Source organism: Pseudomonas sp. BIGb0558, assembly GCF_024807515.1.
Lineage (GTDB): Bacteria > Pseudomonadota > Gammaproteobacteria > Pseudomonadales > Pseudomonadaceae > Aquipseudomonas > Aquipseudomonas yamanorum_A.
Window position 1 is genome coordinate 1 of the sequence record NZ_JANUEW010000022.1, and the last position, 57,671, is coordinate 57,671.

Annotated in this window: 51 protein-coding genes (1 of these 51 running past the window's edge); 35 read left to right on the plus strand and 16 right to left on the minus strand. The window is 60.3% G+C overall.

Going from position 1 to position 57,671, the window contains the following annotated elements; genetic code table 11:
- Positions 1-226 precede the first annotated feature (226 nt).
- The 7 genes from M2400_RS22515 (at position 227) to M2400_RS22545 (ending at position 11,622) form a co-directional block, all read left to right on the plus strand.
- Positions 227-1,351 carry a polysaccharide deacetylase family protein gene (locus tag M2400_RS22515; protein ID WP_177040806.1) on the plus strand — a complete coding sequence of 375 codons (1,125 nt, stop codon included), beginning with the start codon at positions 227-229 and terminating at the stop codon, positions 1,349-1,351.
- A gap of 349 nt (positions 1,352-1,700) precedes the next feature.
- Positions 1,701-3,095, plus strand: coding sequence for a PhoH family protein (locus M2400_RS22520; RefSeq protein WP_017135209.1), 1,395 nt, complete (start codon positions 1,701-1,703; stop codon positions 3,093-3,095).
- A gap of 184 nt (positions 3,096-3,279) precedes the next feature.
- Entirely contained in the window at positions 3,280-3,753 is a 474-nt protein-coding gene (gene moaC / locus M2400_RS22525) for a cyclic pyranopterin monophosphate synthase MoaC (RefSeq protein ID WP_177040804.1), read from the plus strand.
- Positions 3,750-3,992: a MoaD/ThiS family protein gene (locus M2400_RS22530; RefSeq protein ID WP_259198187.1), complete on the plus strand. Its 243-nt coding sequence runs from the start codon at positions 3,750-3,752 to the stop codon at positions 3,990-3,992. Before moaC ends, M2400_RS22530 begins: the two co-directional genes overlap by 4 nt.
- A 2-nt stretch (positions 3,993-3,994) precedes the next feature.
- Positions 3,995-4,447 carry a molybdopterin synthase catalytic subunit MoaE gene (gene moaE / locus M2400_RS22535; RefSeq protein ID WP_259198188.1) on the plus strand — a complete coding sequence of 151 codons (453 nt, stop codon included), beginning with the start codon at positions 3,995-3,997 and terminating at the stop codon, positions 4,445-4,447.
- A gap of 230 nt (positions 4,448-4,677) precedes the next feature.
- The gene (locus M2400_RS22540; protein WP_259198190.1) at positions 4,678-6,666 is read left to right on the plus strand and encodes a hypothetical protein; all 1,989 of its coding nucleotides are present in this window, start codon (positions 4,678-4,680) and stop codon (positions 6,664-6,666) included.
- Positions 6,667-6,756: 90 nt separating this feature from the next.
- Positions 6,757-11,622 carry an RHS repeat-associated core domain-containing protein gene (locus M2400_RS22545; RefSeq protein WP_259198191.1) on the plus strand — a complete coding sequence of 1,622 codons (4,866 nt, stop codon included), beginning with the start codon at positions 6,757-6,759 and terminating at the stop codon, positions 11,620-11,622.
- Positions 11,623-11,676: 54 nt separating this feature from the next.
- On the opposite strand, the gene rhlB is transcribed toward M2400_RS22545, so the two are convergent.
- Both rhlB and M2400_RS22555 read right to left on the minus strand, forming a co-directional pair.
- On the minus strand, positions 11,677-13,152 hold the full coding sequence (gene rhlB, locus M2400_RS22550; RefSeq protein WP_177130190.1) for an ATP-dependent RNA helicase RhlB: 1,476 nt from the start codon (positions 13,150-13,152) through the stop codon (positions 11,677-11,679).
- A gap of 96 nt (positions 13,153-13,248) precedes the next feature.
- A complete protein-coding gene (locus tag M2400_RS22555) occupies positions 13,249-13,905 on the minus strand; it encodes an alpha/beta hydrolase (protein ID WP_259198193.1) in 657 nt (218 codons plus the stop codon).
- A gap of 347 nt (positions 13,906-14,252) precedes the next feature.
- Here M2400_RS22555 and M2400_RS22560 point away from each other — a divergent pair, with 347 nt between their 5' ends.
- The 4 genes from M2400_RS22560 to M2400_RS22575 all read left to right on the plus strand — a co-directional run bounded on the left by M2400_RS22560 (position 14,253) and on the right by M2400_RS22575 (position 18,421).
- Positions 14,253-15,284 (plus strand): amino acid ABC transporter substrate-binding protein, encoded by a 1,032-nt coding sequence (locus M2400_RS22560; RefSeq protein WP_003216321.1) that lies wholly within the window; start codon positions 14,253-14,255, stop codon positions 15,282-15,284.
- Positions 15,285-15,356: 72 nt separating this feature from the next.
- Positions 15,357-16,538: an amino acid ABC transporter permease gene (locus M2400_RS22565; protein ID WP_177040792.1), complete on the plus strand. Its 1,182-nt coding sequence runs from the start codon at positions 15,357-15,359 to the stop codon at positions 16,536-16,538.
- A 10-nt stretch (positions 16,539-16,548) separates the two neighbouring features.
- Entirely contained in the window at positions 16,549-17,646 is a 1,098-nt protein-coding gene (locus tag M2400_RS22570; RefSeq protein WP_177040790.1) for an amino acid ABC transporter permease, read from the plus strand.
- Positions 17,647-17,656: 10 nt separating this feature from the next.
- On the plus strand, positions 17,657-18,421 hold the full coding sequence (locus tag M2400_RS22575) for an amino acid ABC transporter ATP-binding protein (protein ID WP_003171943.1): 765 nt from the start codon (positions 17,657-17,659) through the stop codon (positions 18,419-18,421).
- Positions 18,422-18,474: 53 nt separating this feature from the next.
- Here the strand turns inward: M2400_RS22575 and M2400_RS22580 are convergent, their stop codons facing one another.
- Both M2400_RS22580 and M2400_RS22585 read right to left on the minus strand, forming a co-directional pair.
- Positions 18,475-18,960: a type II toxin-antitoxin system MqsA family antitoxin gene (locus M2400_RS22580; protein WP_177079954.1), complete on the minus strand. Its 486-nt coding sequence runs from the start codon at positions 18,958-18,960 to the stop codon at positions 18,475-18,477.
- Positions 18,957-19,268, minus strand: a complete 312-nt coding sequence (locus M2400_RS22585) for a type II toxin-antitoxin system MqsR family toxin (protein ID WP_259198196.1) — start codon at positions 19,266-19,268, stop codon at positions 18,957-18,959. Before M2400_RS22585 ends, M2400_RS22580 begins: the two co-directional genes overlap by 4 nt.
- 159 nt (positions 19,269-19,427) lie before the next feature.
- On the opposite strand from M2400_RS22585, the gene M2400_RS22590 reads away from it, so the two are divergent.
- Both M2400_RS22590 and M2400_RS22595 read left to right on the plus strand, forming a co-directional pair.
- Positions 19,428-20,087, plus strand: coding sequence for a FadR/GntR family transcriptional regulator (locus tag M2400_RS22590; protein ID WP_177079953.1), 660 nt, complete (start codon positions 19,428-19,430; stop codon positions 20,085-20,087).
- Complete coding sequence (locus M2400_RS22595; protein ID WP_177079952.1) at positions 20,077-21,357, plus strand: CynX/NimT family MFS transporter; 1,281 nt, start codon at positions 20,077-20,079, stop codon at positions 21,355-21,357. Before M2400_RS22590 ends, M2400_RS22595 begins: the two co-directional genes overlap by 11 nt.
- Here the strand turns inward: M2400_RS22595 and M2400_RS22600 are convergent.
- The 8 genes from M2400_RS22600 to M2400_RS22635 form a co-directional block, all read right to left on the minus strand.
- Entirely contained in the window at positions 21,354-22,004 is a 651-nt protein-coding gene (locus tag M2400_RS22600) for a DUF1120 domain-containing protein (protein WP_259198199.1), read from the minus strand. The genes M2400_RS22595 and M2400_RS22600 overlap by 4 nt on opposite strands.
- Before the next feature lie 21 nt (positions 22,005-22,025).
- A complete protein-coding gene (locus M2400_RS22605; RefSeq protein ID WP_177040777.1) occupies positions 22,026-23,147 on the minus strand; it encodes a DUF1120 domain-containing protein in 1,122 nt (373 codons plus the stop codon).
- 11 nt (positions 23,148-23,158) lie between these two features.
- Positions 23,159-25,621 carry a fimbria/pilus outer membrane usher protein gene (locus tag M2400_RS22610; RefSeq protein WP_405046203.1) on the minus strand — a complete coding sequence of 821 codons (2,463 nt, stop codon included), beginning with the start codon at positions 25,619-25,621 and terminating at the stop codon, positions 23,159-23,161.
- A gap of 71 nt (positions 25,622-25,692) precedes the next feature.
- Positions 25,693-26,412: a fimbria/pilus chaperone family protein gene (locus M2400_RS22615; RefSeq protein WP_177040773.1), complete on the minus strand. Its 720-nt coding sequence runs from the start codon at positions 26,410-26,412 to the stop codon at positions 25,693-25,695.
- A 22-nt stretch (positions 26,413-26,434) separates the two neighbouring features.
- Entirely contained in the window at positions 26,435-27,061 is a 627-nt protein-coding gene (locus M2400_RS22620; protein ID WP_177040771.1) for a DUF1120 domain-containing protein, read from the minus strand.
- 86 nt (positions 27,062-27,147) lie between these two features.
- A complete protein-coding gene (locus tag M2400_RS22625; protein WP_259198210.1) occupies positions 27,148-27,780 on the minus strand; it encodes a DUF1120 domain-containing protein in 633 nt (210 codons plus the stop codon).
- A 29-nt stretch (positions 27,781-27,809) separates the two neighbouring features.
- Positions 27,810-28,424, minus strand: a complete 615-nt coding sequence (locus M2400_RS22630; protein WP_259198212.1) for a DUF1120 domain-containing protein — start codon at positions 28,422-28,424, stop codon at positions 27,810-27,812.
- Positions 28,425-28,469: 45 nt separating this feature from the next.
- Complete coding sequence (locus tag M2400_RS22635) at positions 28,470-29,087, minus strand: DUF1120 domain-containing protein (protein WP_259198214.1); 618 nt, start codon at positions 29,085-29,087, stop codon at positions 28,470-28,472.
- A 330-nt stretch (positions 29,088-29,417) separates the two neighbouring features.
- On the opposite strand from M2400_RS22635, the gene M2400_RS22640 reads away from it, so the two are divergent.
- The 8 genes from M2400_RS22640 (at position 29,418) to dacB (ending at position 38,022) form a co-directional block, all read left to right on the plus strand.
- The gene (locus M2400_RS22640; protein ID WP_259198215.1) at positions 29,418-30,206 is read left to right on the plus strand and encodes a hybrid sensor histidine kinase/response regulator; all 789 of its coding nucleotides are present in this window, start codon (positions 29,418-29,420) and stop codon (positions 30,204-30,206) included.
- 198 nt (positions 30,207-30,404) lie between these two features.
- Entirely contained in the window at positions 30,405-31,040 is a 636-nt protein-coding gene (locus tag M2400_RS22645) for a response regulator transcription factor (RefSeq protein WP_177040761.1), read from the plus strand.
- 98 nt (positions 31,041-31,138) lie between these two features.
- Positions 31,139-31,609, plus strand: a complete 471-nt coding sequence (locus M2400_RS22650; protein ID WP_177040759.1) for a nuclear transport factor 2 family protein — start codon at positions 31,139-31,141, stop codon at positions 31,607-31,609.
- A 36-nt stretch (positions 31,610-31,645) separates the two neighbouring features.
- The gene (locus tag M2400_RS22655; RefSeq protein WP_177040757.1) at positions 31,646-31,921 is read left to right on the plus strand and encodes a GIY-YIG nuclease family protein; all 276 of its coding nucleotides are present in this window, start codon (positions 31,646-31,648) and stop codon (positions 31,919-31,921) included.
- Between the two features lie 75 nt (positions 31,922-31,996).
- Entirely contained in the window at positions 31,997-32,932 is a 936-nt protein-coding gene (locus tag M2400_RS22660) for a glutathione S-transferase family protein (RefSeq protein ID WP_259198219.1), read from the plus strand.
- A gap of 110 nt (positions 32,933-33,042) precedes the next feature.
- Entirely contained in the window at positions 33,043-35,469 is a 2,427-nt protein-coding gene (locus tag M2400_RS22665) for a TonB-dependent receptor (protein WP_259198221.1), read from the plus strand.
- Positions 35,469-36,503 (plus strand): YncE family protein, encoded by a 1,035-nt coding sequence (locus M2400_RS22670; RefSeq protein WP_259198222.1) that lies wholly within the window; start codon positions 35,469-35,471, stop codon positions 36,501-36,503. The genes M2400_RS22665 and M2400_RS22670 overlap by 1 nt, the downstream gene beginning before the upstream one ends.
- A 58-nt stretch (positions 36,504-36,561) precedes the next feature.
- On the plus strand, positions 36,562-38,022 hold the full coding sequence (gene dacB / locus M2400_RS22675) for a D-alanyl-D-alanine carboxypeptidase/D-alanyl-D-alanine-endopeptidase (RefSeq protein WP_259198223.1): 1,461 nt from the start codon (positions 36,562-36,564) through the stop codon (positions 38,020-38,022).
- Between the two features lie 148 nt (positions 38,023-38,170).
- On the opposite strand, the gene M2400_RS22680 is transcribed toward dacB, so the two are convergent.
- The gene (locus M2400_RS22680) at positions 38,171-39,046 is read right to left on the minus strand and encodes a helix-turn-helix domain-containing protein (RefSeq protein WP_177040747.1); all 876 of its coding nucleotides are present in this window, start codon (positions 39,044-39,046) and stop codon (positions 38,171-38,173) included.
- A 138-nt stretch (positions 39,047-39,184) separates the two neighbouring features.
- On the opposite strand from M2400_RS22680, the gene M2400_RS22685 reads away from it, so the two are divergent.
- A complete protein-coding gene (locus tag M2400_RS22685; protein ID WP_177121111.1) occupies positions 39,185-40,096 on the plus strand; it encodes a DMT family transporter in 912 nt (303 codons plus the stop codon).
- A gap of 133 nt (positions 40,097-40,229) precedes the next feature.
- On the opposite strand, the gene norR is transcribed toward M2400_RS22685, so the two are convergent.
- Complete coding sequence (gene norR / locus M2400_RS22690) at positions 40,230-41,777, minus strand: nitric oxide reductase transcriptional regulator NorR (RefSeq protein WP_259198224.1); 1,548 nt, start codon at positions 41,775-41,777, stop codon at positions 40,230-40,232.
- A 147-nt stretch (positions 41,778-41,924) separates the two neighbouring features.
- Between norR and hmpA the strand changes: the two genes are divergently transcribed.
- From hmpA to queC, 8 genes are all read left to right on the plus strand, one after another.
- Entirely contained in the window at positions 41,925-43,106 is a 1,182-nt protein-coding gene (gene hmpA / locus M2400_RS22695) for an NO-inducible flavohemoprotein (RefSeq protein ID WP_259198226.1), read from the plus strand.
- A gap of 259 nt (positions 43,107-43,365) precedes the next feature.
- Entirely contained in the window at positions 43,366-43,872 is a 507-nt protein-coding gene (locus M2400_RS22700; RefSeq protein ID WP_177079940.1) for a disulfide bond formation protein B, read from the plus strand.
- A 799-nt stretch (positions 43,873-44,671) separates the two neighbouring features.
- Positions 44,672-45,613, plus strand: a complete 942-nt coding sequence (gene cyoA / locus M2400_RS22705; RefSeq protein ID WP_177040739.1) for a ubiquinol oxidase subunit II — start codon at positions 44,672-44,674, stop codon at positions 45,611-45,613.
- Between the two features lie 3 nt (positions 45,614-45,616).
- Positions 45,617-47,635, plus strand: a complete 2,019-nt coding sequence (gene cyoB, locus M2400_RS22710; protein ID WP_177040737.1) for a cytochrome o ubiquinol oxidase subunit I — start codon at positions 45,617-45,619, stop codon at positions 47,633-47,635.
- 3 nt (positions 47,636-47,638) lie between these two features.
- On the plus strand, positions 47,639-48,265 hold the full coding sequence (locus M2400_RS22715; protein ID WP_177040736.1) for a cytochrome o ubiquinol oxidase subunit III: 627 nt from the start codon (positions 47,639-47,641) through the stop codon (positions 48,263-48,265).
- Positions 48,265-48,600, plus strand: a complete 336-nt coding sequence (cyoD, locus tag M2400_RS22720; protein ID WP_003216374.1) for a cytochrome o ubiquinol oxidase subunit IV — start codon at positions 48,265-48,267, stop codon at positions 48,598-48,600. Before M2400_RS22715 ends, cyoD begins: the two co-directional genes overlap by 1 nt.
- 11 nt (positions 48,601-48,611) lie before the next feature.
- The gene (gene cyoE / locus M2400_RS22725) at positions 48,612-49,499 is read left to right on the plus strand and encodes a heme o synthase (protein WP_003216376.1); all 888 of its coding nucleotides are present in this window, start codon (positions 48,612-48,614) and stop codon (positions 49,497-49,499) included.
- A 191-nt stretch (positions 49,500-49,690) separates the two neighbouring features.
- Entirely contained in the window at positions 49,691-50,383 is a 693-nt protein-coding gene (queC, locus tag M2400_RS22730) for a 7-cyano-7-deazaguanine synthase QueC (protein ID WP_259198295.1), read from the plus strand.
- A 40-nt stretch (positions 50,384-50,423) separates the two neighbouring features.
- Here queC and M2400_RS22735 read toward each other — a convergent pair whose 3' ends face one another.
- Positions 50,424-51,320, minus strand: coding sequence for a queuosine precursor transporter (locus tag M2400_RS22735; RefSeq protein WP_177040732.1), 897 nt, complete (start codon positions 51,318-51,320; stop codon positions 50,424-50,426).
- Positions 51,307-51,912, minus strand: coding sequence for a helix-turn-helix transcriptional regulator (locus M2400_RS22740; protein WP_177079938.1), 606 nt, complete (start codon positions 51,910-51,912; stop codon positions 51,307-51,309). The genes M2400_RS22735 and M2400_RS22740 overlap by 14 nt, the downstream gene beginning before the upstream one ends.
- A gap of 277 nt (positions 51,913-52,189) precedes the next feature.
- Between M2400_RS22740 and glyA the strand changes: the two genes are divergently transcribed.
- The 5 genes from glyA to M2400_RS22765 form a co-directional block, all read left to right on the plus strand.
- Positions 52,190-53,545 carry a serine hydroxymethyltransferase gene (gene glyA / locus M2400_RS22745; protein WP_259198235.1) on the plus strand — a complete coding sequence of 452 codons (1,356 nt, stop codon included), beginning with the start codon at positions 52,190-52,192 and terminating at the stop codon, positions 53,543-53,545.
- A gap of 256 nt (positions 53,546-53,801) precedes the next feature.
- On the plus strand, positions 53,802-54,338 hold the full coding sequence (locus M2400_RS22750) for a sorbitol dehydrogenase family protein (RefSeq protein ID WP_259198239.1): 537 nt from the start codon (positions 53,802-53,804) through the stop codon (positions 54,336-54,338).
- A gap of 14 nt (positions 54,339-54,352) precedes the next feature.
- Positions 54,353-55,942, plus strand: coding sequence for a GMC family oxidoreductase (locus tag M2400_RS22755; protein ID WP_259198240.1), 1,590 nt, complete (start codon positions 54,353-54,355; stop codon positions 55,940-55,942).
- Positions 55,943-55,945: 3 nt separating this feature from the next.
- The gene (locus M2400_RS22760; RefSeq protein ID WP_259198242.1) at positions 55,946-57,388 is read left to right on the plus strand and encodes a cytochrome c; all 1,443 of its coding nucleotides are present in this window, start codon (positions 55,946-55,948) and stop codon (positions 57,386-57,388) included.
- A gap of 149 nt (positions 57,389-57,537) precedes the next feature.
- Positions 57,538-57,671: the start of a pyridoxal phosphate-dependent aminotransferase gene (locus tag M2400_RS22765; RefSeq protein WP_259198244.1), read on the plus strand. It continues 952 nt past the right edge of the window; the window shows 134 of its 1,086 coding nt (coding positions 1-134); the start codon lies at positions 57,538-57,540; its stop codon lies off the right edge, out of view.

Below are 57,671 nucleotides of genomic sequence, written 5' to 3' on the forward strand. Positions count from 1 at the left end.
GCGGCGGCCCGCGGAGTAATGCCGGAGTGCGGGCACACCGAGCCTAGGCGAGGTGCCGAGTGGTGGGGCAAGAGCGTTTTGCTTACTTTTGCGCTCTTCAAAAGTGAGCCGCTAAGAGCGGAACCCATATCAGCCGTGACCTAAACAACGGATATACACACCAACCCAATAGCCCCCCCACGCGATCGGCTATAGTGCCCGACGACTCTGGAAAGGGAGACCCTCCGTGCGAATTGCGCTTTTACTGTCAGCCTGGCTCATCTGCCTGGGCGCCCAAGCCGCCCCGGTGGATGTCGCCACCCTGGACCGCGGCGTTTGGCCCGAACGCCTCAGCAGCCCCGCCCTGTTCGACGTCGCCTCACGCGCTGAAATCCTGATGTTCGCCCACACCCTGCTGGCCAGCGAAGCCCTCGACGAACCCGCCCTCAAACAACGCCTGGGCCTGAAGATCATCAACCAGGCCTCGATCAACGACCTGCGCCGCCAACTGTGGCAACGACTATTGGAAAACTACACCTTCGCCCAGCAAAGCTGCGAACAGGACGCCTCTTTCTGCTACCTGGTGGAAAACATGGACGACCTGCGCGAACAAGCCGCCAAGTTCGAGGTAAGCGACAGCTCCTTCTATATAGGCTGGGCCGGCCCCAGCCGCGCATTCCACGAACGCTACCTGGATGAACAGTTACGCAAGGCCGCCCTGTTCCCGCAGATCAGCAGCGAAATCGCGCGCTTCGGCGACCACGAACGCAACGGCGACGAACTCAACGACCGGATGTTCCTGCTGACCTTCGACAGCGGCCCGTCCCCCGTCAGCGGCAACACCGACTGGCTGGCCGACTATCTGCGCAAACAGAAACTGCACGGCCTTTTCTTCGTGCTCGGCAACAGCCTGCAAACCCGCGTCGAGAAAAGCTCGGTCACCGATGTGCAGGCGCTGTACCAGGGTCAGTGCGTCGGCATCCAGGGCTGGCAGTACCGCTCTCATAGCCACTGGGTCGACTGGCAGTCGTCCATCACCCGCAGCGCCTCCCTGGCCCAGAACCTGATGCCCGAAAACTACGCGCCGCTGTTCCGCCCGCCCTATGGCCAGCGCCGTTCCGACAGCCAGGGTTTTTTCCAGTCCCAGGGGCTGCAAGTGGCATTGTGGGACATCGATTCAGAAGACGAAGCCGGCAAGCTCAAGGCCGATGAATCGGCCAACCGCGTGCTCACGCTGATGCTGCTGTGGCGGCGCGGGATAATCCTGTTCCACGACACCCAGGACAAGGCGCGCATCGCATTACCCTGGCTTTTACACGCTACGGCAGAAAGTGGACTCGGCTGGCAGGATTGCCGCGAAGCGTTTCGCTGAAAAAGCACGAAGAGCCCGGCCCTGTTGGGGCTGAGGTTTTTCGGGGGGGAATTTGGGAGATATTTCGATACAGGCGGACTTCCGACTTTAACGGTGCAATGCCGGCTCGCCTAGTGCTATTCGTCATCCTGAAAAATAAACTTCAAAAAAGCGTCAAAGTGCTTTTTCCTGTCATGTGTTTTGCGGTATTACGAAGACAGACAGCCGAAACCTGCAACACAGGTGGCGTCTTCCAAGACACCTCTTGTGTGCACCGCACTTGACGCCCCTCAAGTGCGTTCGACGGTCGAATCGAGGCGCAGCACTGTCGCGGTATTGCGTCGACTGGCTCCCACAAAGGTGACCGAGTATGGATGATCATGGACGTAACCCTTCTTCCGACCAGCCAATCCTTTATGTGCTTGATACCAACGTACTGATTCACGATCCAAACGCACTGCTTAACTTCGAAGAACACCACGTCGCCATCCCGATGATCGTGCTTGAGGAGCTCGACAAACTCAAAAGCGGGCACCACAGCGTTGCCGCCGAATGCCGCCAGGCCATCCGCCTGATCGACAAGACCCTCGGCGAAGCCTCCCCCGATGACGTCGAGGTGGGCGTACCGATCCAGCGTGGCAAAAGCGGGCCCAAGGGCTTGCTGTCGATTCTGATGAGCAAGCGCAGCGAGCCCAACAGCCTGCTGCCGGAGAATCTGAACGACAACAAAATCATCAACCAATTGATCGACCTGCACGCGCGTGACAAGGACTTGCGCCTGGTGCTGGTGACCAAAGACATCAATATGCGCCTCAAGGCACGAGCGTGTGGGATCGCTGCCGAGGACTACAGTACTGACCAGTTGGTCGACGACGTGTCGATGCTGTCGCGCGGTTATCACACCGTGACCGGCTCCTTCTGGGACCTCGTCAGCAAGGTCGAAACCCGTCAGGACCATGGCCGCACCTGGCACCAGGTACAACTGATCGACAACCTGCCGGCCGTGCACATCAATGAATTCATCATCGACGAACAGGGCTTTGTGGGCTGGATCAAAGAGATCCAGGTCGACAAGCTGCTGATCCTCGACCTGCATCAGGAACCCCTGTTGCACCAGGAAGCCTGGGGCCTGAAACCGCGTGATATCTACCAGAGCCTGGCGCTGTACGCCTTGCTTGATCCGGACATCCACCTGGTCAACCTGACCGGCGCCGCAGGCTCGGGGAAAACCATCCTCGCCCTGGCTGCCGCCATCGAACAGACCATGGTGACCAAGCGCTATCGCCGCATCATCGCCACCCGCAGCGTGCAGGGCCTGGACCAGGAGATTGGCTTCCTGCCTGGCACCGAAGCGGAAAAAATGGAGCCGTGGCTGGGGGCAATCACCGACAACCTCGAAGCCTTGCACATGGATGACGAAAACACCCATGGCAGCGTCGACTACATCCTCAGCAAAGTGCCGTTGCAGTTCAAATCCCTCAACTACATACGGGGTCGCAGCTTCCAGCAAAGCCTGATTTTGATCGATGAATGCCAGAACCTCACGCCGCACCAGATGAAAACCATCATCACTCGTGCCGGCGCCGGTTCCAAAGTGGTGTGCCTGGGCAATCTGGCACAGATCGACACCCCTTACCTGTCCGCGACCAGCTCCGGGCTGACGTACCTGACGGAACGCTTCAAGGACTTCCCGAACGGCGTGCACATCGCCCTGCAGGGTGTCCCTCGTTCGATTCTGGCCGAATACGCCGAATCTCACCTGTAACCGATTCCGGGCGATGACTTCATCGCCCGGCTCACCTGAAACCCCTGTGGGAGTCGGGCTTGCCCGCGATTGCATCGCTGCGGTGCTCCTGAAAGACCGAGGTGCCTGCATCGCGGGCAAGCCCGGCTCCCACATTTGATCTGCGTTGGGTTTACAATCGGGGCTCCTGATCAGGAGTATCCCTGTGCTGACTCATCTCGATTCCCAAGGTCGCGCCCACATGGTCGACGTCACTGAAAAAGCCGTGACGTTCCGTGAAGCCGTGGCCGAAGCGCGGGTGCGCATGTTGCCCGAAACCCTGAAAATGATTGTCGACGGCGCCCACCCCAAGGGCGACGTGTTTGCCGTGGCCCGCATCGCCGGGATCCAGGCGGCGAAAAAAACCAGTGATCTGATCCCGCTGTGCCACCCGTTGATGCTCACCGGGGTCAAGGTTGAGCTCAGCGCCGACGGCCTGGACGCGGTGCACATCGTCGCCCGCTGCAAACTCTCCGGCCAGACCGGCGTCGAGATGGAAGCCCTGACGGCGGCCAGCGTGGCGGCCCTGACGATCTACGACATGTGCAAGGCCGTGGATCGCGGCATGACCATCGAAAACATTCGCCTGCTGGAAAAGCTCGGCGGCAAAAGTGGGCATTTCAAGGCGGATGAACAATGAGCATCAACGTACTGTTTTTTGCGCGCTACAGCGAAGCGGTGGGCTTTGACTCGTTGGAGGTGGAAGGCGACTTCGCCTCCGTCGACGCCGTGCGTCTGGCGCTGGCGGCTGACCCAGGTTTTGAAGTGCTCAATGAAGCCAGCCTGATGTGCGCCCGCAACCAGGAAATATGCGCGCTCGACGAGCCTGTGCAAGCTGGCGACGAGGTCGCGTTCTTCCCGCCTGTGACCGGGGGCTGACCATGGCGATTCGAGTGCAGGCCGGGGCATTTGATCCGGGCGCCGAAGTCAACGCGATGCACGCCGACAACGTAGGCGTGGGCGCCGTGGTGAGCTTTGTCGGCTATGTTCGCGACTTCAACGACGGCCGCGAGGTGGCGGGGATGTTCCTGGAGCACTACCCCGGCATGACAGAAAAAGCCCTGGCCAAGATCACTGAGGAAGCCGAACAGCGCTGGCCATTGCTCAAGCTGGAAGTGCTGCACCGTATCGGCGCGTTGGAGCCGGGCGAGCCGATTGTGTTTGTTGCGGCAGCCAGTGCCCATCGCCAGGCGGCGTTCGATGCCTGTGCGTTTGTGATGGACTATCTGAAAACCCGGGCGCCGTTCTGGAAAAAGGAAAACACCCAGGAAGGCGCGCGCTGGGTGGAAGGGAGGGCCAGTGATTATGTGGCGGCGGATCGTTGGACGTCTTGAGGCGAGCCGCAACATTGCTTTCATAATGTCCAATACAATATCGCGTGCTGGTTTATTTCAATTAGGTCTTAACAACTGTCAACTCTGACAGTTGTTCGAGTTGGCTGGTCTGCGCTTCAATTACCGTCGGGCATCGGGTTTTCTTCTTTGACTGGTCATTGAGCAGGTTAAGAGTGTGTGCCTGGAAAATATGCATCCTAATTAATAGGTATTTTCAGGAGTAACTAAAAATGCACTCAAGAATTGGCGATTCCCGGATTTCTCATTTTAAAATAACCCTCTCAGGTGGGCGGCATTTCAGTAATAAGCTGTACGCCAATGGCCGGCATCAATGTGAGGTGCTTATTGAAGTGGCTAAGGAGGTGTTGGGTGAGGACAGCATATGGTGCAGTGCCGCGCTTACGCCGGGTGAGCGGGAAAGTGTAACTATTGTGAATGCAGTTGAGGGGGCGGAACCTACGCTTTCGGCGGGTTGGCACTGCGATGACGAGCCTGGTGGTTACGCAATGGGGCTTTGGGAACATACTGGGCTAGACCCTTTTGAGGCAGAACAAGAGGGTGTCTTTCCTCCCTCTGGTTGCGAGGTCGTTCGTCGTTACTTACGGGTTGATTCCGAGGCTTCTATCGGGCCTGCGACGTTCCTGGCGCGTATCATTGTGGGTTCGGAATATTTAACTACGGACTTTCCAGCGGGCACGTCAATTACGAAGTCTTTAATTACAGTGACGCCCCATAAGCCTTTCAAACTGCATGCCAACGACTTTACTCGCTATGTTGACTACGGAGCCTATGCAGGGGATACAGAAGAAGGTGGGCCGGTGTCAGTCGCGGTTTTTTATTGGGTGCCGCCCGATGGAGTTGAGTTTTTTAAAAATGTGAGCTTGGCAAATCCGGTACCTATCGCCTTTGAAGGTGATCATTTCAAAACCTCCTATGTGAACAAGTCCTTCGGCATATCAAGGGGGAGTCGCGTGGGTATTGTATTGAATAAAGACAATGCTGGCGCACGCTTGTATATGACCGATATCACCAAAGCTAATATGGGCTTGCCGGAACCCAATCCTGAAATTCAATTTAACAAATATCCAACAATTGTGCGGGTGGTCCGTATTTCTTCTGTACTGTTGATTGGGTCGGCAGACACCAGAAGTCGATGGACGTTGCTGGATAATTATGGAAATGAACATGGGTTTCTTCTGGACGTTGCTGTGTCGGGGGAGGTGACGTTGAACGCTGTTGAAACCGTTCGCATTACTCACATGAGAATAGTTCTTCCCAGTGGTCAGAGTTCTACGAGTGAGCTTTATGCCAATGATCGTCATCAATGCAAGGTTCAGATCGAGGTTCTGGCGGAGCGTGAAAACAGCGATGGGTACTGGGAGCCGATTACACTGAGTAAGGAGGAACGTGACAGCGTTACGGTAACCCGTTATTCCGCGAATCCGCGCGAGCCACTTCCGCCGGGCTGGAGTTGTGATCGCGATAAAAATATATATGACACGGGACTGTGGAGTCGCGGTGCGGTTATACATTCGCCAGAGCAAAATGATGGTCCCGCTGAAATGACTGCGGGTGTTCTGAATGAAGTGATTGATCGATATATGCGATTTAATTCAACTACGGCGATTGAATCTCATAGGTTTATGGCCACCATTCAACTGGGCGGGAAAATTTTTAGTACTAACCCTTCTTCAGTGGGGCAGGATTCTTCCATTAACATTCTGCCAATTCGGCCCTATGTTTTGAAAGTTGCCGACCTCGTTGAGTATCACGATATCAGTGCCCAAAGCGATAACTACACAGATGTGGATGTTTATTATTATTCTACGCCATCGGGCTTGAAGATTGTGTCTAGCCGTGGTCTCGATAATCCATTGCTGGTGCAGAACGAAGGCGATTATTTTCGAACTTCTTTTTGTCAGGCAATTAATGATAGTGGGTTTAGATGGTGCAAGGCGGGTGTCGTAATATCGAAAGATGTTCCTGGGTTACAGTTGCGCACCCAAGATGTGCATCGCGGGAGTAATCCGCTGAATCCCTATGTTGAGTTCAATAAAATCTCGACCATTTTTCGTGCGGTAAAACTGTGGAGCAAATCGTCAATTACTACGGGTAATACGAGTAGTAAGTGGCGGGTATGGGATAATTACGGCTGCGAACATGTTTTCTTCATGGCGCCAGCAGACAGCGGTCGCCGTATTGAACTAAGAAATGGTTAATAGGCGCAGTGTTCAGTTTTAATGCTGTTTGAGCGGTTCGCCTTGGTCGTTGAGGACGAGCCTTTAGTTTGGGTTGAAAGGAGTATTCCCGTGAATATTTATTCTAATGCCTTTAACTTCGGCTCCTACCTCAATGGCTCGGTCGATCCCCGCACCGGCCAGTATGGTAGCCAAATCCGCCTGGCGACCGTATACCCACAGGGGGCGCTGGAAGTCAGTCGAAATATTGTCCTGTCATTCTCTATGTTCAGTACGGTCAACAGTGGCTATGGCATTGGCTGGCGCCTGAGCAATACCGAGTTTGATGTGGTCAGCTTCAAACTCACGCTGCTAAGCGGCGAACAGTTTCAGACTCAAGGCCTGCCATCGGTGGGCGGTACGGTTGTGATCAAGGATCGCAAGTTAAAGGACGTCGTTGTCAAGCGGCCGGATGCCAACACGCTGCACGTAATCTATATAGACGGGACCATCGAGATTTTGCAGCGCACCGGCAGTACAGTGCCCTACCGGATCGTTGCCATGTTGTTCGAAAATGGTGAGCGGTTGACCTTTCGCTACGGCACGGCGGGCTTTCTGGAGCGTATCCTCAATCACGCTCAACAAGACTTGCTGGTCCTGACCTACTCGGGCGCCAACTTATCCACAGCCGATACGCGGGTCGACGGTGGTCGTTACGCCCGCGTCTGGTTTTTGCATACCAATAATCTTCTGACGCAGGTGTCAGCGCCCTATGACCGTAGCGCGGTGCGCGGCACTGCCGCCTATGTGTTCGAGTACCGTGCGGCGTTCCGTAACGGCTTGGTGCCCATCATGCGCGTGCGAACACCGACGGGCGGGGACGAGCTGATTACCTATGTCGAGGACGGGCACCAGTACGGCAACAACCAATATATTCCACGTGTCGTCAGTTGGGTACAGACTCCGGCGGCCAATCAACCAGCCATGACCCGCACTTATACCTACAGCCCGGGCAAGAACTTTACCGGTTATCCCTTTTCGGGGGGATTTCGCGAGGGCGAAGACAACCTGTACCTGGTCGGCAGCGATTATGACTATTGGACAGAGGAAACCAGCCGGAGCACCAGCAATGCGGTGCTGCATGTCACGCGCACCACCTACAACAAGTTTCACTTGATGACTGAGGAGCAGGTCGTTCGCGAAGGCACGCGGGCCACGACGAGCATCACCTATAACACGGTGCCTGGTCTGTTTCCGGCCCAGCCTGCCAACCTACAGTTGCCGAAAACGATCACCAAACGCTATCAATTGGTGGCCGGTGGCACCGCTCGGGAAGAGGTCCAGCGCATCGAAACTGACGATTACGGCAATGAAATGAGCCGCACCGAGCCTTCTGGGGTGCGCACCGAGTACACCTATTACCCGATTGCCGGAGAGAGCGGCAAGTGCCCGGCTGATCCCCATAATCTGTTCCAGCGCTACGTTAAGCAAGAGCGACTTGTTCCAGTCGGGAGTACGCCAGCGGCGCGACTCACGCAATACACGCATACCCGCGTACCGCAGACAGGCAGCAGCTACTTTGTGCTGCAGCAGTCGAGTACCCAGGCGGGTGTGCTCGCCCTGCAGCAGACGTATTTTGAAAGTCCTGTTGAACTGGCCGGCCGGCTGAGGAGCACCACCAGCACCGTCGACGGGCAGGCGTTGACCAGCAATTTCAGCTACACCATCACTGGCGACAACCTCGTCGAAACGCGACGCCTGCAAGGGCGCGAGGGCCAATGGCTTGAAGCCAAGCGCACGCTTTCACTGACCAATCGGCGCCTGTTGGCGATGACACGCGACAGTGGCAGCACCCTGGCAATGACGTTTGATGTGAGTGGTCGGCTGACCGAAGAGACGACGTCTCCCGGCACGGTGCAGCAAGCCTCGCGCACGTATGCCTATCATTTTGCTACGCCGACCAAACGTGCCCACCTGATCACCACGGACGCCCAAGGCAACAAGGCGATTAGCTACTTCGACGGCTTGGGACGCCAGGTGTCCGAAGCCCAACTGATGGGTGCGAATGACCAGGAGCGTGCCACGGGCACACAGCGTTATGACGCGCTTGGGCAACTGGTGGAGGAGGTCAGTTTTGATTACCTGACCGACGGGCAACGCTCGTTGAAAAACACCTTTGCCTACAGTAAATGGGGCAACGCCAGCCGTATCACAGGCCCCGATGGCAGCGTGATGATCAATGAGTACGAGCCGCTGCTCAATCTTACGGAGGAAGGCATTGTTGGCGGTGAGCGACGGCTGACCTATTTCAATGCGTATAACCAGCCGATCAAGGTGGAGCGCGTGGATGCCAACAACGCTAAGGTCGAAGTCGAGTCGCGCACCTACGATGGCTTGGGCCGCTGCCTGACGATCGTGGATGTGAATAAAACAGTCACTGAATTGACATACGACCCGTTTGACCGAGTGCTGACGTCCCTGCAAAAGCCCGTGGACGGCACCCCGCAACGGCTGCGCAAAACCGACTATGCCCCCGGCACCAGCAGTGAGTTGGCGGTTGCGGTCTCGGTCGATGGCACGCGGTTGGGCGCGCGTACCTACGACAGCCTGGGCCGCATGACCCGGCAGGAGCGCGCCACGGGGCAGGCGACGACCTGGGAGTACGAAGCCGGATGGATGGAGCCGGTGGCCATGGTATCGCCGCGTGGGGGGCGCCAGACCCTGACGTACGACAGAGAGTTGGATGTGCCGACCCGGATTGAAATGACAGGGCTTGGGGCGAGTGTTTACCGGCATGATCCGGTTGCTGGCGCATTGACGCGTTCAGAGACCAATGGCCTCATCCATGAGTTTTTCAAGGATGCCAACGGTTTTCCCGAGAAGGATGTTCAAACGGCCAGCGGTGTCGCCTTGACCATGCAGTACGGTTATTCCCCTGGAGGGCGACTGCTGCATCAAACTTCAGCCGATGGCCAACGCAGTACGCTTGAATATGATGCCTTGGGGCGGTTTTCCAGGGTGGCCACGGGCGCCATGGTCATTGAACAGGCCTACGATACGTTGGGTCGGCCGCAGACCCTGACGAGTATCTATGAAAGTACACGAGTCGTTACCAACGTGTCCTACGACGCTCTGGGGCGGGAAACCGAGCGTCGTTTTGAGCAGAACGGCGCGCTTTTTCAGGTGATGACCAGCACTTATTACGTCAACAGTATGTTGGCGACACGGGTCATTCGTGACGCGAGTTCACGCTTGGTGATCGGCGAGACCTATACCTATGACGCCTACCTGCGGCTCAAAACCTACCGCTGCACGGGGGAGGAACACCCGCTGGACCATCTGGGACGCGGTATCCTCGGGCAGGATTTCAGCTTCGACACCTTCAATAACATTACGCGGGTAGTCACCTCCTTTGCCGACGGCACCCAGGACACCTGCCAACGTTACTTCACCGCCGCCGACCCCACCCGCCTGACCCGCCTGACCAACACGCGCCCGGTGCGGGATGTCACCCTGACGTATGACGCGGCGGGCAATTTACAGGCGAACCCAGCGGGCCAGGTCTATACGTACAATGGGTTTGAGCAATTGATCACTGCACAGATCGGTCCCCTCAGGTACAGCTACCAGTACGATGCCGAAGCCCGCCAGGTACTCGCGTCCCGGGGCAATGAGCCACCGGTAATGCTCGCGTATGCAGGCGATCGCCTCGATACCCTGGTTGAGGGCAACAAAAAAATCCGTTACTTCGGCGATGGGGGGGAAGTCGTCGCGCGCAGTGGTGGTGTGGATGGGCCGCAACTGCATATCAATGATGGGAGCGGGAGCGTGCGCGGCCTGACGGCCCCAGGGCAGCCCCGTATAGCGCGCCACTACACACCTTTTGGTGATGCGAAGATTCCCCCCGATGACGGCAAGAGTCGCAGCCTGGCGGACCTGCAAGTGCCTGCGTTCAACGGCCAGCGGCTGGATGCGGCGGTCAACCTGTACTTCCTCGGCAACGGCCAGCGGGCTTACGATCCTGACCTGATGGTGTTCTTGCAGCCTGATCCGTTGAGTCCGTTCGATGAGGGGGGGATTAATAGCTATGCCTACTGTGCCGGCAACCCTATCAATCTAACCGACCCCAGTGGGTTGTGGCCCTCTTGGTTGAAATGGGCGTTGACTGGGACTGCGCTGGCGCTGTCGATAGTAACGCTTGGGTTCGGGGCTGTCGGTCTCGCGGCTGCGGTAGCCGCGTACACGACAAAGTCAGTGGCCATGGGGTTAGCTGCGGCGCTTACGGCTGCGGGAGCGGTGGCGGCGCCAGCCGCTATAGGCGGTGCAACGGCCACGGCAGTGGCACTGGCAACGTCTGCGGCTTCGGCTGCGGCTTTTACGGCTGGCCTGACCATCGCATCAAAGACAGCGATCACCGCCGGAGCGGCGCTTGGGACTGTCAGTGGGACGTTGGGTTCTTCAGCATTGGGTATCGCTGCAGTCGATAAGGCAAAGGGCTGGGACCGTTCGGGTGCCATCGATGCGTTGGGGTGGACGGCGTTCGGATTCTCTATAGCTTCATTGGCCGTGAGTGTGTTTGGGGCGTATACCTCGGCTCATTTGGCCTACAACGCCGCTGCCAAAAATTTCTCCGGTGTCGGCAAACTGGTTAATACACCCATCGGCAGTGCGCTATATGCAGCGCGCCAGCGCCTGATCGGTTTGAGTTACAAATTCACCGATGCCTCGGGCGTCACGCCATTGAGCCAGAGTTTTGGGGGCACACGAGCAGTGCTGAGATTTACCAACCTTGGCAGATCAATCGAAAGTAGGAGCAATTCGTCAGCCGCGCCCCCATCTGGCGGGGGGAGGCGAGACAGTTCCGCTCAGCCCCAGTCGCAAGCCACGATTAGCCGTATTGTCGATACGCCAACCAGTACTTCCGGCTATTACCAGGCGTTCAGAGACGAGGCATTCCGTATTCGACAGTCTCTCCCCAGAGAGCTGTATCAAGGGTAATGTCAACCATCGTCAGTGGTAGCGAGCAAGCCCGCGGCCACTGACGATGCGTTGTTAAGACCGCTTGCGTTCCACTGCCCGCAACAGATGCGTCGGCGGCGTTTCGCAGCTGATCTTGCGGCCCAGCAAGGTTTCGATCGACGGCAACTGATACGAATCGTCTTCCCCGGCAAAGCTGATGGACACGCCCGCCGCGCCCGCACGGCCGGTGCGGCCAATACGGTGCACATAGTCGTCCGGCACTTCCGGCAGGGTGAAGTTGATCACGTGGCTGATGCCGTCGATGTGGATCCCGCGCCCGGCCACGTCGGTGGCCACCAGCACGCGAATCTTGCCTTCGCGGAAACCTTCCAGGGTCTTGATGCGCTTGTGCTGCGGCACGTCGCCCGACAGTTGCGCGGCGTTGACGCCGTCACGCACCAGGCGCTCTTCGATGCGCCGCACTTCGTCCTTGCGGTTGGCAAACACCATCACCCGCTCCCACCCGTTGTCGTTGACCAGGTTGTAGAGCAGCTTGTATTTGTCGGCACCGGCCACTGCATAAATGTGCTGTTCGACGTTCTCGCTGGCAACGTTCAGGGCCTCGATCTCGACGATGGACGGGTCAGTGGTCCACTGCTTGGCGAGGTTCATCACGTCTTCGGTGAAGGTCGCGGAGAACAGCAGGGTCTGGCGCTCGTTTTTCGGCGGGGTCTGGCGAATGATCTGACGCACCTGCGGGATGAAACCCATGTCGAGCATGCGGTCGGCTTCGTCCAGCACCATCACTTCGACCATGTCCAAGTGCACGTCGCCGCGCTGGTTGAAGTCCAGCAAGCGGCCCGGCGTGGCTACCAGGATGTCGCAGTGACGCGCTTCCAGGTGCTTGAGCTGCTTGTCGAAGTCCATGCCACCGACAAACGTCATCACGTTGAGGCCGGTGTATTTGGTCAGGTCGGCGGCGTCCTTGGCGATCTGTACCACCAGCTCCCGGGTGGGGGCGATGATCAGTGCGCGCGGCTCACCCATGTAGCGTTCTTTGGGCGGCGGGGTCTGCAGCAACTGGGTGATGATCGAGATCAGGAAGGCTGCGGTCTTGCCGGTACCGGTCTGGGCGCGACCGATGGCGTCTTTGCCGGCGAGGGTGAAGCCCAGCACTTGCGCCTGGATCGGCGTGCAGTACGGGAAGCCCAGGTCCTGGATGGCGTGCATCAGTTCCGGGGCGAGCTTGAAATCATGAAAGCGGGTTTTGCCTTCCTGGGGTTCGACAACGAAGTCTTCCAGTTTCCAGGGGATAACCACAGGTTTTGGCGCGCGTTCGCGGCGCGGTTTTTCCGGGCGTGGTTTCTCGGCGGGTGGTTCTTCAGCGACGTTAACCGTGGCGGGTGTGGTCACCGGCTCTTTTTTTGGCGAGGCTACAGGTGCGGTCCGGCCAGGCTGCTGGCCGTCATTGCGGCTGCCTTGAACGTGGGCGGGGGCACTGGAACCTGGCGCGAGCTGCTCAGCCTCGCTTTTACCGAACATCTTCTTGAGTGCTTTGAGCACGGTCATCTCATCAATTGGTTAAGGAATGTACGCCGGCCAGTGTAATGCAAGAATCGGGCGCGGCGTAGTGCGTTGGTCATACGGCTACATAATGTGTGGTTTTCAGCCCAGGCGGGCGGCCAACCAGGTGCCAATATCGTGTATCTCCTGGGGTAACACTTCGTGGCCCATTGGGTATTCCTGCCATGCAACGGTGACACCGCGGGTCTTCAAATGCTCATAGGCGCTGCGGCCCATGGCGTTCTGTACCACGTCGTCGTATTGGCCATGCAGGCACAGCACCGGAATCCGTTGCTGGCTGGCCGACAATTCAAGCTCGTCGCCAAAGGTCGGCGCATAGGTGGAGAGGGCAATTACGCCACCCAGGGCGCCCTGCCATTTCAGGAAGGCGGTGTGGAACACCACGGCGCCGCCCTGGGAAAAGCCGGCGAGGAAAATCCGCGAAGCGTCTATTCCGCTGCTTTTTTGTTCCTTGATCAGGTCAGTGACCATTTTTGCCGAGTCTTCCAGCTCTTCAAGGCTGATGGAGCGCGCCGGGCTCATGGCCTTGATGTCGTACCAGCTGGGCATCTCGTAGCCGCTATTAATGGTTACCGGGCGTGTCGGCGCCTGGGGCAGCACAAAGCGTGTCGACAGGAGTTTTTCCTGTAGGGCTTCGGCCACCGGCAGGAAGTCGTAGCGATCGGCACCCAGGCCATGCAACCAGATTACGCAGGCGTCTGCGGGCTTGGCGGGCTGAAGAATCAAGGGGTCGGTCATGTCTGCTCCATATATGTGCGTGCGCTCCGATTGAGTGCGTCGGAACGGTGCGCGACAGGTTGATCTGTTAAGAGAATGTCGCAAGGTTGAATCTTTTGCTCTTGACCGTGGGCTGAAACGACTCAGCCGCCAGTCTGGTACGGGGCTTGCTATGTGAAACCCGATGTCAAGGCTCACCCCAGGCGGTAACACTATCAGTGACTGACGCCTGTGGGATAGCAACTGGACTTAAAGCAAAAACCTCATGCTGTTTGACCCCAAAAAAAGCCAACACGGGTCGATGTCGCCTCATAAGGGTGCGGTGGGGTTCGAGCTCCGACACAACAAGAGCAAAACTGGAGGTTTGAATGAAGGTATTGAAATCCACCCTGGCCATCGTGACCGCGGCTACCGTACTGGGTGTCAGTGGTTTCGCCCAGGCTGGCGCCACTCTGGATGCCGTGCAGAAGAAAGGCTTTGTGCAGTGTGGCGTGAGCGACGGTCTGCCGGGCTTCTCGGTGCCGGATGCCAGCGGCAAGATCCTCGGGATCGACGCTGACGTGTGCCGTGCTGTTGCTGCTGCCGTATTCGGCGACGCAACCAAGGTCAAATTCAGCCAGTTGAATGCCAAGGAGCGTTTCACCGCGCTTCAGTCTGGCGAAGTCGACATCCTGTCGCGCAACACCACCATGACCAGCTCCCGCGATGCCGGCATGGGCCTGAAATTCCCGGGCTTCATCACCTACTACGACGGTGTTGGCTTCCTGGTGAACAACAAGCTGGGCGTTAAAAGTGCCAAGGAACTGGACGGTGCAACCATCTGCATCCAGGCCGGTACCACCACTGAGCTGAACGTTTCCGACTACTTCCGCGCCAACAACCTGAAGTACACCCCGATCACGTTCGACACCTCCGATGAAAGCGCCAAGTCGCTGGAATCCGGGCGTTGCGACGTGCTGACCTCCGACAAGTCGCAGCTCTACGCACAGCGCAGCAAGCTGGCCTCGCCGAAGGACTACGTGGTGTTGCCGGAAACCATTTCCAAAGAACCACTGGGCCCTGTCGTGCGTAACGGCGATGACGAGTGGCTGGCCATCGTGCGCTGGGTTGGCTACGCCATGCTCAACGCTGAAGAAGCCGGTATCACCTCCAAAAACGTCGAAGCTGAAGCCAAGTCCACCAAGAACCCGGACGTTGCCCGTCTGCTGGGTGCTGACGGCGAATACGGCAAAGACCTGAAAGTGAAGAAAGACTGGGTCGTACAGATCGTCAAGCAAGTCGGTAACTACGGCGAAGTGTTCGAGAAAAACCTCGGCAAAAGCACTCCCCTGGAAATCGATCGTGGCCTGAACGCACTGTGGACCAACGGTGGCATTCAATACGCACCACCTGTGCGCTGATAGCTGATGGTTCTGTCACCCGGTGGGCCAACCGCCGGGTGATGTTCTGTTCCATTATTCCTGGGGCACTTAATGCAAAATCAAATCGGCGCACCAAAACAGAAGCTCAGCTTCAGTGATCCAAAAGTGCGTGCGTGGCTATTCCAGATCATCACGATTGTGGCGGTGGTCTCGTTGGGCTGGTACCTGTTCAACAACACGCAAACCAACCTTCAACACCGGGGCATCACCTCGGGTTTCGACTTTCTTGAGCGCAGTGCCGGCTTCGGCATCGCTCAGCACCTGATCGACTACACCGAATCGGACAGCTATGCCCGGGTCTTTGTGATCGGTCTGCTTAACACTTTGCTGGTGACCGTGATCGGCGTGGTCCTGGCGACCATCCTCGGGTTCATCATCGGTGTGGCGCGTTTGTCACCCAACTGGATGATCAACAAGCTGGCGACCGTGTATGTGGAAGTGTTCCGCAACATTCCGCCGCTGCTGCAAATCCTGTTCTGGTACTTCGCGGTCTTCCTGACGATGCCGGGGCCGCGCAACAGCCATAACTTCGGTGACACATTCTTTGTCAGCAGTCGTGGCCTGAATATGCCTGCCGCGTTGGCGGCGGACGGATTCTGGCCGTTCGTGATCAGCGTAGTGGTGGCAATCGTTGCCATTGTGCTGATGGCCCGCTGGGCCAACAAACGCTTTGAAGCCACTGGCGTTCCCTTCCACAAGTTCTGGGCCGGCCTGGCACTGTTGGTGGTGATCCCTGCGCTGTGCGCTCTGGTGTTCGGCGCGCCGCTGCACTGGGAAATGCCCAAGCTGCAAGGCTTCAACTTTGTGGGCGGCTGGGTGCTGATTCCCGAGCTGCTGGCGCTGACCCTGGCCCTGACCGTGTACACCGCAGCGTTTATCGCCGAGATCGTGCGTTCAGGCATCAAGTCCGTCAGCCACGGCCAGACCGAAGCCGCGCGTTCCCTCGGGCTGCGCAACGGTCCGACCCTGCGCAAAGTGATCATTCCGCAGGCCCTGCGCGTGATCATCCCGCCGCTGACCAGCCAATACCTGAACCTGGCGAAAAACTCGTCACTGGCCGCCGGTATCGGTTACCCGGAAATGGTTTCGCTGTTTGCCGGCACGGTGCTCAACCAGACCGGCCAGGCCATCGAGGTTATTGCCATCACCATGAGCGTGTACCTGGCGATCAGCATCAGCATTTCCCTGCTGATGAACTGGTACAACAAGCGCATTGCGCTGATCGAGCGGTGAGGAAACCTGCATGAGTACGCATACTTTCAAACCTGATATGCCGCCACCGAGCAAAGTGTTCGGGCCGATGGCATGGATGCGCGCCAACCTGTTTTCCAGCTGGCTCAACACCCTGCTGACGCTGTTGGCGTTTTACCTGATCTACCTGGTCGTGCCGCCGATCCTGCACTGGGCGATCCTCGATGCGAACTGGGTCGGCACCACCCGTGCCGACTGCACCAAGGAAGGCGCGTGCTGGGTGTTTATCCAACAGCGCTTCGGGCAGTTCATGTACGGCTACTACCCAGGCGACCTGCGCTGGCGCGTGGACCTGACCGTGTGGCTGGCCATCGTGGGCGTGGCGCCGCTGTTCATCTCGCGCTTTACGCGCAAGGCGGTCTACGGCCTGAGCTTTTTGGTGGTGTACCCGATCGTTGCCTACTTCCTGCTCCACGGCGGGATCTTCGGCATGACCAACGTGGCGACCAGCCAATGGGGCGGCTTGATGCTGACCCTGGTGATCGCCACCGTCGGCATCGCCGGTGCCTTGCCGCTGGGCATTGTGCTGGCGCTGGGGCGGCGTTCGAACATGCCCGCCATTCGTGTGGTCTGCGTGACCTTCATCGAATTCTGGCGTGGTGTGCCGTTGATCACGGTGCTGTTCATGTCGTCGGTGATGTTGCCGCTGTTCCTGCCGGAAGGCATGGGCATCGACAAGCTGCTGCGGGCGTTGATCGGCGTGATCCTGTTCCAGTCGGCCTACGTGGCTGAAGTGGTGCGCGGTGGCTTGCAGGCGATTCCCAAGGGGCAGTACGAAGCTGCCGCCGCGATGGGCCTGGGCTACTGGCGCAGCATGGGGCTGGTGATTCTGCCCCAGGCGCTGAAGATGGTGATCCCGGGCATCGTCAACACGTTTATCGCGTTGTTCAAGGACACCAGCCTCGTGATCATCATCGGCCTGTTCGATCTGCTCAACAGCGTCAAGCAAGCCGCCGCCGACCCGAAATGGTTGGGCATGGCCACTGAAGGCTACGTGTTCGCCGCCCTGGTGTTCTGGATTTTCTGTTTTGGTATGTCCCGCTATTCCATTCATTTGGAACACAAGCTGGACACAGGCCACAAGCGTTAGGAGTTTTGTGATGAGTGAAGCGATCAAACAGCCTGTGAGCCCTGAAGGCATTATTCAGATGCAGGGCGTCAACAAGTGGTACGGCCAGTTCCACGTGTTGAAAGACATCAACCTGAACGTCAAGCAGGGCGAGCGTATCGTGCTGTGCGGCCCGTCGGGTTCCGGCAAGTCCACCACCATCCGCTGCCTCAACCGCCTGGAAGAGCACCAGCAGGGCCGCATCGTGGTCGATGGCGTGGAACTGACCAACGACCTCAAGCAGATCGAAGCGATCCGCCGCGAAGTCGGCATGGTGTTCCAGCACTTCAACCTGTTCCCGCACCTGACCATCCTGCAGAACTGCACGCTGGCTCCGATGTGGGTACGCAAGATGCCCAAGCGCAAGGCCGAGGAAATCGCCATGCATTACCTTGAGCGCGTGCGTATTCCGGAGCAGGCCCACAAGTTTCCGGGGCAACTGTCCGGCGGCCAGCAACAGCGCGTGGCGATTGCCCGTGCGCTGTGCATGAAACCGAAAATCATGCTGTTCGATGAGCCGACTTCGGCACTCGACCCGGAGATGGTGAAGGAAGTTCTCGACACCATGATCGGCCTGGCGGAAGACGGCATGACCATGCTCTGCGTGACCCACGAAATGGGCTTTGCCCGCACCGTGGCCAACCGCGTGATCTTCATGGACAAGGGCGAGATCGTGGAGCAGGCAGCGCCGAATGACTTCTTCGACAACCCGCAGAATGATCGGACCAAGTTGTTCTTGAGCCAGATTTTGCATTGATGCGGGAGTAACGCTTAAAAATAAACCCGGCCTTGTGCCGGGTTTTTTGCGGTTCAGGCCACCGTAAGACTTTCATGCTCCTTGTGCTCGGTATATTTAAACGCTCCTCGCAGATCGGCACCTTCGGCCAGGGCCTTTGCGTCAGCGAGCAAATGCGGGTAACGATCCAGGAGGCGCATCAGCAGCATCAATGCCTTGGGCGGAAGAATCTCGCCGCGCTCGTAACGCGAAAATGCGTTGTGCCCGCCACCGGACAGCAGTTGCACGGTTTCTTTTTGCGTAAGGTGTAGTTTGCGACGGATACGCTTCATCTCGGCGCCGATCATTTGCCGGGCGGCGATAACCAGTTCATCGCCGGCTTGCCCGTGGCGCTCCGAACTTTCGGGATCCCATTCGATTTCTCCGCACTTCTGGCACTCCCAACCAGAAAGATTATCGACACGGCGCTCCATGCCCTTGACGCTCATGGTTTCGCCGCGCCCTTCGAAATGTGTCATGCCCTCACGCGCGCCGCAGCTGAAACATTGCTGGGTTTTCATAAGTTTTTCTCCTTGAAGGAGATTACGGGTGGGCCGCCGGCAGGGCGGTACGTCACCTTTATATAAATCTCCAGATCTTGTGAGTTCGTGTGGTACACGTCCTGCCACACTCGATGGTCTTCATAGGTGGTCATCGATTTGTACAACAGCTTGGTTTGCAGTTCGAAAATGACTGCCTGCATCTCTTCAATAGTCAGGCCCATATCCTGGCCGGTCCTTCCTGCGGTATTGGTAAATGCTTTCTTCCCAAGCCGCCTGACATCCGCCTTTATCACCGCCAAATCGTAATGAGGTGTGTACTTTTCCATAAGACACCTGAAGCCGAAATTACCCTCTAAGGGTAATTTTATCAATCGGAAATCCCGCTCCTTTTGTTACCCAATCAACCCTAGTGCGTTGCCCTTGTAGGCAAGTCTGACTACCATGTAGGAAAATTCATCCTATGATTGGATGAAAGGACGAAACCCATGACAGACATCGCACCCCTGATAAAACGCTCCCTCGTCGACCAGGCTCTGGACCAGTTGCGCCAACGCATCACCCAAGGCGTATGGGCCATCGGCGAGCGCCTGCCCACCGAGCCCGAGTTGTCTGCCGAGCTGGGCATAAGCCGCAACACCGTGCGTGAAGCCATGCGGGTGTTGGCGTTTTCCGGGTTGATCGAGATCCGCCAGGGCGACGGCAGCTACCTGCGCTCCATGACCGACCCGTTGGGCGCGATGAAAGCCTTGTCCCACTGCACCCTGGCCCAGGCCCAGGAGACACGGCAGATTCTTGAAGTCGAGGCCAGCGGCCTGGCAGCGTTACGGCGCACCGATGCAGACCTGGTCGCCCTGCGCGAAGCATTGAAAACCAGCGCCGAGCATTACCACGGCGACCTGGAGCACTACATCAGCTGCGACCTGGTGTTCCACAAACGCCTGGTGGACGCGGCCCACAACCCGGCCTTGAGCGAGCTGTACCAGTACTTCTCCAGCATCGTCGGCGCGCAACTGCGCCAGACCCTGAACATCCAGCCCCGCCGGCAAGCGGTGTTCGACCTGCACGGCGCTTTGCTTGATGCCGTGGAGCAGCAGGACCCGGAGCGCGCCAAAGCCCTGTCCCGGCAGTTGATCAATGAACCTTGAACCCGAGAACCTCATGCCCCGTTCAGAAAATGCCCTTGAAGAACTGCTGATCGACGCTGAAGCCGATGACGACGAGGTGCAGCACAGCCCGCCGGCGGTGAGTCGCCCGTGGCTGTTGCTGCTGGGCCTGATTCTGGTGGCGTTGAACCTGCGTCCGGCGCTGTCGAGCATGTCGCCGCTGTTGGCGGAAGTTTCCAGCAGCCTCGGTTTGTCGGCGGCAAAGGCCGGCCTGCTGACCACCTTGCCCGTGCTTTGCCTGGGCCTGTTTGCGCCGTTGGCACCGATCCTGGCCCGACGTTTTGGCGCCGAGCGGGTGGTACTGGGGATCCTGTTGACCCTGGCGGGCGGCATTATCCTGCGCAGTTCTTTCGGTGAAGCCGGGCTGTTCGCCGGCAGCCTGTTGGCCGGTGCGAGTATCGGCATCATCGGTGTGCTGCTGCCGGGCATCGTCAAGCGCGACTTCGCCAAACAGGCGGGCACCATGACCGGCGTGTACACCATGGCCCTGTGCCTGGGCGCGGCGCTGGCGGCGGGTTCCACGGTGCCCCTGAGTCATTACTTCGGCGACAGCTGGAACATCGGCCTGGGCTTCTGGATTCTCCCGGCGTTGGTCGCCGCGCTGTTTTGGCTGCCGCAGGTCGGCCAGAAGCATGGCGCGCACCATGTGGCTTATCGGGTGAAGGGTTTATTGCGTGACCCGCTGGCCTGGCAGGTGACCTTGTACATGGGCCTGCAATCGTCCCTGGCCTACATCGTGTTTGGCTGGTTGCCGTCGATTCTCATTGGCCGTGGCCTCACCGCCACCCAGGCCGGCCTGGTGCTCTCCGGCTCGGTGATCGTGCAACTGGCCAGTTCCCTGGCCGCGCCGTGGCTGGCGACACGCGGCAAGGATCAGCGTCTGGCCATCGTGGTGGTGATGGTGCTGACGCTGGGCGGCCTGTTCGGTTGCCTGTATGCGCCGCTGGACGGTTTGTGGGGCTGGGCGATTCTGCTGGGCCTGGGCCAGGGCGGTACGTTCAGCCTGGCGCTGACCCTGATTGTGCTGCGCTCGCGGGATTCCCATGTGGCGGCCAACCTGTCGAGCATGGCCCAGGGTATCGGTTATACCCTGGCGTCCATGGGGCCGTTTGCAGTCGGCCTGGTGCACGACTGGACGGGTGGCTGGGGCGCCACCGGCTGGATTTTCGCGGTGATCGGCCTGGGCGCCATCGTGGCCGGCCTGGGCGCCGGGCGCGCGCGGTATGTGGCGGTGACCAGCGAGAAGGTCTAGAGGTAGAGCACTTCCAGGGTGCTGGAGCCGTCCATGTAGACCTCGCTGCTGAGGTCCAGGTTGCGCTTGGCGGCGATCACCGTCTGTACCTTGACGATGCTGATCAGATTTTGAATCGCCGCTGGCCCGCTCGTACTGCCGACGGTGTCGGTAAACCCCAGGTAGCTGCGGGCGCCGATGTCGATCGGGTTGCTGTTGGCGCTGCGCCAGGCCACGCCGCCAGTGGTGGATTCGGTGCCATACACTTGGGCCAGGCTGTCGGTCATGGTTTGCGCCGGATCGAAGCTCAGGTAGTACAGGCCGATCTTGTTGCCGCTTTTATCCAGCCCCAGTCCGTAGTAGATCTCGCTGTTGACGTTGGCCGAACCGTCGCGATTGTCGTGCATGCGCAGGGCGAAACGGATGGGGCCGTTGCAACTGATGTTCACGTTCAGGTTCTGGATCGGCAGGCGGGTGCCGGTGTCGCTGTTCAGGTCTTGCTGGGAAATCTTGCCGTAATCGATCACCCCGGCGCTCGACAGCCCCGGGGTGCAGGCGCTGGGGGTGATCAACCCGGTGACTGCAAACTCGGTGCGGGAGGCCGCGAACGTCGCAGTGCTGAAGGCCAGCAGTGAAAGAGTGGCGAGGGAAAGCAGGCATGTGTTCATCACAGTGTCCTTTGCGGGTGGTTAGAGGTAGAGAATTTCAATCGTGCCCGAGCCGTCGAGCAGTACTTCGGTGCTCAGGTCCAGAGTGTTCATCGGCGCCAGAATGGCCCTGACGCTGATCTGCCCGTTCAGGTTCTGGATCGCCGTGGGGCCGGCGTGGCTGCCGGGTGTGTCGGTGAACCCCAGCAGGCTGTTGCTGCCGATGGGAATCGGGTAGGCGCTGGAGCTGCTCCAGGCCACGCCGTTGGTGGTGGAGTCGGTGCGGTACACCTGGGGCAGGGTGTCGGCCTGCAGGTCGAAGGGGTCGAAGTAGAGGTAGTAACGGCCGATGTTATTGCGGCTGTTGTCCACCCCCAGGCCGTAGGCGGTTTCGTCGGTGCCGCCGGTGGCGGTGCCGTTGCGGTTGTCTTGCATGCGCAGGGTAAAACGCGTCGGCCCGTCGCAACCGATGCCCAGCATCAGGCTGCGTGAAGCCAGGGCGTTTTCCTTGTCGGCGTTCAGGCTCTTGGCCCACATGCGGCCAAAATCGACGATGCCGCCGTTGGACAAGTTGGCGGTGCAGGCGGCCGGGGCGAAGCCAGCTTGCAGGGTCAACTCCCGCGCCTGGCCGGTGCCCACTGCGTCGAACAGCCCGGAGGTCTCCCAGGTCACGGCATCGCGTACCAGAGTGGCATCGGCCTGGGCCCAGGCATTGACCAGTAGTTGCACGGAAAACGCGCTGCCGGTTGCTGGCACGCCATCGCGTAACGGCACGATGCCCTGGTCCGGGCGCCAGGCGAGGACGTTGGCCCGCGTGCCTGGCGCCTGGCCCTGGCCGGCAATCAGGCCCAATTCCACGGCCTGGCCATCCAGCACCGCGTCGCTCACCTGCACCTCGTAGCTGCCTCGGTCGGTAAAGCGAAACCGCTCGCCGTGGCCGGCCAATGCCCGGTAAAACAGGCTCATGTCGCTGGGTTGCGGGCAGTTGATCGTCAAACTCAGGCGCCGCTCCCCCAGTAGGGTTTCAGCGCTCGGTGCACGGTGGATCGTGCGGTTCATCACGCCGAAATCCAGGCGTGACTCGCTGAGGTTCAGACGGCAATCTTCGGCCTGGGCCACGGGCAGGGCGCCGAGGGCCAGGGCTGCCAGCAATAGTCGGTTCATCACAGAGTTCCTCATGGCGCCAGGCATCGGGCAGGGGCGGTTTCGAAATACACCTGCGGGTCGGCTTTTTCCGGCAGCGCAAAGTTCAGCTCACAGCGTTGGGTGCCGGGTGCCTTGACCCACAAGCGACGCGGGTCCAGCACGTTGGGCAAAAAGACCTGGCTGCCTTCCTGCACCAGGGTCACGAACTCGCCGTCGGCGGTGCTCACCGTGGCGCCGCGGGGCAGGGGCGCGCCGTGGTCGGTGGTCACCGTCAGCAGGGCGCGACGGGTCATGGCCACGCCGAACTCGACGCGGTCCACCGCGCCGCGCCCGGCCGAAATCACCGCCAGGCCATTGCTGATGTCGGCGTTGCGCGGCAACGAGCGGGTTTGCACTTCCACCGGGCTGCGGCCATAGGCGGCCACCTGCGAAACCACCGCCTGGCCCTGGCCATCGGTCCAGACCGGGCCGCTTGGGGTGCTGAGTTTGATCCCGGGCATGTCGCCCACGGACACCAGGGCGAAGGTATCGCGCACCGGGTACGGCGAGAAGGTCACGCCGTCACTGTGAGCGACGATCCCGCCCCGGATGCCGCCCTGGTAACTGGAGCGTTCGGCGTCCGAGCGGCTGTAGTTGAGGTCCAGTTGGGCGTAGCGCGGCAGGTAGGAAACGCCCAGGGTCGATTCCACCTGGTGATCGCGGCTGTCGTGTTCGGCGCTGACCCGGTAACTCAATTGATCATCGACCTGTTCGCTCACCCCCAGCCCGATGCGGTGTTCGCCGCCGGAGTTGCGCACCCAGGCCCGGCCCCGGCGGGTTTCCCCCAGGGGCACGCTGAGGCTCAGGTACACCGCGTTCTCATCGTTGCGTTGGCCACTGACTTGCCATTCGGCGCTGGCTGACAGCGACACGCCGCGCACACTGGTGCCCCAGGAGGCGAGGGCGCGGCTGCTGTCCCGGCCGTCGAAGGTGTTGGTGCGCGAGATGCCGGCGTTGAAGGCGCCGAGCCAGGGATGCGCCCAGCCCAAGGACAGGCTTTGCTGGTCACGGTAACGCGAACGACGGGCGTCGTTGTCCTGAGGTTCATAGGCGGTGTCCTGCAGTTCCCGGTAGCCCTCGGTGCGATGGGACGTGCCAGCGGTGATCGACCATTGCTGCCCCAGGCGCTGGGACAGTGACAGGTCGGTCTGTACCCCGCGTTCGTGCGGGTGGGTCTGGGTGTCGGCGAGTTGGGTCGCCAGTTGCAACTGGCCGTTCGGCCATGGCAGCAGCCCCAGGCTGGCGCCCGTCGCACGATAATCCTCGGCCATCAGCGCACCGGCACTCAGGCTGAGCCGGGGGCTCAATGGGCCGGTCCATCCGGCGCTGACCACCCACGGATCCTCGCCGCGGGTGTTGCCAATATTGCGCACCCGCCCGGCGCCCACTGAATACCCCGGCGCGGGCAAGCCAATGCCGAGCATGACCGCCGGGACGGTGAAGCGGCGCTCCTCGCCGGTGCTTTCCTTGACGGTCACCTCGACGTCGGAGCGGGCGTTCAAGCGCCGCACATCGGTCAACGAGAACGGGCCGGCGGGCACCACCGTGGAATGGATCAGCGCACCGTTCTGCCGCACCTCGACCTGCGCCGGGCTGTTGGCGATGCCGTTGATGGTTGCGCCCTGTGCCTGGTCTTGCAGCGCCTGTTCGGTGAACACTTGCGCCCCGGTGATCTGCGCCGAGGCCAGTACCGGGTTATAGAGGTTGATCTGCCCGGCCTGCAACACGGCTTGTTGTTCGGCAAAGGTACGCTGGGCGTACGCTTCCAGGTGCGTGCTGCTCGAACGGGAATCCTGCCAGGTCTGCACCTGGCGGCTGCGTACGATCCAGTCGCCGGCATTGAACCCCACCTCGGTGTTGGCCGAGCCGAACCGGCTGGCGTCATCGCCATAACGGTTGTACAGCCCACTCACGTCATAGTTGAGCAGCCCGGCAAAACCGCCGGTTTCATAGCCCGACAGCTCCCGTTGCCGAGGGCGCAGGGACTCGGTGGGCACCACCAGGGTGATGCTCAGGCTGGCCGGATCCTGCTCCACCATGGTTTGCGGGTATTCGCCGAGAAAGTCATGGCAGCCGCTGTCGCCCAGCGGTGCCGGCACCACCAGGTCACCGGCGTCCAGCAAGGCACGGTCGAAGCACAGCGCTCCCTGGCGATCGAACTGCGCGTCGACCCGTCCCCGGCGCTGGCCGTTGACCGTCAGGCTTACGGCGTGCCGGCCACTGGTGTAGCTCGGCGCGTCCAGCAGCAGGTAAGCCAGTTCCGGATCGATGCCGCGTTGGTGCAGGGTTTGCGGGTCAAACGCCTGGCCCGGTGGCGAACCCTCGGCCCAGGCGGGGCTCAACAGCAGTGCATTGGCCAGCGGCAGGGCGGCGCAGGCCAGCCGCCTGCCGAAAAGACGATGAGGAAAACCGGGCACGGCTTCGCCAGCCGGGTCAGTGGTGACTGTGTTCACGTAAGGCACTCAAGTTATGGAAGCCTGCGGTGGGCGGGCTTCCCGGTGACGGTCACTGGGCTGTCACTTCGTTATTGGGCGTTTTCTGCGATGACGGGCGCTTCAAAGGCGGCGACGGCAAAGCCGTAGACGGTCGCCGGCTGCATCCGCACCGAACTCGCAGGGCCGGGCGGTGCTTTGATGCTCAGGGTCTCGCCGGGCAGGATGTAGGTGCGCGGCAGCACGGCCTTGCCGTTGCCCGGCAGCAGGTGCAGTTCCTGGGCCATGCGCACCACGTATTTGGTGTCGTTCGCCACCTTCAGGTGGCCGTTGCCCAGTGACCAGGCCAGGCCTGTCCATGGTGTGCGGTTGGGCGCCAGGCCCTTGGGGTGGATGATCACCGGCAGGTTCTGGCGCACCGTCACGCCCACCCGCGCATGCCCGCTGGGCACTGCGGCGCGGTCCTTGGGCATGCCTTCGAAAATCACCCGCTTCAGGCGTTGGGTCTGCAGCGGTTCGCGGTTCTGCAAAATGAAGCGCACCAATTGACTCTTGTCGGCTTCGACCCGGGCCAGGGGCGGGGTGACAAACAGCAGCGGTTCGGTGTCTTCCGGTACGTCTTCAAGGGTGACGTGCAACAGGGCGAGCTTGCCGTCGGTGTTGGTCACCGACACTGAAGCTTCACCGTCGGCCTCGTTGACAATCACCACCGAGGTGTCGGGCACCATGCCGTCGGCGTGTGCCCGGGCGCTCAGCAAGCAGCCCATGGCCAGGCTGGCGAGCACGCGGCTCAAGGTTGGGTAAGTCTTCATGACGCAGTTCCTAAAAGGCTGATTACAGGTAACGCAAATCCAGCACCAGTGAGCCGTCGAGGGGCACCTCCTGCTTTAGGCTGAGGCGGTTCGCTGGCTGGATGGTGGTGTCTGCGCGGATGCGCGTGGTCAGGCTGACGATGGGTTCGGGAAACGGCCGGCCGGGCCGGGCAAAACCCATCAGGGTCTTGGGGTGAATTTCGGACTGCGGCACCCAGTTGCTGCCCTGGTTTTTTGACACCAGCGCCTGCATGGCCTGGCCGTCGCCCTGGGCGCTTTCGAACGCCAGGCCGACCCAGCCCAGGTGTTCGCTGGTGGCATGGGGGTTTTTCCCCAGGCCGTAGTCGGTGTCGGGTGTAGGCGATGAGTCGGCCCGGCTGTCCATGCCGATCAAGGCAAACAGCATCGGCCCACTGCAGTTGATATCCACATCCAGCCACTCGCTGGGCAATGTCGTTGGCGTATCGGGGTTCAGGCGGTGGACCGGGATTTTGCCGTGGTCGATCAGGCCGCTGCCGGACAAACCGACGGTGCATGAACTGGGGGTGACGAGGCCGGAGACGGTCATGTCGCTGGCGGTACTGGCCAAAACAGTGGAGCTGGTGTTGAGCACTAACAGCGCCGCGCTAAGGCGTAGGTATCCGTTCATCGTTCGCTTCTCGGTGCAGGTAACGAACCTCGCAGTCAGAGGCGAGGTCCCAGGGGCGCCGGTCCATGGCATGTACATCGGTGGGCTTACAGGTACTTGACTTCGAAGGTGGCGGAGCCGTCGATTGGGTGTTCGTCGCTCAAGTCCAGGCTGTCCGCGCGGACGATGAACGCGTTGACTTCCAGGTTGCTGATCAGTTGCTGGATCGGGATGGGCAACCACACGCCGGTGGACCGGTCACCAAACGCCGCCAGATCCGTTGGGCCTATGTCGGAGTCCTCATACAGGCTCATCCAGGTAGTTCCGTTGTCCTGGGACTGCAGCGGGGTGGTGGCGACGCTATCAGCCGTGGCGCTGTTGAGGCGTAATCCATAGCCCCCCAACTTCTGGTTACCGTTGATCAGGCCCAGGCCATAAATGAATGGGTAGGGCGAGGAACCTACCCGATTGTCGGTGCCTTTGACGGCGTACAGGGTCTTGCCGTCGCAGGTGATTTGCAGCTGCAAGGTGGTTTTGGGCAATTCGGTGTAGGTGGTGAGGTTGAGGTCCTTGGCCGAGATCTTTCCGTAATCCACCACGCCGTTGCCCGACAGGCTCGGCTCGCAGGCATTGGGGGTGATTACGCCTTTGACGATCAGCTCCACCGTGGACGCTGCCATGGCGGATGCGCTCGTGCCCAGCAGCACCAGCGCTGCCAGGGCGTTTCGGGTTGTGTTCATGTGTTGCACATTCCTTTGGGAAAAGGGGCTTACAGGTACTTCATTTGCAAGGTTGCATGACCGTCCATGGGGATTTCATCGAGCACGGTCAGGCGGTCGGTGCCATCAATCGCGGTATGCAACTGCATGTCGGCGTCAAAGCGGGTGAAGGGGATCGGGGTGGAGCTGGTACCGGCGGCGGCGACGGCCGTCAGGGTGAAGAAACTCAGCATGGTGGAGGGTACCCAACTGACGCCGCCGTCCGTGGAGTTGAGTGTTCTGACTGGGGCGCCGTCAGCGACCGGATTGCGCAGGTGGAAGGAGACGCTCCCGAGTTTTTCGTTGCTGGGCGTCATGCCCAGGCCGTGCCGGTATTGGTTGATGGACGAACCGGCACGGTTATCAATGGTGTCGAGTGCGAGCATGGTTGGGCCTTCGCACTGGATGCTCAACTGCAAAAACTGTGGCGGCAATGAAGTGGGTTGCTCCGGATTGAGCTCCTTGGCCGTCATCTTTCCGTAGTCCACCACACCGCCACTGGAGACCACGGGGTCGCAGGCACTGGGCGTGATGATGCCTTTAACGACGAGTTCGGTTTTGCTGATTGCCAGCGCCGTGGGCGCAAGCAGAAGGGTGGCGAGAAAGACAACGGACGAGGAATTCATAAGCGGGCTAAACCTTTGGTTGCAGTGGCAATGACGTTGGGCGGGTTACCGGTAGATCACTTCGATGGTGGCGGAGCCGTCGATGTTGACTTCGTTGCTCAGGTCCAGCCCGTCGGTGCGGTTGATGTAGCCTCTGTAGTCGATGTTGGCCACCAGTGACTGGGTGGCGCGCGGGGTGCTGCTGTCGGCCATGGTTGCCACGGACAGCAGCAGGCCGTTCTCGAAGCTGGTGTAGGGCTCCCAGGTGGTGCCGCCGTCGAAGGACGCGATGCTCTGCACGGCCTCGGTGTCGGCCAGCGGGGTGGTCAGCTCCAGGCTGTAGAAGCCGAGCTTTTGGTTGCCATTGATAAGGCCCATACCGAAATAGCTCCCGGTTCCCGATGTCGCTCGGTTATCGGTGGCCTTGAGGGCGAACTCGATCTGCGAGTCACAGATCATGGTCATTTGCAGCGAGGCGGCTGGCAGTGGGGTGATCGCGGTCGCGTTCAGGTCCTTGGCCGACATCTTGCCGTGGTCGATCACGCCGCCGCCGGAGAGGGTCGGGGTGCAGGCATTCGGGGTGATGATGCCCTTGACGGCGAGGTCGACCGTGCTGGCCGCGTAAGCGGAGGAAGTGCCGGCGATCAACAGGGTGCTGGCCAGGGCGATCAGGTGCTTGTTCATGGTGTGTTTCCAGGTCTCGGTCAACTGACACAGGCGCGTCATTGCGGCGGCGGGAAGGCCGGCGCGCTGGGCGTTGGGTCAGTACGGATAGTTGCCCGCCGGATGAGATGGCGGGTTGCCCGTTTGGGCTGGGGCGCAATTTAGCGGTCGGGTGGGAGAGGGGAAATACAACAAATACGAGAATCGGAAGGGCCAGAAGAAAGCGATTTTTATCCGGTCGGAATAGGTGATTGCGGATGTAGGAAAGTTTGTCTTCTCGTAGTTCTTGTATAGCTATGTATGTATCCGTATGGATAGATTCTCCTGCTATGCACCGATATAGAGGTGGCCATGAGGCCAAGGGATCCCGTATCCGGGAGTCGTTCCCCCGCGCACTGGCAGCATTTGAAGGTATTGGTGGTTGAAGACCACCCCACCTACCGCACATTGATGAGCTTGTTTTTGCAGAAGTTCGGGCTGCTTCACGAGGTGGTCTGCAATGGGCAGTTGGCGTTGAACGCCTGTGTCCTGAGCCATTTCGACCTGGTGATCAGTGACTGCCGGATGCCGGTGATGGATGGCTACCGCATGGCACGGGAGATCAGGCGGCGTGAACGCGCAGGCGGTTGCCGGCGCGTGCCGATCATTGCCCTGACCGCCAACCCGGGCCCGGATGATTTTCGGCGTTGCGAGGAGGCGGGCATGGATGCCTGGCTGCCCAAGCCGTTGACCCTTGATCAATTGCGCAGCGTGCTGGAGCAATGGTTGCCGCCGCCCGGCGTGGGTGTCGACCCGTACTCGCCGCCGGTGCAATCCCCTTGGCCAACCCGCGCCGACCTGATCGCCACCTTCGGCGATGAGCAGATGGTCAACCAGATGTTGCACAGCTTGCGCGCTGAAGCGGATGCGGATTTTGCCGGGCTGGCCCGCGCCTGCCATTTGCTGGACCGGGCTGCCGCGATCGAGTGCCTGCACCGACTGGTGGGTGGCCTGGTGTTTCTGGGGGGCGTCGATCTCGATACCCGCGCCGTGAAACTGATCGAGCAAGTGCGCGATCACGGCATTGCGCTCAACCAACGGGAGCTTCAACAGTTTGAAAAGGACGTGATGGCTTATCTGCGGTATTTGACAGATTTATGACGAGTGAGCTGAATCCGTAGGGCGTATTACCAAGGTTTGTAGCTTTTTTTTGTAGGTGTATTCCTTTTATTTTGTAGGGTTAAGTCCATCCTCTAAAAGACACTGGGCCGGGGTGAAAACCGACGTTGGGGCAGCGGTTGTTGCCCGGGCCGGACGGGGGTATTTTTTTAAATCAATTTGCCATCAGTCTGGATTTCTATGCTTCGCGTAATTATTGCTGACGACCATCCGATCGTTCGAGTTGGTCAGCGAGTGGTGATAGAGGCCAATGGCCGGTGCAAGGTGGTGGGAGAGGCCAACGGGCCGGACGAGCTGCTCAAGCTGTTGAATGCCATGCCCTGCGATGTGCTGGTGACGGACTTTGCCATGCCGGGCAATCAACAGGCCGACGGCTATGTGTTGCTGGGCCTGCTGCAGCGCCAGTACCCCGATGTGCCGGTAATCCTGGTGACGATGTTTGCCAATGTTGCCACCTTGCGTGCCTCCTTCGCCCAGGGCGCCCGGGCTATTGTCGCCAAGAGCGCTTCGGCCAAGGAACTGCCCATGGCCATCAAGGCCATCAGCGAGGGCAAGACCTTTGTCAGTGAAAACCTGCGTCTGCAGTTGGACCTGGCCGGTACTGGCGACCAGTCGCAAACGCCGAAGTTGTCCGGCAAGGAGCGCGAGGTGGTGCGGATGCTGGCCAGCGGCATGACCGTCAGCCAGATTGCCGCCCGGCTCAATCGCAGCATCTCCACCATCAGCAAACAGAAAAGCACGGCCATGAACCGCCTGTGTATCTCCACCGATGTGGACCTGTTCGCCTATGCTCGCAGCAGTGGGATGGTTCCCTGATGTGTGGGATGGGATATTCCTGGCGTTAATGCCAGTAGTGTTCCCGGGCCTTGGGGATTATCGTACCGGCCATCCAACCCCTTTTGCGGAACCAGCCCATGAGCGATGCCCATAACGCCCTGATCACCGAGTTCTACAGTGCCTTCCAGCGTCTTGATGCCGAGGCCATGAGCGCCTGCTACACCGACGACGTGGTGTTCAGCGACCCGGCGTTCGGCGAGTTGCGCGGGCGTGATGCCGGCGACATGTGGCGCATGCTCACCACCCGGGCCAAGGATTTTTCCCTGACCTTCGACAGTGTGCGCAGCGACGAAATCACCGGCGGCGCGCACTGGGTGGCGACCTACCTGTTCAGCGCCACCGGCAATACCGTGGTCAACGACATCCAGGCGCGGTTTGTGTTTCGCGACGGCAAGATCTGCGAGCACCACGATCATTTCGACCTGTGGCGCTGGTCGCGCCAGGCCCTGGGTACCAAAGGCCTGTTGCTGGGCTGGACACCGCTGGTGAAAAACGCCGTGCGCGCCCAGGCGCTGAAAGGGTTGAAGGCGTTCCAGGCCAGTCGTTGATAAGATTGGCGCTCCTTTGGTTTGCCGAATTGATCCGTGACGACTCCCTCCGAAACCAAGCCCTGGTTTGTGTACCTGGTGCGCGCCGCCAATGGCTCGCTCTATTGCGGTATCAGCAATGACCCGGTGCGCCGCTTTGCCTCTCACCAAAGTGGCAAGGGCGCACGGTTTTTTCTTTCGAGCCCGGCGGTGGCGCTGGTGTACACCGAAGCATGCACCAGCAAGGCCGAGGCATTGCGCCAGGAACGGCTGATCAAGAAGCTGAAGAAAAGCGCCAAGGAGTGCCTGGCGGCGATCGGCCCATCAATTTGACTGATAGGTTCCCATGCGCGCCTTCGCCGGGTTTGCAGGCTAAGCTGGACGCTCACTCATTGAGCGGAGCCTGGCATGTCTGAGTTGATCCTACACCACTACCCGCAATCCCCGTTTGCTGAAAAAGCCCGCCTGCTGCTGGGATTCAAAGGGCTGTCCTGGCGTTCGGTGCATATCTCGCCGGTGATGCCCAAGCCTGACTTGACCGCCCTCACCGGTGGCTATCGCAAGACCCCGGTGCTGCAGGTCGGCGCCGATATCTACTGCGACACCGCGCTGATCGCCCGCCGCCTGGAGCAGGAAAAGGCCGCGCCGGCCCTGTTTCCCCAGGGCCTGGAGCTGGTCAGCCAAAGCTTCGCCGCCTGGGCGGATTCGACGGTGTTCGCTCATGCGGTGAGCCTGGTGTTCCAGCCGGAGTCCCTGGCGGTGAAGTTCGCCAAAGTGCCGCCGGAAATGATCCAGGTGCTGGTGGCCGACCGCAGCAAGTTATTCAGCGGTGGCACGGCAACCCGTGTGCAACTGGATCAGGCCAAGCATCAATGGCCAGTGATCATCGGCCGTATCAACCAGCAGTTGCAGCACCAGCAGGGCGACTTCCTGTTTGGCGAACCGTCGATTGCCGACTTCGCCCTGGCCCACCCGCTGTGGTTCCTCATGGGGTCGCCGGTAACCTCGCCGCTGGTGGAAGCCTATCCCGCTGTAGCCGCCTGGTTGGGCCGGGTGTTGGGTTTCGGCCATGGCACGTCGAGCCAGATGAGCGCCGAGCAGGCCCTGGAAGTTGCGCGCAACGCCAAGCCCGCCAACCTGCCGGAAGAAATCTTCGAAGACCCGAACGGCTTCAAGCCCGGCCAGCAAGTGACCATCAGCGCCACCGACTACGGCACCGATCCGGTGGCCGGGGAGTTGCTGTTTGCCGGGCGTGAAGAGCTGATTCTGCGGCGCACCGATGAACGCGCCGGCACCGTGCATGTGCACGTTCCGCGCTTCGGATTTCGGATCCAACCGGCGTGACTGAAATTATTTTCAAATCGGTGTGAGGTAAACCTGTCGGCCATCCGTGTAGTGCTTGAAACTGCGATTAATTCGCATTAACAGCGTTTTTACACACGGGTTCTCACAGCATGAAGTCCAGGGCAACGTCGGCGGGTTCGGTTAAACAGTGGCTGGGAGCCTCGGTATTGGCGGTTTCGGGGCTGGCACTGCTGCCCTTGGGCGTGGCGCAGGCGGCTGACGCGCAGCAACAGAGCACGGTGTTCAACTTTGCCCTGGCCGCCAAGCCGCTGCCTCAGGCCTTGAGCGATTTCACCCGGGTGACCGGTATCAGCGTGGTCTACACCGACGAGGCACCCTACGCCATCAAGGCCCCGGCCATCAGCGGGCAGATGAGCGCGACCCAGGCCATGCAGCGCTTGCTGGGCAATTCCGGCTTTACCTTTCGCCAGATCGACGCCCGCACCCTGGCCCTGGAGCCGCTGCCCACCGAAGGCGCCCTGAACCTCGGCGCCACCACCATCAACGGCGCCGCCCAGCCTTCGGACACCACCAGTTATCAGCCGCCGCCTACCAGCTCGGTCATGCGTTCCCACGGCCTGCTGCTGGAAACCCCACAAACCGTCAACGTGGTGCCGGCCCAGGTGATGCGCGATCAACAGCCGCGCAACCTCGACGACGCCCTGACCAACATCAGTGGCATCACCCAGGCCAACACCCTGGGCAGCACCCAGGACGCGGTGATGCTGCGCGGTTTTGGCGACAACCGTAACGGCTCGATCATGCAGGACGGGATGCCCGTGGTTCAGGGCCGGGCACTGAACTCCACCGCCGAGCGCGTCGAAGTGCTCAAGGGCCCGTCGTCGTTGCTGTACGGCATCCAGGACCCGGGCGGCGTGGTGAATATCGTCAGCAAGAAACCCGAGCTGATCCAGTCCACCTCGCTGACCGTGCGCGGCTCAACCTTTGGTGACGGCAAGAACGGCAGCGGCGGCAACCTCGACACCACCGGCCCCATCGGTGACAGCGGGTTGGCGTACCGTTTAATTGTCGACCATGAAGACGAAGACTACTGGCGCAACTACGGCACCCACCGCGAGAGCCTGATTGCGCCGTCGCTGGCCTGGTATGGCGACAGCACCAAGCTGTTGTTTGCCTATGAGCATCGGGAGTTTCTCTCGCCGTTTGACCGTGGCACCGCCATCGACCCCAAGACCAACCACCCGCTGAATATCCCGTCGACTCGCCGTCTCGATGAGCCCTTCAACAATATGGAAGGCCGCTCCGACCTGTACCGCTTCGAAGCCGATCACGACCTGAACGACGACTGGAAAGCCCACTTCGGCTACAGCTGGAACCGCGAGACCTACGACGCCAGCCAGGTGCGTGTGGTCAAGGTCAACACCAACGGCACCCTGACCCGCAGCATGGACGGCACCCAGGGCGCACTGACCACCGACCGCTTTGCCACCGCCAGTCTTGAAGGCAAGGTCAACGTCGCGGGCATGCAGCACGACCTGACCTTCGGCCTGGATGACGAGTACCGCAAGATCTACCGCGCCGACCTGATCCGCCAGTCGCCCCGTGGCACGTTCAACTACAACGATCCGGTCTATGGCAACGAAGTGGCAGGCACCACCGTCAGCGCCCCGGACAGCAACCAGACCGACCTGCTGCGCAGCGACTCGCTGTTTATGCAGGACGCGATCCACCTCACCGACCAGTGGATTCTGGTAGGTGGCGCGCGTTATCAGATGTACGACCAATATGCTGGCAAGGGCATTCCGTTCACCGCCAACACCAACGGCAACGGCCAGAAGTGGGTGCCCCGCGTCGGCCTGGTGTACCGCTATACCGACGAACTTTCGTTCTACGGCAGCTACACCGAGTCGTTCAAACCCAACTCCACCATCGCGCCGCTGGCCAACAAAACGATACTGGACGGCAGCCTTGAGCCGGAGCAGTCGAAGTCCTGGGAGTTGGGCACCAAGCTCGATATACCGGGCCGCATCACCGCCAGCGCCGCCCTGTTCAACATCGAAAAACGCAACGTGCTGGTGCAGGTGGGCGATGGTCTGACCTCGGTCTACAGCGTCGCCGGCAAGGTGCGCTCCCGTGGCCTGGAACTGGATGCCAGCGGTCAGCTGACGGACAAGTGGAGTGTGATCGGCAGCTATGCCTACACCGATGCGGTCGTCACCGAAGACCCGGAGCTGAAGGGCAACCGCCTGCAAAACGTCGCGAAAAATACCGGCTCGCTGTCGGCGGTGTATGACTTCGGCAGCATCCTTGGCGGTGACCAATTACGGGTCGGTGCCGGTGCGCGTTATGTCGGCGAGCGCTCGGGCGATGCGGCCAACAGTTTCGACCTGCCGGGTTACACCGTGGCCGATGCGTTTGCCACCTATGACACCAAGGTCGACGGGCAGAAGGTCAAGTTCCAGCTCAACGTGAAGAACCTGTTTGACCGCACCTATTACACCTCCGCGGTGAACACCCAATTCGTCTCCATTGGCGATGCCCGTCAAGTGTCCGTCTCCAGCACCCTGGAGTTCTGATGAAGCACTGGCTACTGGCAGCACTGTTGATCAGCGGGGCGGCATCGGCTGATGACGCCGCCTACCATCGCGAACACCGGGTGACCTTGCCCGGGTCCGGCCACAGCTGGGGTTTCGTCGGGCTGGACCCGACCCGGCCCTATCTGTTCCTGGCTCGCCGGGAAAACGGCTTGAGCGTGTTCGACGTGAAGCGCCAGCGCCTGGTCAAGACCGTGGCGCAGTCCGAAGGCGCCAATGGCGTGGTGTTTGTGCCTGAAGTAGACCGGGTATTCGTACTCAACACCGACGGCAGTCTGAGTGTGGTGCAGTTATCCACACTCAAGTCCCTCAGGCGCATCCCGGTGGCGCAAAGCAACCTCAACAGCGCGGTGTACGAGCCGTCGACCGGTAAGGTGATTATCGTCAGCGGGCGCCGGGCGGACCGTTCGACGCTGTTTGAATTCGACCCCAGGCAGGAGCTAATCACCGGCGCCCATGAGCTGGCGGTGAAGAAGATCGACCCGCTGCTGGTCAAGGGCGATGGCAGCTTCTTCCTGCCGATGCGTGATGAAGGCAAGGTCGCCCGTTATTCGGCCAGTACCTTTGCGCTGCTCGATACCTGGCAGTTCGCCGATTGCCCCAAGCCCAGCGCCCTGGCCCAGGACGTGACGCGCCAGCGACTGTTCGTGGCCTGTCGCGGTGAGTCGCCGGTGTTGATCGTTGCCGACCGGGAAACCGGTGAAGTAAAGGCGAAGCTGCCGATCACCCGCGACGTCAACGCCCTGGCCTACGACGATCAGCACCGGCGCTTGCTGATTCCCAGTGGCGTCGATGCCAACCTGACACTGGTGGATCAACAGGATGCCGATCACTACGCCGTGCGTGCCAGTGTCAGCACCTTGCCGATGGCCTACAACATGGCATTCGACCCGGCGAGTCAGCGGGTATTCCTGCCGGCCATGGACTTTACCCAACCGGCACCGAGCAAGACCGAGGCCAAGCCCGACCCGCTGTTTCATGCCAATACGTTTTCCGTAACGACCTACGGGCCTTGATTGACCGGGAGGAATTCCACAAGCTGCGCACTCTCGAAATTCAAGGACTACCAGGTTTATGCGGTTGGGACGATGGACACACGCCGGCGGGCTGCTGCTGGGCTTGAGCTTGTTGCTGGGCGGTTGCGCCACGGCGCCGAAAACTTCCACCAGCGCCAGCCTCGACCAATTGCTGGCCGACCCGGCACTGCACGGCGCCAGTGTGTCGCTGATGGTGCGCGATGCCCGCAGCGGCAGCACGCTCTACCAGCACGACCCGCGCACGCGGCTGACCCCGGCCTCCAGCCTCAAGTTGCTGACCACCGCGGCGGCGATGGATGTGCTGGGGCCGCAGTATCGGTTTTCCACGCAACTGTTGAGTGACGGCCTGCGCCAGGGTGCGGTGCTTAACGGCAATCTTTACCTGCGCGGCCTGGGCGACCCGACGGTCCAGTGGGCGGATTACCAGGCGTTGGCCGCCAGCCTGGCGCAGCAGGGCATCAAGCAGGTACAAGGCGACCTGGTGTTCGATGACAGCTTTTTCGACGCCGAGCGCCTGGGCGTCGACTGGTCCCAGGACGATGAAAGCACCTATTACGGCGCGCAGATTTCGGCGCTGACGGTGTCGCCCAATACGGATTTTGATGCGGGCTCCCTGCTGGTCACGGCCAAGGCGCCGGCAGTGGCGGGGCGCCCGGTGACGGTGAATATCAGCCCGGCAACCGACTACGTGCAGATCAGCAACCGTGCCGTCAGCGGGGCGGGCAACAGCTATGGGATCAACCGCCAGCACGGTACCAACCTGTTGCGCCTCAGTGGCGCGCTGGCGCCGGGTAGGCAGAGTCCGCAACTGGTCAGTGTGTGGGAGCCGACGCAACTGGTCGCCAATCTGTTTGAGCAGGCGTTGGCGCAGCAGGGGATTACCGTGCAAGGGCGCCGCGTGATTGGGGGTGTGGCTCCCGTGGCGGCAGCGGTGTTGGCGGTGCATGAGTCGGCGCCGCTGCAGGAGTTGATCACGCCGCTGCTCAAGCTTTCCAACAACAACATGTCTGAAGCGTTGCTCAAGGCCATGGGCCGCAAGACCGCCAATGCCGGGACGGCTCAGGCGGGTGTGGCGGCGGTGGCGGGGTTCCTCACGCGTCAGGGGATTGATACAGCGACATTGAACCAGGTGGACGGTTCGGGGTTGTCCCGGCGCAACCTGGTGTCGTCGCAGAACCTGACAGACTTGCTGCTGGCCGCCAGCAAACAGCCCTGGTTCAACGCCTGGTACAACGCCTTGCCGATTGCCGGTAATGCGCAGCGCATGGCGGGCGGCAGCCTGCGCTATCGCCTGCGGGGCACGGCGGCCGAGAACAACCTGCACGGCAAGACCGGCTCCATGAGTGGCGTGTCGTCGTTGACCGGTTATGTCACCGATGCCAGTGGGCGCAAGTTGGTGTTTGCGATGGTGAGCAATAACTACGTGGTTGAAGGTGCACGCATCAAGGCACTGGAAAACCGATTAGCCACGGCGCTGGCCAACAGCACGGACTATTGAGCACTGAAGATCAAATGAGCACTGAGGATCAAAATGTGGGAGCTGGCTTGCCTGCGATGGAATCACCTCGGTGTTACTGATGTACCGAGTCGCCTGCATCGCAGGCAAGCCAGCTCCCACATTCTCAAATCTCCATTCCCTGACGGGTTCAAGGCAGGAACGCCTGCCGGTACTCCCCGGGCGTCGCGCCCATCGCCTGGCGGAACCGGTTGGTAAAGTGGCTGGCACTGGAAAACCCGCACGCCAGGGCGATCTCGCCCAGGGGCAACGACCCGCCCCGCAACAGCTCCCGGGCGCGGGCCAGTCGCCGCGCCAGCAGGTACTGGTGGGGCGGCAAGCCAAAACTCTCGCGAAACATCCGCGCAAAGTGGTACTCCGACAACGCACACAACCCCGCCAACTGCCCCAGGCTGACCGGCTCGGCCAGTTGCTGGTCGATGTACTCCACCAATTGCCGGCGCTGGTGGGCGGCGAGTCCACCTTTCAGGCGTAGCCCTTCACGCATCCCCACCTGGCTGAGCAAGGTATGGCTGAGCATTTCATGGGCCAGGCTGCTGGTCAGCAAGCGTTCGCCGGGCTCTTTCCAGTTCAGGCGGATCAACTGGTGAAAGCGCCGGGCCTGCTGGGCATCGTCGAGAAACGTGCTCTCACGCAACAACAGCTCCCGCGGCTCGCGGTCCAGCAAGGTCACGCAGCCCAGGGCGAATTGCTCCGGGCTGAAATACACGTGGGCCAGGCGGATCTCGCCGTTGATCACCCAGGCCGACTGATGCTCGGCCGGCAGGATGCACAGCTTGTCCGGGCCGCCCTTGGTGCCGGGCTGGTCGCGGCGAAAGGTGCCGGTGCCGCCGCCGATGTAGCAGGACAGGGTGTGGTGATCGGGGGCCTGGTAATCCTGGGCGTCGTGGTGGTTGCTCCACAAGGCTGCAGACAAGCCGTCACCGAGCTCGGCGCACAGCTCGAGGCGAGCGTTGGGCGAGCGGTTGAGGGATTGAAAGACTTGCAGGGTTTCCAGTGGCGGCATATTCGTACTCTCTGACGGCTTGCATCCTACTCCCAGCGGCGACGGCTGTGATCCCGGCAGCCGACAAAAGCGCAAGAATGTGCAAGAGACTTGGCGCCACCCGGGGCGAAACTGTGGCTCAACCCCAAGGAGCCCGTCATGAATCTATTCCTGTATTTACTCACCGTGCTGATCTGGGGCACCACCTGGATCGCCCTCAAATGGCAGCTGGGGGTGGTGGCGATTCCAGTGTCCATCGTCTATCGCTTCGGCCTGGCGGCGCTGGTGCTGTTCGTGATGTTGCTGCTCAGCCGCAAGCTGCAGGTGATGAACCGCCGCGGGCATTTGATCTGCCTGGCCCAGGGCCTGTGCCTGTTCTGCGTCAACTTCATGTGCTTCCTGACGGCCAGCCAGTGGATTCCCAGCGGCCTGGTGGCGGTGGTGTTCTCCACGGCCACCTTGTGGAACGCGCTCAACGCCAGGGTGTTCTTCGGCCAGAAGGTTGCGCGCAATGTGTTGATGGGCGGTGGCCTTGGCTTGCTCGGCCTGGGCCTGTTGTTCTGGCCGGAACTGGTGGGGCACACCGCCAGCCCGCAAACCTTGCTCGGCCTGGGTTTGGCGTTGCTTGGCACGATGTGTTTTTCGGCGGGCAACATGCTGTCGAGCCTGCAACAGAAGGCCGGTCTCAAGCCGCTGACCACCAACGCCTGGGGCATGGCCTATGGCGCGTCGATGCTGGCAATGTACTGCGCGGTGCAGGGCATTCCGTTCGATATGGAATGGAACAGCCGCTACATCGGTTCGTTGCTGTACCTGGTGATTCCGGGTTCGGTGATTGGCTTTACCGCCTACCTGACCCTGGTCGGGCGCATGGGCCCGGAGCGGGCGGCGTATTGCACCGTACTGTTCCCGGTGGTGGCGCTGAACGTCTCGGCCTTTGCCGAGGGCTATCAGTGGACCGCACCGGCGTTGGCCGGGCTGGTGCTGGTGATGCTGGGGAATGTGTTGGTGTTTCGCAAGCCCAAGGCTAGCGCGCCGATCAGTCCGCTCTACAAAGCGAAGCAGGTCTGACTGTGGGGTGGGCTTGTGTGGGAGCCGGGCTTGCCCGCGATAGCATCACCTCGGTGCGACTGAAGGACCGAGGTGCCTGCATCGCAGGCAAGCCAGCTCCCACAGTTGATCGCCTTTGCCTGGGAATCACCGTTCACTCCTTCAGGCCGAGGCGCTTGGCCATCCGCCCCAGGTTGGCCCGGTCCAGGCCCAGCTCGCGGGCGGCGCTGGCCCAGTTGTGCTGGTGGCGTTCAAGGCAGGCACTGATGACCTGGCGCTGGTAGTTCTCGGTGGCCAGGCGCAGGTCGCCGGTGACGTCCGGCACGTCGGCGGGCTGGTCTGCGATCGGCGGCGCGTTGACGTTCGGCAAGTCCAGGTCTGCCGCGTCCAGGCTGAGAATCTTCGGCCGTTCCCGGCAGTTGCCCAACGCTTTCAATGCGCTGCGGCCGATCAAGTGTTCCAGCTCGCGCACATTCCCCGGCCAGGCGTACGCCAGCAGCGCCGCCTGGGCATCGCTGGTCAGGCGCAAACTGCCCAGGCCCATGCGTGAGCGGTTCTGCTCAAGGAAAAACCCCGCCAGCAACAGCACATCGCGACCGCGCTCCCGCAGGGCGGGCACTTGCAGCGGATACACGCTCAAACGGTGGTAGAAGTCCGCACGATAGCGACCGTTGCGTACTTCTTCGGCCAAATCCCGGTTGGTGGCGGCGATCAGGCGTACATCCACCTGATGTTCCTTATCGGACCCCAGGCGCTGCAACTGGCCGCTTTGCAGCACCCGCAGCAGCTTGGCCTGCACGGTAAGGGACAACTCGCCCACTTCATCCAGGAACAGCGTGCCGCCATTTGCCAGTTCGAACTTGCCCCGGCGCTCATTCAGCGCGCCGGTAAATGCCCCGCGCACATGCCCGAACAGCTCGCTTTCCACCAGGGTTTCCGGCAGGGCGGCGCAGTTGAGGCTGATCAGCGGTTTCTCCGCGCGGTTTGATGCGGCATGGATCGCCTGGGCCACCAGTTCCTTGCCTACGCCGGTCTCGCCGGTGATCAACACCGTCAGGTCGCTGCCGCCCACCAGGTTGATTTCTTCCACCAGGCGTTTGTGGGTCTTGCTCTGGCCGATCATTTCCTTGTGCTGCTGGCCGCTGGCCTGACGGTAGATTTCGGCCCGCTGGTGTTCGTCCTCGGCGCGCAGGGCCAGGCGTTCGATGCGTTCAGCGACGTTCACCGTCGCCGCCGCGAGGCTGGCGAAGGCTTGCAGGGCGTCCAGTTCCACCCGCTCGAAACGCTCGGTGTCGAGGGCATCGAGGGTCAGCAGGCCCCACGGCTGGTCGTCGACAAACAGCGGGCAGCCCATGCAGTCGTGGACTTCCAGGTGGCCGTGCAGGCCGTCCACCAGACCGTCGTAGGGGTCGGGCAGGTCGCTGTCGCTGTCAAAACGGGTCGGGCCGGGGCTGCTGAGCAGCACGCCAAAGCGCGGGTGCTCGCTGACCTTGAAGCGCCGGCCGAGGGTGTCGGTGCTCAAGCCATCCACTGCCAGCGGTACCAGCCATTCGCCGTCGAGGCGCAGCAGGGCGGCGGCATCGCAGGGCAGCAGGGCGCGCATGGCCTGGAGCAGGCGTCGATAGCGCTCGCCTTCGGGCAACTCGCGGGACAGGTCGGCGACCAGTGGCAGCAGGGTGGTGAGCAGCGGCTTTGCAGTCATAATGACTCCTTGTAGTCATAGTGACTATAAAGTGGAGGGAGTCATATTGACTATATTATTCTCAAGATACTGATTTATATGGATTTATTAGTTGGCATGAATACTGAGTAGTAAAGGGTATTCAGTAAGAAGACCCAGGAGTCTCCCATGCTTAGTGCCCAAGACCGTGCCATCGTCAAATCCACCGTGCCCCTGCTGGAAAGCGGCGGCGAAGCCCTGATCACCCATTTCTACCGCATGATGCTGTCCGAGTACCCCGAAGTTCGCCCACTGTTCAACCAGGCCCACCAGGCCAGTGGCGACCAGCCCCGGGCCCTGGCCAATGGCGTGCTGATGTACGCCCGCCATATCGACCAGCTGGACCAGTTGGGCGATCTGGTGGCCAAGATCATCAACAAACACGTGGCCCTGCAAATCCTGCCGGAGCATTACCCGATCGTGGGTACCTGCCTGCTGCGGGCGATTTCCGAAGTGCTGGGCAGCGAAATCGCCACCCCTGAAGTGATGAACGCCTGGGGCGCCGCCTATGGCCAACTGGCTGACATCCTGATCGGTGCCGAGGCGGCTATCTATAAAGAGAAGGCAGAGGCACCGGGTGGCTGGCGCGGTGCGCGCGCGTTCACCCTGGTCAAGCGGGTGGAGGAGAGCGCGGAAATCATCTCGTTTTACTTTGCGCCTGTGGATAACGGCCCGATCCTGGCCGCCGAGCCTGGCCAGTACATCGGCATGAAACTGGTGCTGGAGGGCGAGGAAGTGCGCCGCAACTATTCCCTGTCGGCGCGTGGCGATTCGGGCCAGTACCGCATCAGCGTCAAGCGCGAAACCGGTGGCCGGGTGTCCAACTACCTGCATGACCAGTTCCCGGTAGGCGCGACCATCGACCTGTTCCCGCCGTCGGGTGAGTTCACCCTGGCGGCCAGCGACAAGCCATTGGTGTTGATCAGCGGCGGCGTGGGTATCACGCCAACCCTGCCGATGCTTGAGGCGGCCCTGGCCACTGAGCGGCCGATTCACTTTATCCACTGCGCGCGCAACGGCGAGGTGCATGCGTTCCGCGAGTGGGTGGATGGCCTGGCTGCGCAGCATCCGCAACTCAAGCGCTTCTATTGCTACGCCGAAGATGATGGCGTGAGCCCCGCGGCGGACAAGGTTGGCATGCTGAGCCAGGAGCAACTGGCGGCGTGGTTGCCGCAGGAGCGCGATGTGGATGCGTACTTCCTGGGGCCTAAAGGCTTTATGGCGGCGATCAAGCGCCATCTGAAGGCCCTGGGTGTGCCGGAGAAGCAGAGCCGGTATGAGTTCTTTGGGCCGGCGTCGGCGCTGGAATAGGATTTGATCGATACACCGGGTCGGCTCCATCGCGGGCAAGCCCGGCTCCCACATGGGACAGTGTTTGCTTGGGCAACTCAGTCAAATGTGGGAGCCGGGCTTGCCCGCGATGGCGTCAGTACAGTCACAACATTTCCCCGATTAATCCGCTGTTAACCCTCCCTGTTTAAACCTCCTCACGCCAACTGCTCAACTTTCACCGTCCGCGTGTAAACTTGCGGCCATTGGCACAACCACAATTGGCTAAAGGGAAACGGGGATGATCGACGAATTGCGTTTGGGCAGGGAGCGACGCTTTCTGGTACTGCTGGGCATCATTTGCCTGGCGCTGATCGGCGGGGCGCTGTACATGCAGGTGGTGTTGGGCGAGGCGCCATGCCCGCTGTGCATCCTGCAACGTTATGCCTTGCTGCTGATCGCGATCTTCGCCTTCATCGGTGCCGCCATGCGCACCACCCGCAGTGTCACGATATTTGAAGCGCTGGTGACCCTCAGTGCCCTGGGTGGCGTCGCCGCTGCCGGCTATCACGTGTACATCCAGTTCTTTCCGAAGGTCAGCTGCGGCATCGATGTGCTGCAACCGATTGTCGATGGCCTGCCGCTGGCTTCGGTGTTTCCGCTGGGGTTCCAGGTCGACGGCTTCTGCGAGACGCCGTACCCGCCCGTGCTTGGCCTGTCCCTGGCCCAGTGGGCGCTGGTGGCCTTTGTGCTCACGGTGATCCTGGTGCCACTGGGCATCTACCGTAATCGCCAGGGCAAAGCCTAAGCTGTAGCCTGTCAACGCCCCGGCCTTCCTATAAAGAAGGCCGGGGCGTTTTTGTTTGTAGGCATTTTGTGAAGGGACCGTGACGCGGGGCAAGTTTGGGTGCGCGCAGCATGCGACATGTTGTCACACGGACACTGTCGCAGGACGTTTCTGACGCCCGTAAACGCGGCGTAAATTTGCAAGAAGCGGCGTTTTATGGCTGTCAGTTCGTGGTCTGGGCGACGCCGCGAGTGGCGCGAGGTCGGCGACATTGGCTGACGTACGAATGCCTTGTTTTCAGGGCACTTGGATCCGTTTTTGATGCCCTTACAGCCCGTAGGGGATGTGGCAGATTGCCCAATAACACGGCATTTTTTGTGGTTTTTGTCGAGAATCAAACGCGATACGATCGCGGACCTTTGCAATAATGGTGAAGGATTATTGCTGGAAACGATAAAAATTATTTCTGGATAAGACATGGTTTATACATCGCTAGCTAACTACAATCGCCCGCACTGAATGTCCGGTGCTGCTCACCCCTGAGCAAACTAGGGCGGTCGAGAAGCGGATGTAACGTTTCATGCGACCCCAGGTGCCGGCAGCCTTTCAACTATCCGCACCAAATGGAATTGGTCTGTAACAAGGCCTTTGACCAACGAATTCGAATAAGAACTCACCGCTAGCCCGGGACGTGTCGATTCGCGCAAGGTGCGACGGGCAGGCCCTTATTCAATCGAAGAGAAATGCCAACCCTTGGCAGGGTGAAGTGTTGGCGATCAAAACCCAACTGCATTGCGCAAGCTGCTTTAGAGGTCGTGAGATGAGTAAAAACAGGTACCCCCGATTACTAGGCTTTTTGCCGCTGCTCGGCATGCTGTTAATGCTGGGAGGCTGCAAGTGGACCTTGCTCGACCCCAAAGGTCAGGTCGGTCTGGATCAACGAAACCTGATTATCACCGCCACTCTGCTGATGCTGTTGGTTGTAGTGCCCGTGATCATCATGACGTTCGCCTTCGCCTGGAAATACCGCGCGTCGAACACCAGCGCCACCTACGCGCCGAAGTGGTCGCACTCCACCAAGATTGAAATCGCGGTGTGGCTGGTTCCGATCCTCATCATCATCGCCCTGGGTTACATCACCTATAAGTCGACCCACGAGCTGGACCCGTACCGTCCGCTGGACTCCGACGTCAAGCCGATCAACATCGAAGTGGTCGCGCTGGACTGGAAGTGGCTGTTCATCTACCCGGACCTGGGTATCGCCACTGTGAACCAGATCCGGTTCCCGGAGAACACCCCGCTGAACTTCCGGATCACCTCCGATGCCGTGATGAACTCGTTCTTCATCCCTGCGCTGGGCGGCCAGATCTACGCGATGGCAGGCATGCAGACCCGTCTGCACCTGATCGCGAACGAGAAAGCTGAAATGGAAGGCATCTCCGCCAACTACAGCGGTGCTGGCTTCACCGGCATGAAATTCAAAGCGATCTCGACAAGCCAGGAAGATTTCAACGCCTGGGTAGCCGAAGTCAAGGCCGCACCTAAACAGCTTGATCAAGCTGAATACGACGCTCTTGCCAAACCGAGCCAAAACAACCCTGTCGCCCTGTACTCCACGTACGAGCCGGACCTGTTTCAGAAAATCGTCGACAAGTACGAAGGTATGAAACCAGGCAAGCCGATCGAGCACGAGAAGAAAGAAGTGGCCGCGGTTGAAGGTTCTGACACGGGCGCGCATTCAACTGCTGGGGCAGAGGAGTAAACGATGTTTGGTAAATTAAGTTGGGATGCGGTCCCGTTCCACGAGCCGATCGTGATGGTGACCATCGCCATGATCGCGCTGGGTGGTCTGGCACTGTTTGCAGGTATCACTTACTTCAAGAAGTGGACCTACCTGTGGACCGAGTGGCTGACTTCGGTCGACCACAAGAAAATCGGCGTCATGTACGTCATCGTTGCCATGGTCATGCTGCTGCGTGGTTTTGCCGACGCCATCATGATGCGTACCCAGTTGGCCATGGCCACCGAGGGTTCGCCTGGCTACCTGCCTCCTGAACACTATGACCAGATCTTCACCGCCCACGGTGTGATCATGATCATCTTCATGGCGATGCCTTTCTTCACCGGCCTGATGAACCTTGCCTTGCCGCTGCAGATCGGTGCGCGTGACGTTGCGTTCCCGTTCCTGAACTCCTTGAGCTTCTGGCTGCTGGTGTCCGGCGTGGTACTGATCAACCTGTCCCTGGGCGTCGGCGAATTCGCCAAGACCGGTTGGGTTGCGTATCCGCCGCTGTCGGGCCTGGCCTACAGTCCGGGCGTGGGTGTGGATTACTACATCTGGGCGCTACAGTTATCAGGACTCGGGACGACATTGACGGGGGTCAACTTCCTGGCCACCGTCTTGAAAATGCGCGCCCCTGGCATGAAGCTGATGGACATGCCGATCTTCACCTGGACCTGCACCTGGGCCAACGTACTGATCGTTGCATCGTTCCCGATCCTGGCTGCAACCATGGCGTTGCTGTCGCTTGACCGTTACCTGGATTTCCACATTTTCACCAACGAACTTGGTGGCAATCCAATGATGTACGTGAACCTGTTCTGGGCATGGGGTCACCCTGAGGTGTACATCCTGATCCTGCCAGCGTTCGGTATCTTCTCTGAAGTGATCTCGACCTTCTCGGGCAAGCGCCTGTTCGGTCACCACTCGATGATCTACGCCTCGGGCGCGATCTCGGTACTGGGCTTCATGGTTTGGCTGCACCACTTCTTCACCATGGGTTCGGGGGCCAGCGTCAACGCGTTCTTCGGACTGGCGACGATGCTGATTTCCATCCCGACGGGGGTGAAGCTATTTAACTGGCTATTCACCATCTATCACGGTCGTCTGCGCATCACCAGCCAGGTTCTGTGGACCCTGGGCTTCATGGTGACCTTCGCGATCGGCGGCATGACCGGCGTACTGCTGGCCATTCCGGGTGCTGACTTCGTACTGCACAACAGCCTGTTCGTAATTGCTCACTTCCATAACGTGATCATCGGCGGCGCAGTATTCGGCTACATCGCAGGCTTCAGCTTCTACTTCCCGAAAGCGTTCGGCTTCAAGCTGCACGAAGGCTGGGGCAAGGCTGCATTCTGGTTCTGGATCTCGGGCTTCTTCGTCGCGTTCATGCCGCTCTACGCGTTGGGCTTCATGGGCATGACCCGTCGTCTGAACGCCACGACCAACCCTGAGTGGGTGCCGTACCTGTACGTCGCCATGGTCGGTGCAGTGATGATTGCCGTGGGCATCGCCTGCCAGCTGATCCAGCTGTATGTCAGCGTGCGTGATCGCAAGCAGAACATGTGCGAATCCGGCGACCCATGGAATGCACACACCCTGGAATGGTCGACCTCGTCGCCACCGCCGTTCTACAACTTTGCCGTACTGCCTAAGGCTGACAGCATCGATCCGTTCACCGAAGCCAAGGAAGACGGTACGGCGTACCAGAAGCCTGCGCGTTACGAACCGATCCACATGCCTAACAACACCGCTACCGGCGTTGTGATGGGTGCGCTGTTGACCGTATTCGGTTTCGCAATGATCTGGCACATCTGGTGGCTGGCCATCGTGAGCCTGGTGGGCACCATCGGCTACTTCATCGTTCACGCTGCCCGTGATGACCAAGGCTACATGGTGCCGGTCGACGTGATCGAACGCATCGAAGCCGAGCAACACGCTCGCCTGGTTGCCGAGAAGAAGATCCCGGCCAACCGTGTTGAAACCTCGTTGGAACAGGCTTAAACCATGTCGAACTTAGTGACCAATGCTGGACACGCCCATGTCGATGACCATGGGCACGATGACCATCACCACGACTCGGGGCCAATGACCGTATTCGGTTTCTGGCTCTACCTGATGACCGACTGCATCTTGTTTGCGTCGATCTTCGCGGTGTACGCGGTACTGGTAAACAACGTAGCGGGTGGCCCGTCGGGCCACGACATCTTCGAACTGCCTTACGTGCTCGGCGAAACCGCCTTGCTGTTGTTCAGCTCGATCACCTACGGCTTCGCCATGCTGGCCTTCTACAAGGGCAGCAAGAAAGGCGTCCTGAGCTGGTTGGCACTGACCTTCCTGTTCGGCCTGGGCTTCATCGGCATGGAGGTCAACGAGTTCCACCTGCTGATCTCCGAAGGTTACGGCCCGCACCGTAGCGGCTTCCTGTCGGCGTTCTTCACGCTGGTAGGCACCCACGGTCTGCACGTATCCGCCGGTCTGATCTGGATGGCGACCATGATGTATCAGGTCAACAAACATGGCCTGACCAACACCAACAAGACTCGCCTGAGCTGCCTGAGCCTGTTCTGGCACTTCCTGGACGTGGTCTGGATCTGCGTCTTCACCGTTGTCTACCTGATGGGGACTCTGTAATGGCTAATGCACATTCCCATGACAGCCACGATGACAGCCACGGCAGCGTCAAGTCGTACGCCATCGGCTTCATCCTGTCGGTCATCCTGACGCTGATCCCGTTCGGCCTGGTGATGTACCCAACCTTGCCGAAGTCGATCACCTTGATGATCGTCCTGGCGTTCGCGGTGATTCAGGTGCTGGTTCACCTGGTGTACTTCCTGCACCTGGACCGCTCCAAGGCTCAGCGCGATAACGTGATTGCGTTCGTGTTCGCAGGCTTGGTGATCCTCCTGCTGGTTGGCCTGTCGGTATGGATCATGTTCAGCATCCATACGTTCATGATGGCGAAGTGAGGTAAGACCCGATGTCGCTTAAGCACTTTATCCAAATCACCAAACCGGGGATCATTTTCGGTAACGTGCTTTCTGTGGCAGGCGGTTTCTTCCTGGCCTCCAAGGGGCATGTCGATCTGGCCATTTTCCTGGCTGCGATGATCGGCACGTCCCTGGTGGTAGCTTCCGGTTGTGTATTCAACAACTGCATCGACCGCGATATCGACATCAAGATGGAACGCACCAAGAATCGTGTGCTGGTGCAGGGCCTCATCTCCCTGAAACTGGCACTGATCTTCGCAACCATCCTGGGTATCGCCGGCGTAGTGTTGTTGTACAAGGTGGCCAACCCGCTGGCGGCGCTGTTTGCCGTGATCGGCTTTGTCATCTACGTCGGCTTCTACAGCCTCTACCTCAAGCGCAAGTCGGTTCACGGCACGCTGGTGGGCAGTCTGTCGGGGGCGATGCCGCCGGTGATTGGTTATGTGGCTGTGACCAATAGCTTCGACATGGCCGCACTGGTGCTGCTGGTGATGTTCAGCCTGTGGCAGATGCCGCACTCCTATGCCATCGCGATCTTCCGCTTCAATGACTACCTGGCTGCCTCGATTCCGGTCCTGCCGGTCAAGCGTGGCATCAAGGTCGCCAAGAAACACATCCTGCTCTACATCCTGGCCTTCCTTGTGGCGACCTTGATGTTGACCTTCAGTGGCTACGCCGGCATGAGCTACCTCGCCGTCGCCGCCGCCATGGGCATGTACTGGTTGTACATGGCCTGGACCGGCTACAAGGCGGTGGATGACACCGTCTGGGCACGCAAGCTGTTCGTCTTCTCGATCTTCACCATCACCGCCTTGAGCGTGATGATGTCCCTGGATTTCCAGGTGCCGAAAGAGTTGCTGCTGACGTACGCCCACTGAGTGGATGAAGTAAAAAAAGCCCCGCCTTCGTGAGAAGCGCGGGGCTTTTTTGTAGGAGCGAGCTTGCTCGCGAAAAACCAGAGGGCGCCGCGTTAAACCAGATACGCTGCGTTATCATTGACGTTTTTCGCGAGCAAGAACTAGGCGTCCCCCTTGCTCCTACACATGTGATAAATGCAGGAAGCAGAATGATGAGTAAAAAAGCCGTTATCGTCTTCAGTGGTGGGCAGGACTCCACAACCTGCCTGATCCAGGCCCTGCCGCTGTATGACGAGGTGCACTGCATTACCTTCGATTATGGCCAGCGGCATGTGGCGGAAATTGAAGTTGCACAGACGCTCGCCAAGCAACTGGGCGCCACCGTTCACAAGGTGATGGATGTGTCGCTGTTGAACGAGTTGGCCATCAGCAGCCTGACCCGCGACAACATCCCGGTGCCTACGGTGAACAGCTCGGGCGAAAGTTTGCCAAGCACCTTCGTACCAGGCCGCAACATTCTGTTTTTGACCCTGGCGGCGATCTACGCCTATCAGGTCAAGGCAGAAACCGTGATCACCGGCGTGTGTGAAACCGACTTCTCGGGCTACCCGGATTGCCGGGACGAGTTCGTCAAGGCGCTGAATAAAGCGCTGCAATTGGGCATGGAATACGATGTGCGCCTGCAGACGCCGCTGATGTGGCTGAACAAGGCCGAGACCTGGGCCCTGGCGGACTATCACCACCAGCTGGACCTGATCCGCAACCAGACCCTGACCTGCTACAACGGCATTATCGGCACCGGTTGTGGCAACTGCGATGCCTGCAACCTTCGTGCGCGGGGCCTGAACGACTACCTGGAAAACAAGGCTGCCGTCATGCAGAGCCTGAAAGGCAAGCTGGGTTGATGCGCAGCGTTCCCGTGCTGAGCACGGGAACGTTCACCGATCAGTTGGCTTGCTGCGCAGCCTGGTTATCGCCCGTGATGTAGCGCTTGAACAACGAGCGGGCGCCGTAGGCCGGCAGGATGTTGAAGAAGGCAAAGCAGACTTTGATCGCGATCTGCACGTAGATCATGTTCAGGATGTCGCTGGTCTGCATGGCACCGTAGAACGCGATGAAGCAGAACAGGAAGCTGTCGATAATCACCGCGAAAAACGTACTCAGGAAAATCCGCAGGAACAGGTACCTGGAGTTGGTCAGCTCCTTGATCTTGCACAGCAGGTACGAGTTTATGTTCTCCGACACCAGGAACGAGACCGAGGAGGCGATCAACACCGACGACACCTGGATGATCACGTCGTTGTAAGGCCCGTCGAGCTTCCAGCCGGGCAAGCCGGGGAGGAAGGTCGAGCCGTAGAGCAGGATGATGATCATCGCGTTGCTGGCAAACGCAAACAGGATCGCCCTTCGCGCCAGCCGGAGGCCGAACTGCTCGTTGAGCAAGTCCACGATCAGGAATGTCAGCGGGTACAGAAACGTGCCTGGGGTGACGATAATGCCCAGCGACTCCAGGTAAATCGGTTTGGTCGCGGCGATGCTGGTAAAGATATAGAACGTGAAGAGCAGCAGGTTCAGGATGATGTAAATCATCCATGAGTTCTCATTGCGGTCGTTGAGCTCGTACGCGGTGAGCGCCCCGCCCTGTGAATAGAACTTCTTGTACATGTTCTTGACTTCCATTTTGTTTAAATTGTCCATGATTTCGCTGTTCAGCACTTCGCTCAGCTTTACCCGAATGATCTTGCCCGTGGCGATCACCATGATCACCGCCAGGCTCTTGTCATTTTCGAACCCCAGCAGTTTGTATTTGCTGTTCTCGACTTCGTGTTCATACGTGGTCATTGAAGCGCTCCTCGATGATATCTCCCACCACACAGATACGATCCGAGCTCACACACGCTTCATCCGTGATGAATAGTTGTTTGCTGGCGCAGTCGTACACCAACTTTTCCTTGTCGTCGCTCGACGAGCCTTTCTGCACGATCAACAAATCCCCGGGCTCGTTGACGCCGGCAATTTCATGTTCCAGCAGAACAGCGATCAAGTTGTAGGAGGTGCCGAAGTAGTAGGTCAGCGGGTACAGCGTGGCGAGTTCGCCAATGCGCTTGTCCATGTTGGCCATGACCTGGCTTTGCTTGATGATCGGCACGGCAGCGGGGTTCATGTTTCCCTGGGGGGAAATACTGCTGTCGATGATCTCTTTTTCTTCAAAGTCGAGGGTCTCGATTTCTTCATAGGAGACGCCAAAGAAATCCGAGATCTTGCGGATGGTGGACTGCTGTACGTTGACGACCTTGCCTTCCAGGATGTTGTAGATCGTGGTTCTGGTCAGGCCGGCCGCGTTGCACAGCGACAGCTGCGTCTCTCCGCGGCTTTTGATCAGGTATTTGATATTGCTCTTCAAATACTCGGTGCGTTCTTTTCTATGGATCAAATGCCCACCACTTCCCTATGTTTTACCCCGAGCGTCCATTTTGGCCGGGGTTGCGTGCTTCGCCGCGGCGCGAAGTGTTGCACGCGCCCGCTACAAGAATAAAGACCGTGATCAGTTTTTTGGCGATTGGCCAGCATTCAGCCCCGGCACATGGGCCTTGTCCCCCTGTACCCGGCCAAAAAGAATCATTTAATTTGGAAAATGTTCATTTTTCTGCTTAATTGCCCTGCGCCCAACGGAAAGGCGTTCGTGATTTTCAGGGAAGGAACACAGGACTATGACAGTCAACACGCAGCCACTTACCCACCACGCCGGCCTGTTGCAACGAGGGTTGGCGGATTTGCGGGCAGAAGACGCGGAGCTGGCAGGGCTGCTGGATGCGGAGGTCACGCGCCAACACCAGACCCTGTCACTGTCTGCTTCGTCCTGCGCGGTGAAGCCGCATATCCTGGCGGCGTCCGCCTCGGTGCTGGTCAACGTGACCGCCGAGGGTGCCCTTGGCTGGCGTCATCACGCCGGCTGCGAGAATGCCGACCGGGTCGAATCCCTGGCTGTTCGCCGCGCCTGTCAGCTGTTCGGTGCGCAGTACGCCGGTGTGCAATCACACTCGGCATCAACCGCCCATTACCAGGTGCTGGCTGCCTTGCTGGAGCCGGGAGACACCGTGCTCGGCATGGCCACGGATCACGGCGGGCACTTGAGCCATGGCAGCCCGGTGGCGTTCACCGGCGCGTACTACAAGGCACTCAGATACGGCACCACGTCCAAGGGCGTGATCGACTACGAAGAGGTACGCACCCTGGCCCTGGCCCATCGCCCGCGGGTGATCATCTGCGGTGCGACGGCCTATTCACACTTCATTGATTTCGAACGGTTGCGCGCCATTGCCGACGAAGCCGGGTCGATCCTGCTGGCGGACATCTCGACCATCGCCGGCCTGGTCGCCACCGGGCGCCATCCAAGCCCGATCGACCTGGCCCACGTCACCACGCTGTGCACCCACCGGCAGCTGGGTGGCCCTCGTGGCGGCCTGATTCTTTCGGGCCGGGATGCCGAAACCAAGGTGCCCGGCCTGAAGACCACCTTCAGTCGCCTGCTCGACCAGGCGGTGTTCCCGCGGATGCAGGGCGCGCCGGCTTTCAACATGATTGCGGCGAAAGCGGCGGCGTTCGGCTACGCCATGTCGGCGGAATTCGACGCCTGGATGGCACGGGTTCGCACCACCGCTGATGAACTCGCCAGTGCATTTCAGGCGGGAGACTACGAGGTGGTGGGCGGGCGCAGTGAAAACCACTCGGTGCTGATTCGCTTGCGCGGGGGCATCACCGGCGCCATCGCCCAGGCGGCGCTGGAGCAGTGCGGCATCCTCGTGGACAAACATCGCGCACCGGGGGAGACGCGCCCGTCGTTCGTCGCCAACGGCTTGTGCATCGGCAGCGTTTCCCTGGCGCAACGCCACATCGATGCCGAGGGATGCCGCGAGGTGGTCGACCTGGTGTGCCGGGTACTCGACGCGGTCACGCCCTTGGGCGAGCACAAGTACGCCCTCGACGCTGCCGTACAGAAAACCCTGTATTTACAGGCCCAGACCTTGTGCGCGAAATATCCCCTGGCGAGTTACCTGCATAACTGAGCAAACATCCAAACGGATGTTTCATGTTATTACGGGATCAATTGCTGTACGGTGTTTAAGCGGCTGTTATAGACGGTCGCGCTATTGCTCATATCCATAATTAACAAGCTGCACGACAGCTTGGCGTTCTCCTGGCAGTTATAAAAAGGGCTCTTAAAGTCCGTTCAACCTCCGTGAACGAAGTACTCAGCCTTTTGCAGTGAAGTCGAACTTGGCCGATGCGCCGATAGTTGTTCGACTCATGAGGAGATATCCCGTGATAACCCGAAGAAAACTCCTTTATTCAGGCGCAGCCTTGACCGGTGCCGGCCTGTTCGCCCCGCTGTGGGCCGGTGTTGCGCTGGCGCAGGACGTCAGCAGCGCCGCCACTGACGACATTGAATCGTTCCGCCAATTGTCGATGTTCCTCCTCGAACGCACGAGTGTGGATGCCGCCTTGTCCTTGCGCATCCTGGCCCAGTGCACCCAGAACGACCCTGCGTTCCCCCAGAAGATCAAAGCCTTGTGGAGCAAGGTTGGCCAGCATCACCTGCGCAGCGTCAGCCAGTTGTCCGGCAGCCCGTTCTACCGCGACCCGGTGGTCAAGGACACGACGCAGAAAATCGTCTCGGCCTGGTACCTGGGCTACACCGGCACGCCGGTGTCCCTGCGCGCCACCGACGGCACGCGGCTGGTGACCTTCACCGGCGCCCTGGCCTACGCGCCGACCGCGGATGCCACGGTGATCCCGACGTACTCCCGGGGAAAAACCAATTACTGGGTTAATCCTCCGGCCACGCTGGCCAACGACTAAGACAAGGCACTTTTATGAATCAGGATTTTGACGCCGATGTCATTGTGGTTGGCTCCGGCGCATTAGGCAGTAACGCAGCATTTGAATTGGCCAAACACGGCAAGTCGGTGATTATTCTGGAAGCGGGTGAACATATTCCTCGCTGGAAGATAGTCGAGAACTTCCGTAATTCGTCGAACAAGGGCAATTACAACTCGCCGTATCCGAATGAGCCGTGGGCCCATCATTCTTATGATGAGCAATACATCGAGAACACCGGTTCTTTCGAGTTCCGCCCCGGCATGTTGAAACTGGTGGGCGGCACCACCTGGCACTGGGCGGCGGCGTGCTGGCGTTACTTGCCCAACGATATGAAGCTCAAGACCCTGTACGGCGTAGGTCGCGACTGGCCGCTGGAATACAGCGAGCTGGAACCCTATTACGTGCGCGCGGAAATTGCCCTCGGTGTCTGCGGCAGCGACACCCAGGACCAGAGCGGGCAGGGCGGCGGCGCTTTCCCGCCGCGCTCAAGCCCCTATCCGATGGCGCCGGAAGGCGATACCTACCTGTTCCAGCGCCTGCGCGAACGCATGGCCCCGGCCGGGTATCACTTTATCCATGAGCCCAACGGCCGCGCCACCGAACCCTACGACGGGCGCCCGGCATGCAGCGGCAACAACAACTGCATGCCGGTGTGTCCCATCGGCGCGATGTACAGCGGCGATGTGCACGCCCGCCACGCCGAACAGGCCGGCGCCAAGCTGATCACCGACGCCACCGCCTACAAGCTGGAAAAAGGCGCGGACGGCAAGATCGTCGCGATCCATTACCGCAGCTCTACCGGCGCCGATGTGCGGCTCACCGCCAAGTACTTCATCGTCGCCGCCCATGGCCTGGAAACCCCCAAGTTGCTGCTGATTTCCGAGGTGGCCAACTCCTCCGACCAGGTCGGTCGCAACCTGATGGACCACACTGGCCAGGGCCTGCAATTTATCGCCGACGAACCGTTGTGGCCGGGACGCGGGGCTGTGCAGCAGGGCGGGATTTTCAACCGCCGTGACGGTGAGTTCCGCAAGGAACGGGCTTCGGTCAAACACTCGATCTCCAACAACGTGCCCAACATCGCCGTGGCCAAGCGGCTGATCGCCCAGGGCGTGTACGGCAAGGAGCTGGACGAGCGCATCCGCCACGACGCGGCGCGTTGGGTCGACGTGTCCACCGTGTATGAAACCCTGCCGTTGCAGACCAACACCGTGCGCCCGAGCCGCACCCGCAAGGACGCCCTGGGCATCCCGATGCTGGTGGTCAACTACGAGGTGGGCGACTACGTGAAGGCGGCCAAGGCCGGCGTCACCGAAGACTATGCGCATTTCGTGCAACTGATGGGCGGCACGGTGGTGGAAGACAACACCGGCTACCAGAACCGCGACCACCTGATGGGCACTGTGATCATGGGCGCCAACCCCAAGGACTCGGTGGTCAACCACGAGTGCCGCACCCACGACCACGCCAACCTGTTCCTCGCCACCACCGGGGTGATCCCGGCCTCCGGCACCATCAACCCGACGCTGGCCGGCGTGGCGCTGAGTATCCGTATGGCCGACATCATTGCGCGGGAGGTCTAGGTCATGGGGTTGCTTAAATTTCCGTTGCTGGCCTTGCTGCTCACCGCGTTGCCGGTGTTTGCCGCTGAAGACACCGCCGCGCTGATCCAGAAAGGCGCCTATGTGGCCCGTGCCGGCGACTGCGAAGCCTGTCACCGTACGGCTGAAAACGGCGGCGCGCCGCTGGCCGGTGGGTATGTGATCGACTCGCCCATGGGCAAGATCATCTCCAGCAACATCACCCCGTCCAAGGCCTACGGCATTGGCGACTACACCGAGCAGCAACTGGCCGACGCCTTGCGTAAAGGCATCAATGCCAAGGGCCAGCACCTGTACCCGGCGATGCCTTACACCTCATACCAGGGCATGAGCGATGACGACATCCACGCCTTGTACGTGTACCTGCAACAGGGCGTCAAAGCCGTGGACCAGCCAGTGCCGGAAACCCACCTGGCGTTCCCGTTCAACATCCGCCAACTGATGTTCGGCTGGAACCTGGTGTTCCTCGACAGCCAGGGTTTTGTGCCCAAGCCCGGCGCCACCGAACAGACCCGCCGTGGCCAGTACCTGGTGGACAACCTCGCCCACTGCGGCGCCTGCCACACCCCGCGTAACGCCCTGATGGCCGAGGACAACAGCCAGTACCTGGGCGGTGCGAAACTGGGAGGCTGGGTTGCGCCCAACATCACCTCCGACAAGGTCAGCGGCCTGGGGGACTGGAGCGATGACGACCTGGTCAACTTCCTGAAAAACGGCCACCTCGCCGACAAGGCCCAGGCCGCAGGCGGCATGGCCGAAGCGGTGGAAAACAGCTTCCGCTACCTCAGCGACAGCGACCTGCATGCCATGGCTGCCTACCTGCACACCGTGCCGCCGATCCGCGATCCTGGCCAGACTGAGCGGGTGGTGCGTAAAGTCACGCCGGTGGACATGAGCACCCTGGAAACCGGCCAGGGCGACCAGGCCTCACTGGCCGATGCCACCGGCATGGATGGCGCACGCCTCTACAACTCGGCGTGCTCCAGCTGCCATGGCCGCGATGGCCAGGGCAGTGCAGACAAGTTCTACCCGTCCCTGAGCCTCAACACCGCGCTCAACGGCAACCAGGCCAACAACCTGGTGATGGCGATCATCGCGGGCATCGACCGCAAAGGGGCCGACGGCGCCGTAAGCATGCCGGCCCTGGGCGGCGACCTGGACGACGCGCAAATCGCCGCCATTGCCAACTACAGCCTGCAAACCTTCGGCAACCCGGCGCTGAGCGTCAGTTCCGCAGAAGTGACCAGCCTGCGTCGGGGTGGGGATGCGCCGTTGTTGATCACCGCCATGCCGTACCTGCTGTGGGGCGGTGGTTTGGTGGTGTTGGTGCTGATCATCGTGCTGGTGCTGTGGCGGCGGCATCACAAACACCTGCGGGAAGTGGAGGCCAAGCGGATTGCGCTGAACCGGCGCTTTCATTCCAAGTAGGTAGAAACACAAAAGCCCCGCCTTCGATATGAAGCGCGGGGCTTTTTGTTGGCCGGGTAAATTACCGGATGTTTTCCTCGTCATACCCCATTGTAGGAACGGGGGCGAATCCCGCACCTGAAGCTGCGAGCCGACAAGGAGAGGTCTTCATGGTCAACGTGAGTCGTCGTTCCCTGATCGCACTGGGCGCGGCCTTGCCGTTGCTGGGGCGCCTGGACTGGGCAGAGGCAAGCCCTGCCGCTGCGTCGTCCGAGGTACTGCTCAACTACAACGAAAGCCCCTA

Bases quoted from the DNA above. Each gene is read 5' to 3' on its own strand.
- M2400_RS22520 (WP_017135209.1), top strand. From the start codon at position 1,701: ATGGATGATCATGGACGTAACCCTTCTTCCGACCAGCCAATCCTTTAT.
- M2400_RS22530 (WP_259198187.1), top strand. From the start codon at position 3,750: ATGAGCATCAACGTACTGTTTTTTGCGCGCTACAGCGAAGCGGTGGGC.
- moaE (WP_259198188.1), top strand. From the start codon at position 3,995: ATGGCGATTCGAGTGCAGGCCGGGGCATTTGATCCGGGCGCCGAAGTC.
- M2400_RS22540 (WP_259198190.1), top strand. From the start codon at position 4,678: ATGCACTCAAGAATTGGCGATTCCCGGATTTCTCATTTTAAAATAACC.
- rhlB (WP_177130190.1), bottom strand. From the start codon at position 13,152: ATGACCGTGCTCAAAGCACTCAAGAAGATGTTCGGTAAAAGCGAGGCT.
- M2400_RS22555 (WP_259198193.1), bottom strand. From the start codon at position 13,905: ATGACCGACCCCTTGATTCTTCAGCCCGCCAAGCCCGCAGACGCCTGC.
- M2400_RS22560 (WP_003216321.1), top strand. From the start codon at position 14,253: ATGAAGGTATTGAAATCCACCCTGGCCATCGTGACCGCGGCTACCGTA.
- M2400_RS22565 (WP_177040792.1), top strand. From the start codon at position 15,357: ATGCAAAATCAAATCGGCGCACCAAAACAGAAGCTCAGCTTCAGTGAT.
- M2400_RS22570 (WP_177040790.1), top strand. From the start codon at position 16,549: ATGAGTACGCATACTTTCAAACCTGATATGCCGCCACCGAGCAAAGTG.
- M2400_RS22575 (WP_003171943.1), top strand. From the start codon at position 17,657: ATGAGTGAAGCGATCAAACAGCCTGTGAGCCCTGAAGGCATTATTCAG.
- M2400_RS22580 (WP_177079954.1), bottom strand. From the start codon at position 18,960: ATGAAAACCCAGCAATGTTTCAGCTGCGGCGCGCGTGAGGGCATGACA.
- M2400_RS22585 (WP_259198196.1), bottom strand. From the start codon at position 19,268: ATGGAAAAGTACACACCTCATTACGATTTGGCGGTGATAAAGGCGGAT.
- M2400_RS22590 (WP_177079953.1), top strand. From the start codon at position 19,428: ATGACAGACATCGCACCCCTGATAAAACGCTCCCTCGTCGACCAGGCT.
- M2400_RS22595 (WP_177079952.1), top strand. From the start codon at position 20,077: ATGAACCTTGAACCCGAGAACCTCATGCCCCGTTCAGAAAATGCCCTT.
- M2400_RS22600 (WP_259198199.1), bottom strand. From the start codon at position 22,004: ATGAACACATGCCTGCTTTCCCTCGCCACTCTTTCACTGCTGGCCTTC.
- M2400_RS22605 (WP_177040777.1), bottom strand. From the start codon at position 23,147: ATGAACCGACTATTGCTGGCAGCCCTGGCCCTCGGCGCCCTGCCCGTG.
- M2400_RS22615 (WP_177040773.1), bottom strand. From the start codon at position 26,412: ATGAAGACTTACCCAACCTTGAGCCGCGTGCTCGCCAGCCTGGCCATG.
- M2400_RS22620 (WP_177040771.1), bottom strand. From the start codon at position 27,061: ATGAACGGATACCTACGCCTTAGCGCGGCGCTGTTAGTGCTCAACACC.
- M2400_RS22625 (WP_259198210.1), bottom strand. From the start codon at position 27,780: ATGAACACAACCCGAAACGCCCTGGCAGCGCTGGTGCTGCTGGGCACG.
- M2400_RS22630 (WP_259198212.1), bottom strand. From the start codon at position 28,424: ATGAATTCCTCGTCCGTTGTCTTTCTCGCCACCCTTCTGCTTGCGCCC.
- M2400_RS22635 (WP_259198214.1), bottom strand. From the start codon at position 29,087: ATGAACAAGCACCTGATCGCCCTGGCCAGCACCCTGTTGATCGCCGGC.
- M2400_RS22640 (WP_259198215.1), top strand. From the start codon at position 29,418: ATGAGGCCAAGGGATCCCGTATCCGGGAGTCGTTCCCCCGCGCACTGG.
- M2400_RS22645 (WP_177040761.1), top strand. From the start codon at position 30,405: ATGCTTCGCGTAATTATTGCTGACGACCATCCGATCGTTCGAGTTGGT.
- M2400_RS22650 (WP_177040759.1), top strand. From the start codon at position 31,139: ATGAGCGATGCCCATAACGCCCTGATCACCGAGTTCTACAGTGCCTTC.
- M2400_RS22660 (WP_259198219.1), top strand. From the start codon at position 31,997: ATGTCTGAGTTGATCCTACACCACTACCCGCAATCCCCGTTTGCTGAA.
- M2400_RS22665 (WP_259198221.1), top strand. From the start codon at position 33,043: ATGAAGTCCAGGGCAACGTCGGCGGGTTCGGTTAAACAGTGGCTGGGA.
- M2400_RS22670 (WP_259198222.1), top strand. From the start codon at position 35,469: ATGAAGCACTGGCTACTGGCAGCACTGTTGATCAGCGGGGCGGCATCG.
- dacB (WP_259198223.1), top strand. From the start codon at position 36,562: ATGCGGTTGGGACGATGGACACACGCCGGCGGGCTGCTGCTGGGCTTG.
- M2400_RS22680 (WP_177040747.1), bottom strand. From the start codon at position 39,046: ATGCCGCCACTGGAAACCCTGCAAGTCTTTCAATCCCTCAACCGCTCG.
- M2400_RS22685 (WP_177121111.1), top strand. From the start codon at position 39,185: ATGAATCTATTCCTGTATTTACTCACCGTGCTGATCTGGGGCACCACC.
- norR (WP_259198224.1), bottom strand. From the start codon at position 41,777: ATGACTGCAAAGCCGCTGCTCACCACCCTGCTGCCACTGGTCGCCGAC.
- hmpA (WP_259198226.1), top strand. From the start codon at position 41,925: ATGCTTAGTGCCCAAGACCGTGCCATCGTCAAATCCACCGTGCCCCTG.
- M2400_RS22700 (WP_177079940.1), top strand. From the start codon at position 43,366: ATGATCGACGAATTGCGTTTGGGCAGGGAGCGACGCTTTCTGGTACTG.
- cyoA (WP_177040739.1), top strand. From the start codon at position 44,672: ATGAGTAAAAACAGGTACCCCCGATTACTAGGCTTTTTGCCGCTGCTC.
- cyoB (WP_177040737.1), top strand. From the start codon at position 45,617: ATGTTTGGTAAATTAAGTTGGGATGCGGTCCCGTTCCACGAGCCGATC.
- M2400_RS22715 (WP_177040736.1), top strand. From the start codon at position 47,639: ATGTCGAACTTAGTGACCAATGCTGGACACGCCCATGTCGATGACCAT.
- cyoD (WP_003216374.1), top strand. From the start codon at position 48,265: ATGGCTAATGCACATTCCCATGACAGCCACGATGACAGCCACGGCAGC.
- cyoE (WP_003216376.1), top strand. From the start codon at position 48,612: ATGTCGCTTAAGCACTTTATCCAAATCACCAAACCGGGGATCATTTTC.
- queC (WP_259198295.1), top strand. From the start codon at position 49,691: ATGAGTAAAAAAGCCGTTATCGTCTTCAGTGGTGGGCAGGACTCCACA.
- M2400_RS22735 (WP_177040732.1), bottom strand. From the start codon at position 51,320: ATGACCACGTATGAACACGAAGTCGAGAACAGCAAATACAAACTGCTG.
- glyA (WP_259198235.1), top strand. From the start codon at position 52,190: ATGACAGTCAACACGCAGCCACTTACCCACCACGCCGGCCTGTTGCAA.
- M2400_RS22755 (WP_259198240.1), top strand. From the start codon at position 54,353: ATGAATCAGGATTTTGACGCCGATGTCATTGTGGTTGGCTCCGGCGCA.
- M2400_RS22760 (WP_259198242.1), top strand. From the start codon at position 55,946: ATGGGGTTGCTTAAATTTCCGTTGCTGGCCTTGCTGCTCACCGCGTTG.